Annotated in this window: 41 protein-coding genes and 2 pseudogenes (1 of these 43 cut by a window edge); 34 read left to right on the top strand and 9 right to left on the bottom strand. The window is 72.8% G+C overall.

The genetic code is table 11. From position 1 onward, the window contains the following. Positions 1-124: 124 nt before the first annotated feature. The 3 genes from ACWC5O_RS34895 to ACWC5O_RS34885 all read right to left on the bottom strand — a co-directional run bounded on the left by ACWC5O_RS34895 (position 125) and on the right by ACWC5O_RS34885 (position 3,373). Entirely contained in the window at positions 125-523 is a 399-nt protein-coding gene (locus ACWC5O_RS34895) for a RidA family protein (protein WP_450583049.1), read from the bottom strand. A gap of 68 nt (positions 524-591) precedes the next feature. Further along, complete coding sequence (locus ACWC5O_RS34890; protein ID WP_450583050.1) at positions 592-2,154, bottom strand: alpha/beta hydrolase; 1,563 nt, start codon at positions 2,152-2,154, stop codon at positions 592-594. Between the two features lie 136 nt (positions 2,155-2,290). After that, positions 2,291-3,373 (bottom strand): Rv2578c family radical SAM protein, encoded by a 1,083-nt coding sequence (locus ACWC5O_RS34885; protein ID WP_450583052.1) that lies wholly within the window; start codon positions 3,371-3,373, stop codon positions 2,291-2,293. A gap of 134 nt (positions 3,374-3,507) precedes the next feature. On the opposite strand from ACWC5O_RS34885, the gene ACWC5O_RS34880 reads away from it, so the two are divergent. From ACWC5O_RS34880 to ACWC5O_RS34820, 13 genes and pseudogenes are all read left to right on the top strand, one after another. Beyond that, positions 3,508-3,951 (top strand): SRPBCC family protein, encoded by a 444-nt coding sequence (locus ACWC5O_RS34880; RefSeq protein ID WP_450583054.1) that lies wholly within the window; start codon positions 3,508-3,510, stop codon positions 3,949-3,951. A 164-nt stretch (positions 3,952-4,115) separates the two neighbouring features. Next, positions 4,116-6,512 (top strand): MFS transporter, encoded by a 2,397-nt coding sequence (locus ACWC5O_RS34875; RefSeq protein WP_450583055.1) that lies wholly within the window; start codon positions 4,116-4,118, stop codon positions 6,510-6,512. 153 nt (positions 6,513-6,665) lie between these two features. Next, entirely contained in the window at positions 6,666-9,119 is a 2,454-nt protein-coding gene (locus tag ACWC5O_RS34870; protein WP_450583057.1) for a SpoIIE family protein phosphatase, read from the top strand. Positions 9,120-9,249: 130 nt separating this feature from the next. Then, on the top strand, positions 9,250-9,969 hold the full coding sequence (locus ACWC5O_RS34865; RefSeq protein ID WP_450583059.1) for a class I SAM-dependent methyltransferase: 720 nt from the start codon (positions 9,250-9,252) through the stop codon (positions 9,967-9,969). A gap of 219 nt (positions 9,970-10,188) precedes the next feature. Then, positions 10,189-10,656, top strand: a complete 468-nt coding sequence (locus ACWC5O_RS34860; protein ID WP_450583061.1) for a hypothetical protein — start codon at positions 10,189-10,191, stop codon at positions 10,654-10,656. Then, positions 10,653-11,486 (top strand): M55 family metallopeptidase, encoded by an 834-nt coding sequence (locus ACWC5O_RS34855; RefSeq protein WP_450583062.1) that lies wholly within the window; start codon positions 10,653-10,655, stop codon positions 11,484-11,486. Before ACWC5O_RS34860 ends, ACWC5O_RS34855 begins: the two co-directional genes overlap by 4 nt. Beyond that, entirely contained in the window at positions 11,479-12,786 is a 1,308-nt protein-coding gene (locus ACWC5O_RS34850) for a M20/M25/M40 family metallo-hydrolase (RefSeq protein ID WP_450583064.1), read from the top strand. Before ACWC5O_RS34855 ends, ACWC5O_RS34850 begins: the two co-directional genes overlap by 8 nt. Positions 12,787-12,789: 3 nt before the next feature. After that, a complete protein-coding gene (locus ACWC5O_RS34845) occupies positions 12,790-14,754 on the top strand; it encodes a prolyl oligopeptidase family serine peptidase (RefSeq protein ID WP_450583066.1) in 1,965 nt (654 codons plus the stop codon). After that, a complete protein-coding gene (locus ACWC5O_RS34840; protein ID WP_450583068.1) occupies positions 14,751-15,674 on the top strand; it encodes a S66 peptidase family protein in 924 nt (307 codons plus the stop codon). The genes ACWC5O_RS34845 and ACWC5O_RS34840 overlap by 4 nt, the downstream gene beginning before the upstream one ends. Beyond that, a pseudogene (locus ACWC5O_RS34835) lies at positions 15,652-15,953 on the top strand (peptidase S15); the annotation flags it as partial. The gene ACWC5O_RS34840 and the pseudogene ACWC5O_RS34835, both read left to right, overlap by 23 nt. Positions 15,954-15,986: 33 nt before the next feature. After that, a complete protein-coding gene (locus ACWC5O_RS34830) occupies positions 15,987-16,562 on the top strand; it encodes a GNAT family N-acetyltransferase (protein WP_450583070.1) in 576 nt (191 codons plus the stop codon). Between the two features lie 26 nt (positions 16,563-16,588). After that, a pseudogene (locus ACWC5O_RS34825) lies at positions 16,589-17,488 on the top strand (arginase family protein). A gap of 40 nt (positions 17,489-17,528) precedes the next feature. Beyond that, positions 17,529-19,523 (top strand): DUF5107 domain-containing protein, encoded by a 1,995-nt coding sequence (locus ACWC5O_RS34820; RefSeq protein ID WP_450583072.1) that lies wholly within the window; start codon positions 17,529-17,531, stop codon positions 19,521-19,523. A 13-nt stretch (positions 19,524-19,536) separates the two neighbouring features. Here the strand turns inward: ACWC5O_RS34820 and ACWC5O_RS34815 are convergent, their stop codons facing one another. Further along, entirely contained in the window at positions 19,537-19,884 is a 348-nt protein-coding gene (locus ACWC5O_RS34815) for a VOC family protein (protein ID WP_450583073.1), read from the bottom strand. A gap of 93 nt (positions 19,885-19,977) precedes the next feature. Here ACWC5O_RS34815 and ACWC5O_RS34810 point away from each other — a divergent pair, with 93 nt between their 5' ends. The 13 genes from ACWC5O_RS34810 (at position 19,978) to ACWC5O_RS34750 (ending at position 29,051) form a co-directional block, all read left to right on the top strand. After that, positions 19,978-20,400 carry a phage holin family protein gene (locus tag ACWC5O_RS34810; RefSeq protein WP_450583074.1) on the top strand — a complete coding sequence of 141 codons (423 nt, stop codon included), beginning with the start codon at positions 19,978-19,980 and terminating at the stop codon, positions 20,398-20,400. A gap of 117 nt (positions 20,401-20,517) precedes the next feature. Next, positions 20,518-21,840 carry an NAD(P)/FAD-dependent oxidoreductase gene (locus tag ACWC5O_RS34805; RefSeq protein ID WP_450583076.1) on the top strand — a complete coding sequence of 441 codons (1,323 nt, stop codon included), beginning with the start codon at positions 20,518-20,520 and terminating at the stop codon, positions 21,838-21,840. After that, positions 21,837-23,684, top strand: coding sequence for a transketolase (locus ACWC5O_RS34800; protein WP_450583077.1), 1,848 nt, complete (start codon positions 21,837-21,839; stop codon positions 23,682-23,684). Before ACWC5O_RS34805 ends, ACWC5O_RS34800 begins: the two co-directional genes overlap by 4 nt. Positions 23,685-23,793: 109 nt before the next feature. Next, positions 23,794-24,171, top strand: coding sequence for a gas vesicle protein GvpO (locus ACWC5O_RS34795; protein ID WP_450583078.1), 378 nt, complete (start codon positions 23,794-23,796; stop codon positions 24,169-24,171). A 67-nt stretch (positions 24,172-24,238) separates the two neighbouring features. After that, the gene (locus ACWC5O_RS34790) at positions 24,239-24,661 is read left to right on the top strand and encodes a gas vesicle structural protein GvpA (protein ID WP_450583079.1); all 423 of its coding nucleotides are present in this window, start codon (positions 24,239-24,241) and stop codon (positions 24,659-24,661) included. Beyond that, complete coding sequence (locus ACWC5O_RS34785; protein WP_450583081.1) at positions 24,658-25,428, top strand: GvpL/GvpF family gas vesicle protein; 771 nt, start codon at positions 24,658-24,660, stop codon at positions 25,426-25,428. The genes ACWC5O_RS34790 and ACWC5O_RS34785 overlap by 4 nt, the downstream gene beginning before the upstream one ends. A gap of 29 nt (positions 25,429-25,457) precedes the next feature. Beyond that, a complete protein-coding gene (locus ACWC5O_RS34780; protein ID WP_450583083.1) occupies positions 25,458-25,721 on the top strand; it encodes a gas vesicle protein GvpG in 264 nt (87 codons plus the stop codon). Then, positions 25,718-26,308, top strand: coding sequence for a DNA primase (locus ACWC5O_RS34775; RefSeq protein WP_450583085.1), 591 nt, complete (start codon positions 25,718-25,720; stop codon positions 26,306-26,308). The genes ACWC5O_RS34780 and ACWC5O_RS34775 overlap by 4 nt, the downstream gene beginning before the upstream one ends. Continuing rightward, complete coding sequence (locus tag ACWC5O_RS34770; protein ID WP_450583087.1) at positions 26,305-27,468, top strand: SRPBCC family protein; 1,164 nt, start codon at positions 26,305-26,307, stop codon at positions 27,466-27,468. Before ACWC5O_RS34775 ends, ACWC5O_RS34770 begins: the two co-directional genes overlap by 4 nt. Next, positions 27,465-27,800 carry a gas vesicle protein gene (locus ACWC5O_RS34765; protein ID WP_450583089.1) on the top strand — a complete coding sequence of 112 codons (336 nt, stop codon included), beginning with the start codon at positions 27,465-27,467 and terminating at the stop codon, positions 27,798-27,800. The genes ACWC5O_RS34770 and ACWC5O_RS34765 overlap by 4 nt, the downstream gene beginning before the upstream one ends. Next, complete coding sequence (locus tag ACWC5O_RS34760; RefSeq protein WP_450583090.1) at positions 27,797-28,576, top strand: GvpL/GvpF family gas vesicle protein; 780 nt, start codon at positions 27,797-27,799, stop codon at positions 28,574-28,576. Before ACWC5O_RS34765 ends, ACWC5O_RS34760 begins: the two co-directional genes overlap by 4 nt. Further along, complete coding sequence (locus ACWC5O_RS34755) at positions 28,573-28,761, top strand: gas vesicle protein (RefSeq protein WP_450583092.1); 189 nt, start codon at positions 28,573-28,575, stop codon at positions 28,759-28,761. The genes ACWC5O_RS34760 and ACWC5O_RS34755 overlap by 4 nt, the downstream gene beginning before the upstream one ends. Beyond that, positions 28,758-29,051: a gas vesicle protein K gene (locus ACWC5O_RS34750; RefSeq protein WP_450583093.1), complete on the top strand. Its 294-nt coding sequence runs from the start codon at positions 28,758-28,760 to the stop codon at positions 29,049-29,051. Before ACWC5O_RS34755 ends, ACWC5O_RS34750 begins: the two co-directional genes overlap by 4 nt. A 71-nt stretch (positions 29,052-29,122) precedes the next feature. Here the strand turns inward: ACWC5O_RS34750 and ACWC5O_RS34745 are convergent, their stop codons facing one another. Both ACWC5O_RS34745 and ACWC5O_RS34740 read right to left on the bottom strand, forming a co-directional pair. Further along, positions 29,123-29,944 carry a class I SAM-dependent methyltransferase gene (locus ACWC5O_RS34745; protein WP_450583094.1) on the bottom strand — a complete coding sequence of 274 codons (822 nt, stop codon included), beginning with the start codon at positions 29,942-29,944 and terminating at the stop codon, positions 29,123-29,125. 99 nt (positions 29,945-30,043) lie between these two features. Next, positions 30,044-31,537 (bottom strand): phosphatase PAP2 family protein, encoded by a 1,494-nt coding sequence (locus tag ACWC5O_RS34740; RefSeq protein WP_450583096.1) that lies wholly within the window; start codon positions 31,535-31,537, stop codon positions 30,044-30,046. A 72-nt stretch (positions 31,538-31,609) separates the two neighbouring features. Here ACWC5O_RS34740 and ACWC5O_RS34735 point away from each other — a divergent pair, with 72 nt between their 5' ends. The 3 genes from ACWC5O_RS34735 (at position 31,610) to ACWC5O_RS34725 (ending at position 34,377) form a co-directional block, all read left to right on the top strand. Further along, positions 31,610-32,266, top strand: a complete 657-nt coding sequence (locus ACWC5O_RS34735) for a histidine phosphatase family protein (protein ID WP_450583098.1) — start codon at positions 31,610-31,612, stop codon at positions 32,264-32,266. 77 nt (positions 32,267-32,343) lie between these two features. Further along, positions 32,344-33,963, top strand: a complete 1,620-nt coding sequence (locus ACWC5O_RS34730; protein ID WP_450583100.1) for an ABC-F family ATP-binding cassette domain-containing protein — start codon at positions 32,344-32,346, stop codon at positions 33,961-33,963. Positions 33,964-34,089: 126 nt separating this feature from the next. Continuing rightward, on the top strand, positions 34,090-34,377 hold the full coding sequence (locus ACWC5O_RS34725; protein WP_450583101.1) for a DUF6158 family protein: 288 nt from the start codon (positions 34,090-34,092) through the stop codon (positions 34,375-34,377). A 76-nt stretch (positions 34,378-34,453) separates the two neighbouring features. Here the strand turns inward: ACWC5O_RS34725 and ACWC5O_RS34720 are convergent, their stop codons facing one another. After that, positions 34,454-34,828 carry a DUF2795 domain-containing protein gene (locus ACWC5O_RS34720; RefSeq protein WP_389171573.1) on the bottom strand — a complete coding sequence of 125 codons (375 nt, stop codon included), beginning with the start codon at positions 34,826-34,828 and terminating at the stop codon, positions 34,454-34,456. 227 nt (positions 34,829-35,055) lie between these two features. Here ACWC5O_RS34720 and ACWC5O_RS34715 point away from each other — a divergent pair, with 227 nt between their 5' ends. The 3 genes from ACWC5O_RS34715 (at position 35,056) to ACWC5O_RS34705 (ending at position 38,412) form a co-directional block, all read left to right on the top strand. Then, positions 35,056-35,829: a hypothetical protein gene (locus ACWC5O_RS34715; protein WP_450583103.1), complete on the top strand. Its 774-nt coding sequence runs from the start codon at positions 35,056-35,058 to the stop codon at positions 35,827-35,829. A 268-nt stretch (positions 35,830-36,097) separates the two neighbouring features. Then, a complete protein-coding gene (locus ACWC5O_RS34710) occupies positions 36,098-37,354 on the top strand; it encodes an aminotransferase class I/II-fold pyridoxal phosphate-dependent enzyme (RefSeq protein ID WP_450583104.1) in 1,257 nt (418 codons plus the stop codon). Continuing rightward, positions 37,351-38,412, top strand: coding sequence for an MBL fold metallo-hydrolase (locus ACWC5O_RS34705; protein WP_450583106.1), 1,062 nt, complete (start codon positions 37,351-37,353; stop codon positions 38,410-38,412). The genes ACWC5O_RS34710 and ACWC5O_RS34705 overlap by 4 nt, the downstream gene beginning before the upstream one ends. A gap of 103 nt (positions 38,413-38,515) precedes the next feature. On the opposite strand, the gene ACWC5O_RS34700 is transcribed toward ACWC5O_RS34705, so the two are convergent. Continuing rightward, positions 38,516-39,130, bottom strand: a complete 615-nt coding sequence (locus tag ACWC5O_RS34700; RefSeq protein WP_450781146.1) for a DedA family protein — start codon at positions 39,128-39,130, stop codon at positions 38,516-38,518. 14 nt (positions 39,131-39,144) lie between these two features. Next, the gene (locus tag ACWC5O_RS34695) at positions 39,145-39,918 is read right to left on the bottom strand and encodes an MBL fold metallo-hydrolase (RefSeq protein WP_450583108.1); all 774 of its coding nucleotides are present in this window, start codon (positions 39,916-39,918) and stop codon (positions 39,145-39,147) included. A gap of 85 nt (positions 39,919-40,003) precedes the next feature. On the opposite strand from ACWC5O_RS34695, the gene ACWC5O_RS34690 reads away from it, so the two are divergent. Continuing rightward, positions 40,004-40,435, top strand: a complete 432-nt coding sequence (locus ACWC5O_RS34690; RefSeq protein WP_450583110.1) for a hypothetical protein — start codon at positions 40,004-40,006, stop codon at positions 40,433-40,435. 95 nt (positions 40,436-40,530) lie between these two features. Continuing rightward, positions 40,531-41,639: the 5' portion of a phage holin family protein gene (locus ACWC5O_RS34685; RefSeq protein ID WP_450583112.1), read on the top strand. Its footprint extends 1,009 nt past the window's final position; the window shows 1,109 of its 2,118 coding nt (coding positions 1-1,109); its start codon is at positions 40,531-40,533; its stop codon lies beyond the right edge, outside the window.

The raw sequence follows: 41,639 nt of genomic DNA, 5'->3' as shown, positions 1-41,639 counted from the left end.
CCAAGTACGTCCAGTACGAGGACTTCCGGCCGGCACGCCGAGAGCACGCACCGGACGCCGCTCCTTGACGGGCAAACGTTGCCTGCCGGGGCACTAGGGACCCGCTCCCGCGACGCGCCCGTGATTATCCGCCCACCACCGCGAACGCCTCGACCTCCATCAGGAACTCCGGGGCGACCAGCGCGGCCACCTGGACGGCCGAGGCCGCCGGAAGCCGGTCGTCGGGTATGTGCGCGGCGCGGGCCGCGCGGATCGCCGGCAGATACGCGATGTCCGTGACGAAGCAGGTCAGTTTGACGACGTCCTGGAAGCCGGCCCCGGCGGCGGCCAGACAGCGCCTCAGGTTCTCGAACACCTGCCGGGCCTGCGCCGCCGGATCGCCCTCGCCGACGAGCTTGCCGTCCTCGTCCAGGGCGAGCTGGCCGGAGACGGCGACGAAACGGCCGGTCGCGCTGACCACGTGGCTGTACTGGGCCGCGGGCGCGACCCCGTCGGGGGCGGGGATGCGGGTCGGTTCGCTCATGCGTCCCATGGTGGACCACGGGTCCGACAACGCCCCGACAAGGCCCCCGACGGGCCGTCAGGAGCCGTTCAGCGGCGCAGACCCATCAGGCCGTGCAGGGTCGAGCCGCGCGAGGATGCCGAGGCCGCCTTCGCCTTGAGCGGCTTCGGGTCCGGGGACTTCCGGCACACCGCGTCCGCCGTGCCGGTGCCGTGCGGGACCTTGCCGCTCGTCAGATAGTCGGCCAGGTACTTGTCCAGGCAGCTGTTGCCGCTCAGCGTGATGCCGTGGTTGCCGCCGCCGTCCTCGACCACCAGGCTGGAGCGGGCCAGCAGGTGGTGGGCCGTCACACCGCCGGGATACGGGGTCGCCGCGTCGTCCGTCGCCTGGAACAGCAGCGTCGGCGGCAGCTTGCCGTTGGCGATGTTCACCCGCTTCAGGGTGCCGGCCGGCCAGTACGCGCAGGGCGCGTTGTACCAGGCGTTGTTCCACGCCATGAAGGGTGCCTTCGCGTACACCCCCCAGGCGTCCGTCCGCCAGCGGTTCCACGAGTGCGGCCAGGAGGCGTCCCGGCACTGCACCGCGGTGTAGACGCTGTAGCCGTTGTCGCCCGAGGTGTCCACGGCGGCGAAGTGCTGGTACGCCTCCACCAGCGGCTCGACGTTCTTGTCGCGGACGTAGGCCGAGAATGCCTTGGCCAGGTAGGGCCAGTACCCGTTGTAGTAGCCGCCGGGGATGAAGGTGTCCTCCAGTTCGGAGGCGCCGACCTTGCCGCCCGCCGGCTTCTTCGCCAGGGCCGCCCGCATCGAGTACCACGCGGCCATGATCTTCGCGGGGTCCTTGCCGAGCCGGTACGTGGAGTCGTACTTGGCGATCCACGCCATCAGCGCCCGGTGGCGGTCCTCGAAGGCGTAGTCCTGGCCGAGGTTGTCCTGGTACCAGACGCCGGTCGGGTTCACGATCGAGTCCAGCACCAGGCGGTGGACGCGCGCGGGGAAGAGCTTGGCGTAGACCGCGCCGAGGTAGGTGCCGTAGGAGTAGCCGAAGTAACTGATCTTCCGCGCGCCCAGGGCCTGCCGGACCGAGTCCATGTCCTGGACCGCTTCGACGGTGTTGATGTGCGGCAGCACGCTCGCGTACTTGCGGCCGCAGGCGGCGGCGAAGGACTGCGCGCGCTGCAGGTTCTTCTGCTCCAGCGCGGCCGTGGCGGGAACGGTGTCGGGACGCACCGTCCTGAAGTGGCGTGGCGAGCAGTCGAGGGCCGGGGTGCTCCGGCCCACTCCGCGCGGGTCGAAGCCGATGACGTCGTACTGCGCCGCCACGCTTTTGGGCAGCGCGGACGCGACGAACCCGGCGAGCGTCAGACCGCTGCCGCCCGGGCCGCCGGGGTTGACCAGCAGCGGGCCCTGGGAGGCCGCCGCGGTGTGCGGGACGCGGGACAGGGCGAGGGTGATCTGCCTGCCGGACGGGTGCGTGTGGTCCAGCGGCACCTTCAGGGACGCGCACTGGAGCGTCGGGTAGTCGCTGGTACCGCAGGTCTTCCAGGTGAGCTTCGCCGCCGGAGCGGTGGGGGCCGCCTGTGCGGGCACGGCCGTGACCGAGCCCGCCACCATGGCGGCGGCTGCGCACAGCATCGCTGCGCGTGTCCTCATGGGTCCTCCCGGGACGGAGGGTGATGCGAACCGCGAGGGTCACGGTTCTCGCCGCATCGTCCCGAAGAGAGCGCCCTGAAGAACCTGTTATGTTCATAGTTGACCCAATTGGGTCGAGGGATGCCCTCTAACGCTCTCAAAGAAGGGTGAGTTGGGTCGGCTCTGACACGGCCGGATGCTCGGCGGCCGGCAGGGCCTCGTTGGGCCGGAGCCCCCTGTCTCGGCGTGCCGTGCCCGCGCGCGTGGGCCCGATGCCGTACTCCTGGGCCAGCTCGTGCACCTGGCGGGTGATCCGGCGCTGGTACCACTTGGGTGCGTAGGCGCCCTCCGCGTACAGCCGCTCGTAGCGGCGCACCAGGTGCAGGTGGTGCCGGCCGAGCCAGGTCATGAACCACTCCCGGGCGCCCGGCCGCAGATGCAGCACCAGCGGAGTGACCGAGGTGGCCCCGGCCGCCGCGATCGCCCGCACGGTGTCCCGCAGTTGGGCCGGGTGGTCGCTCAGGAACGGGACGACCGGCGCCATCAGCACCCCGCAGCCGATGCCGTGCTCGCCGAGGGTGCGCACCACGTCCAGGCGGCGCTCGGGCGCCGGTGTGCCCGGCTCCACCGTGCGCCACAGCTCGGTGTCGGTGAAGCCCACGGAGACCGAGATGCCGACGTCCGTCACCCGGGCCGCCCGGGTCAGCAGCTCCAGGTCACGCAGGATCAGCGTGCCCTTGGTCAGGATCGAGAACGGGTTCGCGTGCTCGGTGAGGGCCGAGATGATGCCCGGCATCAGCCGGTAGCGGCCCTCGGCGCGCTGGTAGCAGTCGACGTTGGTGCCCATCGCCACGTGGTCGCCCTGCCAGCGGCGCGAGGCCAGCTGGCGGCGCAGCACCTCGGGCGCGTTCACCTTCACCACGATCTGGGTGTCGAAGCCGATCCCCGTGTCGAGGTCCAGGTAGCTGTGCGTCTTGCGGGCGAAGCAGTATACGCACGCGTGCGTGCAGCCGCGGTAGGGGTTGACGGTCCATTCGAACGGCATGCGCGAGGCGCCCGGCACCCGGTTGAGGACCGAGCGGGCCCGCACCTCGTGGAAGGTGATCCCGCGGAACTCGGGCGTGTCGAAGGTGCGGGTGACGACGGCGTCCGCGCCGAACAGCGCGGCATCGGCGGCCCGGCCGTGACCGCCGGAGTCCCCGGAGTCCCCGGAGTTCACGGTGAGGTTCTCCCAGCGCATGACGCCTCCTCGGTAGCGCTCGCGCACAGAATGGAACATATGTTCCCATGATCGTGCGACCCCGATTTGGGTGGCCGGGCGCCGGGGTGGTTGGCTTGCCCCAACCCCGAGAAACCAGGTCCTGGAGGAACGCAATGGCGCAGGTCGAAGCCACCACGGAGCGGGTCGTCGCGGCGAACGCGGAGACGGTGTTCGACGCGCTCGCCGACTACAGCGGCACGCGGCAGCAGCTGCTGCCCGAGCACTTCAGCGAGTACGAGGTGCGCGAGGGCGGTGACGGCGAGGGCACTCTCGTCCACTGGAAGCTCCAGGCCACCAGCAAGCGCGTGCGCGACTGCCTCCTGGAGGTCAGCGAGCCCACCGACGGTGAACTGGTGGAGAAGGACCGTAACTCCTCCATGGTCACCACCTGGCGTGTCACCCCGGCCGGTGAGGGCAGCTCCCGGGTCGTCGTCACCACCACCTGGAAGGGCGCCGGCGGCATCGGCGGCTTCTTCGAGAGGACCTTCGCGCCCAAGGGGCTCGGCCGGATCTACGACGCGATCCTCGCCAACCTCGCCGCCCAGGTGGAGAAGTAGGGCCAAACTCCGGCCGGTGAAGGGGTGTTGTGCTGGCGTCGCACCCCTCACCGGATCGAGTGGAACTCCGTCCCGTTCGGGATTGCTCCGTAACTCGCCGTACTTGTTCGCAGTTGTCGCCTTACGCGGGAAATGTGTGACAGGCGCGACGAGGGGAGCCGTACGTGGGCGGGACGACTCTGGTGCAGCACGAGCAGGTCGCGGCACCGGCCCCGGCGGAGACCGCCGGCGAACCTGCGCCCCCCGCACCGGCAGCCGGACTCGGCGCGCGCCGGGTGCGGTTGGTGTTCTTCGGGCTCATGCTCGCCCTGCTCCTCGCCGCGCTGGAGCAGATGATCGTCGCCACCGCACTGCCGAAGATCGTCGGCGAGCTGCACGGCCTGGACCGGATGTCCTGGGCGATCACCGCCTATCTGCTCACGTCCACCGTCGGCCTGCCCGTGTACGGCAAGCTGGGCGACCTCCTCGGCCGCAAGGGCGTCTTCCAGTTCGCCATCCTGGTCTTCGTCGTCGGCTCCGCGCTCGCCGGGCGCGCGCAGAGCATGGACCAGCTGATCGCCTTCCGCGCCCTCCAGGGCGTGGGTGCGGGCGGGCTCATGATCGGCGTCCAGGCGATCATCGCCGACATCGTGCCGTCCCGGCAGCGCGGCCGCTACATGGGCCTGATCGGCGCCGTCTTCGGCCTCGCCTCCGTCGCCGGACCGCTCCTCGGCGGCTACTTCACCGACCACCTCTCCTGGCGCTGGTGCTTCTACGTCAACGTCCCCTTCGGCCTGGTCACCCTGGCCGTCGTCACGGTCGTCCTCAAGCTGCCCAAGCCGCGGGTCCGCGCCCGTCTCGACGTGCTCGGGGCGCTGCTGCTCGCCGCGGCCTCCACCTGCCTGGTGCTGCTGACCAGTTGGGGCGGCACCGAGTACGCCTGGGACTCCCGGGAGATCCTCGGCCTCGGCGCGAGCGCCCTCGCCGCCACCGTCCTCTTCCTGGTCGCCGAGCACTTCGCCGCCGAACCCCTCGTCCCGCTGCGGCTGTTCCGGGACTCCGTCTTCAACGTCACCGGCCTGGTCGGCCTGGTGATCGGCGTCGCCCTGTTCGGCGCGGCCAGCTATCTGCCCACCTTCCTGCAGATGGTCGACGGGGCCAGCGCCACCGAGTCCGGGCTGCTGATGCTGCCCATGATGGCCGGCATCGTCGGCGCCTCCGTCATCAGTGGCCAGCTCATCACCCTCACCGGCCGCTACAAACTCTTCCCCCTCCTCGGCGGCACCCTCTCCGCCGTCGGCATGTGGCTGCTGTCCCGCCTGGAGACCGGCACACCGCGCCTGCACTACAGCATCTGGATGGCCGTCCTCGGCGCCGGCATCGGCCTGGTGATGCCCGTCCTCGTCCTCGCCGTGCAGAACTCCGTGCGCCCCGCCGATCTCGGCACCGCCACCAGCGCCAACACCTACTTCCGGCAGATCGGCGGCAGCGTCGGCGCCGCCGTCTTCGGCACCCTCTTCGCGGGCCGGCTCACCGACGCCCTGCGCCGGGAACTGCCCCCGCGCGCGGGCGCCCGGCTGCCCGACCCCGAGTCGCTCACGCCGCAGCTCGTCCACGCGCTGCCGCCGGCCCTGCGCGACGCCTACATCCGCGCCTACGCCGACGCGATGCCCCGGATCTTCCTCTACCTCGTCCCGGTGCTCGTCCTCGGCCTGCTCATCGCCTTCTTCCTCAAGGAGAAACCGCTGGTGTCCCACAACGCCACCGAGACGGAGCCCCCCGCCGTGAACGCCCCGATCCCGCAGGCCCGTTCACCGCACACCGCCGGAATCCCGGTGTGCGGCACGGTGCAGCACCCCGACGGGACCGTGGTGCCCCGCGCGGCGCTCACCCTCATCGACATCGCCGGACAGCAGGTCGGACGGGGCGCGAGCGGCGAGGACGGACGGTACGCGCTCGCCACCCCCGGCTCCGGCGCGTACGTGCTGATCGCCGCCGCGGGCGGTCACCAGCCGCAGGCCGTCTCCGTCACCGTCGGCGAGCGGCCCGTCGAACTCGACGTCGTGCTCGGCGGCGCCGGACGCCTCGCGGGCAGCGTGCTCACCGCCGACGGCAGCGCCGTCCGCGACGCCACCGTCACCCTCACCAACGTGCACGGCGAGGTCGTCGCGGCCACCCGCAGCGGCCGCGAGGGCAGTTACGTCATCACCGAACTGGTCGCCGGCGAGTACACCCTCGCCGCCAGTGCGCCCGCCTTCCGTCCCGCCGCCCTCCCAGTCACCGTCCAGGCCGCCCGGGAGACCCGGCAGGACATCGAACTCGCGGGCGGCGCCGTCCTGAAGGGCACCGTCCGGGCGAACGGCGGCCGCCCCGTGGAGGACGCCCGGGTGACGCTGCTGGACGCCGCCGGCAACGTCGTGGACAGCCTCACCACCGCAGCGGACGGAACGTTCCGGTTCGTGGACCTGTCCTCCGGCGAGTACACCGTCATCGCCGCAGGTTACCCACCGGTCGCAACAGTCCTCCAGGTCGCCGGCGGCGGCCGTACCGAACGCGACCTCCAACTCGGCCACGAGGACTGAGGGGGGCGCCCGCAGGGCGCTGAGCTGCGCGCCGGGGCGATCCGGTGAAACCAATTCCAGGATTGCCACACATCGCGACCGGCCGCCGCCGTACCGTAGTGGCGGGCGGCACAGATCGTTTGCGAACAGCCGTGGGGAGAGAGGGCCTGGGCCATGGACCGTGGCAGCGAGCGGGACACACCTCCCGGCCGCGGCGCCGACGACGCGGTCGCGGGCCGGGTTCCGCTGGGTGTGGTCGTCGTCGACCGCGACGGCTTGGTGTCGCACTGGAGCAGCGGCGCGCGCCGCCTGTTCGGCGTGGACCGGGAGGACGCGATCGGGCGTCCCGCGGCCGACCTGCTCCCCGTCTCCGGCGCACTCTCCGACGACCTCCCCGGCGACGCGCTGCCGGACACCTACGGTCTCCACCAGGCGCACGACGGACTCGGCCCCGACCTGGAGTCCTCCCTCGACGGCCGCACCGGCTACGCGACGGCGGGCCGCGCCCGGCTGTGCCCGGACGAGGACGACCGGACCCGCATCGACGTGCTGTGGTGGGCCTACCCACTGGTCGGCCCGGGACCCTCCCGACTGCTGGTCCTCGCCGCCGACGCCACCCGGCTGCGCGACGAGCGCGGCTACGACGACGAGACCGCCGAACGCATCTCGCCCGGCTTCGCCCGCCACACCGAACTGCCCGCCTCCGAGGAACTGGAGCGCCGGCTCCCCGAGATCCTGCCCAACATGGGCCCCGGACTCAGCGGCCGCATCATCTCCCAGGTCCTCGAACTCGGCTATCCCGTCCTGGAGTTCAGCCAGTACGACCGGGTGCCCGTCACCCCGTACTGGGGAGTCCCGCGCCGCCCCGGCCGCGGCCCCGCCGAGGCCGTCGTACCGCAGCAGCGCACGGCCTCCGTGATCCCCACCGGTGCCGAGCACGACCTCGAGTACGCCGCCGTGCGCGAGCGGCTGGAGTTCCTCAACGAGGTGAGCTCCGGCATCGGCACCTCGCTCGACCTCGGCGAGACCATCCGCGAGGTCACCAGCGCCGCCGTGCCCCGCTTCGCGGACTTCGCAGGCACCCATCTGCGTGCCGCGGTCCTGGCCGGCGAGGGCTTCCCGGACGGTCCGCCGGACGCCAGCACCGTGATGTTCCGGGTGTGGGTCGAGCACAACGACGAACCGGGCCGCTGGGACGACACCGTGCCGGTCGGCGAGGCGTTCGCCTTCCCCGAACACACCCCGTTCTACAAGTGCATGGTCACGGGCGAACCGGTCCTCATCCCGAGGGTCACCGAGGAGCTGTCCAACCGCATCTCCGGCGAGTTCGAGAAGCGCGACCTCAGGCCGCTCATCACCGGCCGCTCCCTGCTCATCGTGCCGCTCAAGGCACGCAACGTCGTGCTCGGCTTCATGGTGCTCATGCGCCGCCCCGACCGCCCGGCGTTCGACGACATGGACCGCACCACCGGCGCCGAACTCGCCGCCCGCGCAGGCCTCGTGCTCGACAACGCCCGCATGTACACGTATCAGGAGAACGTCGCCGACACTCTCCAGGACAGCATGCTGCCGCAGGTGACCCCGCGGATGGCCGGCTGCGACGTGGCGACCCGCTATCTGCCCGGCACCCGGCTCGGCCGGATCGGCGGCGACTGGTTCGACACCATCAAGCTGCCCGGCTCGCGCACCGCCCTCGTGGTCGGCGACGTCATGGGTCACGGCCTCAACTCGGCAGCGATGATGGGCCAGTTGCGTACGGCCGTACAGACCATGGCCGCCATGGAGACCCCGCCGGCCCAACTGCTGCGCAACCTGGACGACCTGGCCCGGCGGCTCGGCGAGAACTACCTCGCCACCTGCCTCTACGCGGTCTACGACCCGATCCACGGCGAACTGCACCTCGCCAACGCCGGACACATCCCGCCCGTCCTGGTGCGCGCCGAGGACGGCCGCAGCGAACTGCTCGACCTGCCCACCGGCGCTCCCATAGGGGTTGGCGGTGTCGCGTTCGAGTCCACCGTCGTCCCCGTCTCACCGGGCGACCGGCTGGTGCTGTGCACCGACGGACTGGTCGAGGTGCGCGGCTCCGACATCGGTGAGGGCCTCGCCGCGCTCTGCGAGTCCGCCGCCCACCCCGCGGCCTCCATGGACGTCGCCTGCGACACCATCATCCGCGCCCTCAACACCCGCGGCGGCCGCAAGGACGACGTCGCCCTGCTCATGGCCCGGCTCAACGGCATCCCCGACGACCACGTCGCCGAGTGGCACCTCGACGCCGCCCCGCACGAGGTGGCCCGGGCCCGGCGCCTGGTCCGCGACCGGCTGCTGGAGTGGGGCCTGCCGCAGACGGTGGAGACGGCACAGCTGCTGGTCAGCGAGGTCGTCACCAACGCCGTCCAGCACGGCTCGGGCGGCCGGGTCGGCCTGCGGGTGGTCCGCACCGACGCGCTGCTCTTCGAGGTCACGGACGACGAACCGAGCCTGCCCGCGATGCTCAGCGCCGGACCGTACGACGAGTCGGGCCGCGGACTGCGCGTGGTCAGCCGGCTGGCCCGCGAGTGGGGCGCCAGCGCGACCGGGCACCGCAAGACCGTCTGGTTCGAACAGGCCGTCAACGGAAGGCAGTGAACCGGGGGGCGACCGCGTACCCCGGGGCTGCCGGGGGCCGTACGCCCGGTGAAAGGTGACCGCCTGCCCCTTGCCCAACCCGCGGCCGTCGCGATATCCCGATCACGGAACCGACCGTGGGGAGATCGTCATGAACGTCTCGGACAACTACCGCAACGCGTGGGAGAGTTACTGGCGCGAGACCTCCGACGCGACGGGCGAGGCGATCTGGGACTCCGATCCCTCCCTCACCGCGGAGCCGCACAGTGAGCTGCTCCTACCGTACGCGGACACCGCGCGCACCATCGTCGACCTGGGCTGCGGCAACGGCACCCAGACCCGCTACCTCGCCACCCGTTTCGCCCGCGCGGTCGGCGTCGACCTCTCGCACGCCGCCGTCGAGCACGCCCGCCACGCCGAGAACGGCGACACCGTCGAGTTCCAGCAGCTCGACCTGACCGACACCGGCGCCATACGGGCCCTGCACGAGCGGCTCGGCGACAGCCACGTGTACATGCGGGCCGTCATCCACCAGAGCGAACCGGACGCACGCGCCGCGGTGGCCGCCGCCGTCGCCGAGATCATCGGCACCGAGGGACGTGCCTTCGTGGTCGAACTGACCTCCGGCTCACGGGACGTCCTCAAGCGGGCGGCCACCGGCCCGGACGGCCCGGGGCCCAAGCTGCGCCGCGTCTTCCAGCACGGCCTCAAACCCGCCGACGCCGACGACGAGGAGATCCCACGGCTGCTCGGCGAGGCCGGCCTGGAGGTGCTCGCGAGCGGCGAGACGGCCCTGCCGCAGACCGAGTACCTCGCCGACGGCACCCGCATCGACCTGCCGGCGCGCTGGTTCGTCCTGGCCGGGAAGTGAGCGGTCCGCAGACTCCGGAGCACCCTCGCGCGCGGGGCCGGCGGACGCCGTAGCCGCCGTCCCCGCGCGGTCCACCGGCCGGGGCCCGGACGCCCCGCGCCGGCGGCCCGGGCGGCATGGTCCGGCCGTGACTAAGTCGTGTCCCTTACGTGAAGATCCTTCCTACAGCATTCCCCTTGCTGATTCACCCGAAGGTGCAGAGGGGGGCGGCCCTTAGCCGTGACCGTCCGCACGGCCGAAGTACGCAGCCGAGGGCGGCGGCGTGCTCCGCGCTCCGGGCGCCCGAAGGCCCCCGCAGGGCTGCTGCCCACACCCCCCGACGAACGGGAGAGGTACAGCTACGTCAAGCGCTACACCTGGGTGCTGACGTCCAGTTCCTTCCTCGGCTTCGCCTGTGTGCTGTACAGCCAGGCCGACACCGCCCGGCACAGCGGTTGGATCTGGGTGTTCGCTCCCACCCCGCTGCTGGCCGTCATCGGCTTCCTCATATCGCTGCGCCTGGAGGCGTTCGCGCCCAGCTTCGACCTCAAGGCGCACCGGCGGCTCGTCCGCCGCTGGCAGCCGCGGCACTACCCGAGCGTCGACGTCTTCCTGCCGGTGTGCGGCGAGCCCCTGGAGGTGCTGCACAAAGGGCGCGGCCCCGTCGTAGCCTGTCCCCGGTCGGGACGCGTAACGTGCCGGGCATGAAGATCCTGATCAGTGCGGACATGGAGGGTGCCACCGGCGTCACCTGGCCGGCCGACGTGCTCCCGGGCACACCGCAGTGGGAGCGGTGCCGGTCCATGTTCACCTCGGACGTGAACGCCGCCGTGCTGGGCTTCTTCGACGGCGGCGCCGACCAGGTGCTCGTCAACGAGGCCCACTGGAGCATGCGCAACCTGCTGCTGGAACAGCTCGACGAGCGGGTCGAGATGCTCACCGGGCGGCACAAGGCGCTGTCGATGGTGGAGGGCGTGCAGTACGGCGACGTGGACGCCATCGCGTTCGTCGGCTACCACGCGGGTGCCGGCATGGAGGGCGTCCTCGCTCACACCTACCTCGCGAACCAGATCACCGGTGTGTGGGTGAACGACGTCCGCGCGAGCGAGGGTCTGCTCAACGCACATGTCGTCGCCGAGTACGGCGTACCGGTCGTGCTCGTCACCGGCGACGACCTGGCCTGCGAGGACGCCCTCGGGTACGCGCCGGAGGCGCTGAAGGTCGCGGTCAAGGACCATGTGTCCCGGTATGCGGCGGTGTGCCGTACGCCTGCCCGGACCGCCGCCGACATCCGCGCGGCCGCCAAGGAGGCGGCGCGGCTGGCCGTCCGCCATGAGCCCGTGCACGGGGGGCCGTTCACCGTGGCCGTCGAGTTCGACGCCGAGCACCTGGCGATGGCGGCGACCGTCGTCCCGGGTGTCGCGCGCATCGGCGAGCGGAAGGTGGCGTACACCAGCGACACCATGTACGAGGGAATCCGGACCTTCAAGGCGGTCACCACGATCGTCTCGTCCGCGGTGGAGGAGCAGTATGGCTGACCAGCAGGCACTGGACGAGGTGGTCGAGTTCACCTCCGGCCTGATCCGGATCGACACCGCCAACCGGGGCGGCGGCGACTGCCGGGAGCGGCCCGCCGCCGAGTACGCGGCCGAGCGGCTGGCCGGGGCGGGCCTGGAACCCCTGCTGCTGGAGCGGACACCGGGGCGGACCAACGTCGTCGCCCGGATCGCGGGCACCGACCCGTCCGCCCACGCCCTGCTCGTCCACGGCCACCTGGACGTGGTGCCGGCCGAGGCCGCCGACTGGAGCGTGCACCCCTTCTCGGGCGAGATCCGCGACGGCGTCGTGTGGGGGCGCGGCGCCGTCGACATGAAGAACATGGACGCGATGATCCTCGCGGTCGTCCGCTCCTGGGCCCGGCAGGGCATCAGGCCCCGCCGTGACATCGTCATCGCGTTCACCGCCGACGAGGAGGACAGCGCCGAAGACGGCTCCGGGTTCCTCGCCGGACGGCATCCGGAGCTGTTCGAGGGCTGCACGGAGGCCGTCGGCGAGTCGGGTGCCTTCACCTTCCACGACGGCGCCGGCCGGGAGATCTACCCCATCGCCGCAGGGGAGCGCGGCACCGGCTGGCTGAAGCTCACCGCGCGCGGTCGGGCCGGGCACGGCTCCAAGGTGAACAAGGAGAACGCGGTGACCCGGCTCGCCGCCGCCGTCACCCGCATCGGCGAGCACGAGTGGCCGCTGCGGCTCACCCCGACGGTACGGGCCGCGCTCACCGAACTCGCCGCCCTGTACGGCTTCGAACCGGACTTCCGGAACGTGGACGGGCTGCTGGAGAAGCTCGGCCCGGCCGCCAAGCTGGTCGAGGCGACCGTACGCAACAGCGCCAACCCGACCATGCTGGAAGCCGGTTACAAGGTGAACGTGATCCCCGGGGAGGCGGTCGCCTTCGTCGACGGGCGCTATCTGCCGGGCGGCGAGGAGGAGTTCATCGCCACCCTCGACCGGCTCACCGGGCCGGACGTGGACTGGGAGTTCCACCACCGGTCGGTCGCGCTGCAGGCGCCCGTCGACTCGCCCACGTTCGCCGGGATGCGGGCGGCCGTCGAGGAGTTCGCGCCCGAGGGACACGTGGTGCCGTACTGCATGACCGGCGGCACGGACGCCAAGCAGTTCTCGCTGCTCGGCATCACCGCCGCCTACGGTTTCGCTCCGTTGAAGCTCCCCGCGGACTTCGACTACCAGGCGATGTTCCACGGCGTCGACGAGCGCGTCCCCGTGGAGGCGCTGCACTTCGGCGTCCGCGTGCTCGACCGCTTCCTGCGGACGGCCTAGGCGATGGGGGACGAGGTGCACAAGCAGGCGTACGGTTCCTGGCCCTCGCCCATCGACGCGGCGCTGGCCGCCGCGCACGACGGGCTCCCCGAGTGGGTGGGCTTCGTCGGGGACGAGGTCTGGTGGACCGAGCCCCGGCCCGCCGAGGGCGGCCGCCGGGCGCTGGTGCGGCGAGCCGGCGACGGCATGGAGGAGTCGCTGCTGGCCGCGCCGTGGAACGTGCGCAGCCGGGTCATCGAATACGGCGGCCGGCCCTGGACCGGGGTGATGCGGGACGCCGGGCCCCTGGTGGTGTTCACGCACTTCACCGACCAGCGCCTGTACCGGTACGAGCCCGGCGGCGAGCCGCGCCCGCTGACCCCCCTCTCCCCGGTGGGCGACGGGCTGCGCTGGGCGGAACCGCAGGTGGACCTCGCCCGCGGTGAAGTGTGGTGTGTGCTGGAGGAGTTCACCGGCGACGGTCCGGACGACGTACGGCGCGTCCTGGCCGCCGTACCGCTGGACGGCTCGGCCGCCGACGACCGGGCCGCCGTACGCGAACTCACCGACGGGCGGCACCGGTTCGTCACCGGCCCCCGGCTCTCGCCCGACGGCCGCCGGGCCGCGTGGCTGGCTTGGGACCATCCGCGGATGCCGTGGGACGGCACGGAACTGCTCGTCGGCGAGGTCGGCGACGACGGCACCCTGCATGGCGTCCACACGGTCGCGGGCGGTCCGCAGGAGGCCGTCGCGCAGGTGGAGTGGGACACGGACGGCCGTCTCCTGTACGCGAGCGACCGCGGCGGCTGGTGGAACCTGTACCGGGACGGCACCCCGCTGTGCCCGCGCGAGGAGGAGTTCGCCGGGCCGCTGTGGAAGCTCGGCCTGCGCTGGTTCGCGCCGCTGGACAACGGGCTGATCGCGGTCGTCCACGGTCGGGGCGCGACCGTGCTCGGGATACTGGATCCGGAGTCCGGCGAGGTGGTCGACGCCGCCGGACCCTGGACCGAGTTCGCGCCCAGCCTCGCGGCTCATGGCGGCCGGGTCGTCGCGGTCGGCGCCAGCCCGCGCACCGGATACGAAGTGGTCGAGCTGGACAACAGGAGCGGCCGCGCCCGCGCGATCGGCGCCCGGCACCGGGATCCGGTCGACCCGGCGTACTATCCCGAGCCGCAGATCCGCACCTTCACCGGACCCGGCGGCCGCGAGGTGCACGCCCACGTCTACCCGCCCCACCACCCGCGCCGCACCCCCCTCGACGGCGAGCTGCCGCCCTACGTCATCTGGGCGCACGGCGGCCCCACCAGCAGGGTGCCGCTCGTGCTGGACCTGGAGATCGCCTACTTCACCTCGCGTGGCATCGGGGTCGTCGAGGTCAACTACGGCGGCTCCACCGGGTACGGCCGCGCCTACCGGGAGCGGCTGCGCGAGCAGTGGGGCGTGGTGGACGTCGAGGACTGTGCGGCCGTCGCCCTCGCCCTCGCCGAGGAGGGCACTGCCGACCGGAACCGGCTCGCGATCCGGGGCGGCAGCGCGGGCGGCTGGACCACCGCCGCCTCCCTGACCACGACCGACGTCTACGCCTGCGGCACCATCGTCTACCCCGTGCTCGACCTCGCCACCTGGGGCCCGGGGGAGACCCACGACTTCGAGTCGCGGTACCTGGAGTCGCTGATCGGCTCGCTCACCGAGGTGCCCGCGCGGTACGCCGAGCGTTCCCCGACCGCGCACGTCGACCGGCTCGCCGTGCCCTTCCTGCTGCTCCAGGGCCTGGACGACGTGATCTGCCCGCCCGCCCAGTGCGAGCGCTTCCTCGCCGGCATCGAGGGCCGGGGCGTGCCGCACGCCTATCTCACCTTCGCGGGGGAGGGACACGGGTTCCGGCGCGCCGAGACCATGGTGCGCGCGCTGGAGGCCGAGTTGTCCCTGTACGCTCAGGTGTTCGAGTTGGATGTGCCCGGTGTCCCGGAGTTGGAGTTGCGCACGTGAGAGAGCTGGTACGGCCCACCAGGCTGGCCCCCGGGGCGCGCGTGGCCGTGGTGGCCGCCAGCGGGCCGGTGCCCGAGGAGCGGCTGCACGCGGGACTCGACGTGCTGCGCGGCTGGGGCCTCGACCCGGTGGCCGCGCCCCATGTGCTGGACCGGCACGGGGAGTTCCCCTACCTGGCGGGCACGGACGCCGACCGTGCCGCCGACTTCCAGCGGGCCTGGTGCGACCCGGCGGTGGACGCGGTCCTGTGCGCCCGCGGAGGCTATGGCGTCCAGCGGATGATCGACCTGCTCGACTGGGAGGCGATGCGGGCGGCCGGCCCGAAGGTGTTCGTCGGCTTCAGTGACATCACCGTCCTGCACGAGGCCTTCGCCACCCGCCTGGCGCTCGCCACCCTGCACGGGCCGATGGCGGCCGGTATCGACTTCATCAAGAACGAGCGGGCGCAGGAGCATCTGCGGGCCACGCTCTTCGAGCCGGAGACCGTGCGCACCATCTCCTCCGGCGGCACGGCCCTCGTCCCCGGCCGGGCCCGCGGGGTCACCCTCGGCGGCTGTCTGTGCCTGCTCGCGGCGGAACGCGGTGCCCCGCACGCCCGTCCGTCGGCGAGCGGCGGGCTGCTGTGCCTGGAGGACGTGGGCGAGGAGACGTACCGACTGGACCGCTACCTCACCCAACTCCTGCGCTCCGGCTGGCTCGACGGGGTGCGTGGGGTACTGCTCGGCTCCTGGGCGGAGTGCGACCCCTACGAGCGGGTCCGGCCCATGCTCGCCGACCGGCTCGGCTCGCTGGGTGTCCCCGTGGTCGAGGAGTTCGGATTCGGTCACTGCGAGGGCGCGTTGACCATCCCCTTCGGCGTCGCGGCCGAACTCGACGCGGACGCGGGCACGTTGACGCTGGACGAGCCCGCCCTGCGCTGAGATTCCACCGATGTCGTCGGCGCACCCCGGGCCACTCCGAAGGCCGTCTCGCCGAAGGCCGAGCGGACGCAGCACTCGGGCAACGCCGCCGACGGGCTCGTCCTGTTCGCCAAGCTGTACGACGTCGCGCCCGACGGCACGCACACGCTGGTGCACCGGCTGCGGTTCGTGATCGCGGCGAGCGACGACGCGTACTACGGCAACCGGGGCATCAAGCCGGTCACCGTCGTCGGCGCGCCCGGCGACACCGGGGTGCTGGAGCTTCCGGTGCTCGGCTGAGTCACCGCGACCGGTGACACGTAGGCTGGCGGGATGCCGCACACCGCATCCCGCTACCTCGCCGAAGGCCCCCGCGTGGGCATCCGCTCCTTCACCCTCGACGATGGTCCCGAGTTCACCGCCCGGGCCAGGGAGAGCAAGGACCTGCACCGGCCGTGGCTGTTCCCGCCGGACACCGACGAGGGCTACGCGACCTACGCCGGACCCCTCATCGAGGATCCGAGCCGCGCCGGTTTCCTCGTGTGCGAGATGGACAGCGGGGACATCGCCGGGTTCATCAACATCAACAACATCGTCCGCGGCGGCTTCCAGTGCGGCGCCCTCGGCTACGGCGCCTTCGTGCACGCGGCCGGCCGAGGGCTGATGCGCGAAGGCCTGGAGCTGGTGATCGGATACGCGTTCGGGCCGCTGGGCCTGCACCGGCTGGAGATCAATGCACAGCCCGGCAACGCCGCCTCCGTCGCGCTGGCCCGTGGCGCCGGCTTCCGCCTGGAGGGATTCTCGCCCGACATGATCTTCATCGACGGGGCCTGGCGGGACCATGAACGCTGGGCGCTGACGGTGGAGATGCGCTCCGGCGGCCGACCGTCTCCTCGGTCTTCCGGCTGATCGTTTCTTCGGTGAGGACGGGCCGCATGCGGACAATGGTGTTGCTCGACGCCCCCTCCAACCTGGGCCTGCGCCCGCCCGGCCCTGGTGCCGTACCCGGCTGATACAAGCTGGCCGGGGCCCTGCGCGACCAACGCATCCTGCAGCGGCTGCACGCACGGGAGGGCGGGGTGGTCGTACCCCCGCGCTACGACCGGGGCGACTGGCAGGAGGGCGACGGCGTCTTCAACGCCGCAGCCCTCGCCGCCTGCACCGGCAAGCTCGCCGACCGCCTCGAACACCACCTCCGCGCCGGTGACTTCCCCGTCGTGCTCGGCGGTGACTGCTCCATCCAGCTCGGCGCCTCGCTCGCCCTGCGCCGCCTGGGCCGGTACGGGCTGGCCGCGATCGACGCCTCGCCCGACTTCCGCCACCCCGGCAACTCCGACCGGATCGGCGCGGCGGGCGGCGAGGAGGTCGCGCTGGCCACCGGGCGCGGGCAGCAGGACCTCACGAACCTGGAGGGGCTCGGGCCCTACCTGCGGGACGAGGACGTGCGGTTCTTCGGCATCCGCGACTGCTTCGAGGAGGACCGGGCCGAACTCGCCGCGCTGAAGATCCCCGTGGCCACCGTCGGGTACCTGCGCGAGTGGGGCGCCGACGCCGTCGCCCGGGCCACCGCACAGGCCTTCGAGGTGCCGCAGCTCGACGGCTTCCGGGTGCACCTGGACGCGGACGTCCTCGACCCGTCCGTGATGCCCGCCGTCGACAGCCCCGACCCGGACGGCCTCCAGATCGCCGAACTGGTCGAGCTGCTGCGCCCGTTGCTCGCCTCCCCGCACTGCGTCGGCCTCAACGTCACCATCTACGACCCCGACCTCGACCCGGACGGCACCGCGGGCGCGCTGCTCGCCGACGTGGTCGTGGACGCCTTTGCGCAATCCTGACCGGCAGCGCCCCTGGCCGACTCACCGCACGCCGGGTTCCATGGCCATCGTGACGAGGATCCGACGTGAGGTACTGACCCTGCCCGCCGCGCAGTTGGGACCCGACAACCCCCTGCCCCCGCTCCGGCAGCTCGACGAGACCCACCGCATCGACGGCCGCGAACGGGACGACATGCCCCGTGACATGGCCCGGCAGCTCGGCTACGAGCCGCTGCACAGCCTGCTGCCGGTGCGTGTCCGCAACGGGTACGGCAGAACCCGGGAACCCCGCGCCCTCGACGCGCTGGTGATCGAGAACGACCGGCTGCGCGCCACCGTCCTGCCCGGCCTCGGCGGCCGGATCGTCTCCCTGGTCCACCTGCCCACCGGACGCGAACTCCTGTACCGCAACCCGGTGTTCCAGCCCGCCGCCTTCGCCCTCAACGGTGCCTGGTACTCCGGCGGCATCGAGTGGAACATCGGCGCCACCGGCCACACCACCCTCTCCTGCGCCCCCCTGCACGCCGCCCGTGTCCCCGCCCCCGACGGCGGTGAGATGCTGCGCCTTTGGGAGTGGGAGCGGCTGCGCGACCTGCCCTTCCAGGTCGACCTGTGGCTCCCGGAGGGCTCCGACTTCCTCCACGTCGGCGTCCGGATCCGCAATCCGCACGAGCGCCCGGTGCCCACGTACTGGTGGTCCAACACCGCGGTACCCGAGAAGCGCCGGATCCTGGCCCCCACCGAGGAGGCCTGGCTCCTCCACTGCCTCAAGGGCGTGGGAGGTACCCCCATCGGCCACGAGTGCCGGCTGCGCCGGGTGCCCGTCCCCTCGTACGACGGCATCGACCGCACCCACCCCCTCAACAGCCCTTACGCCGCCGACTACTTCTACGAGTTGCCCGACGGCCGGCGCCGCTGGATCGCCGCGCTGGACGCGGACGGGCACGGGCTGGTGCAGACCTCCACCGACGTGCTGCGCGGCCGCAAGCTGTTCGTGTGGGGCAGTGGGCCCGGCGGCCGGCGCTGGCAGCAGTGGCTGACCGAGCCCGGCACCGGCGGCTACTGCGAGATCCAGGCGGGGCTGGCCCGCACCCAGCTGGAGCACGTACGGCTGGAGCCGGAGAGCGAGGTGGCCTGGCTGGAGGCGTACGGCCCGCTCGACACACCCGCCGAGGGCGAGTGGCCGACGGCCGTCCAGGGTGCCGAGGAGCGGCTCGCCGCGGTGCTGCCGCGCGCCCGCGTCGAGGAGGCCTACGCGGCCTGGAAGCCGTACGCCGACACCGAACCCGGCGAGATCCTGGCCACCGGCTCCGGCTGGGGCGCGCTCGAAGTCCTGCGCGCCGACTGGAAACTGCCCGGCACACCCTTCGCCGAGTCCACCCTGGGCGAGGCACAGGCGCCCTGGCGGGAGCTGCTGCGCACCGGCTCCCTGCCCGAGCCGCGCCGGGTCCGCCCGCCCGGTGAGACGCTGGTCGCCCCGCACTGGCGGGACATGCTGGAGACCGCGCCCGCCACCCCGCACACCGAGTACCACCTCGGCGTCGCCCAGTGGCACGCCGGCGACCGCGCCCAGGCCGTCCGCAGCTGGGAACGCGCCCTCCCGCTCGCCCCGTCCCTGTGGCCCCTGCTGCGCTGCCTCGCCGTGGCCGACCAGGAGTCCGGCCACCACGAGCGGGCCGCCGAACGGTACGCGGAGGCCTTCGAGGACCTGGGTCGCGAGCGGCGCGACGACGGCGAGGCCTGGACGGCCGCCGTGGCCGCGCTCGGCCGGGAGGCCCTGGAAGCGCTGCTGAGGGCCCGGCGGACGGCGGACGCCCGCGCCGTGTGGGAGCGGCTGCTGCCCGCCGTCCGCCGGCGCGGCCGGTTCCGGCTGCTGGAGGCCGAGCTGCTGCTCGCCGAGGGGCGGCGCGCTGACGCCCGGGCGGTCTTCGACGCGGGCTTCGAGGTCGCCGACCTGCGGGAGGGCGCGGAGGTGATCGGCCGGCTGTGGGCCCGTCTCACCGACGAGCCCCTGCCCGCCCGCTACGACTTCCGGATGCGCCCGGACACGGCCTGAGCGGCGCTCCCGCTCAGCCGTGGTGGTCGACGTACTCGAAGACCGAGCCGTCCGGGTGTACCGCGAGCAGGTTCCGGCCCACCGGCGTCGGTACCGGTCCCGCGACGATGTGGGCGCCCAGCTCCGTGAGCAGCCGGTGGGCCTCGTCCACGTCCTTCACGGCGATCGTTGCCGCCACCTTGCGCAACACCTCCAGCTCGGACTCGGGACCGCTCATCAGCAGGAAGGAGCCGATCGCGGCGACCTGGACGCCCCCGCGTTCGAACCGGAGCGCTCTGCCGCCCGCGAGACGCTCGTAGAAGGGGATCGCGGCTTCGAGGTCGTCGACGCAGATGCGCAGCGAGGCGCCCAGAATCTCCATGCGGACGAGCCTAGTTGGGGCGGGCGGGGCGCGCACAGGCCAGGGCCGCGGCTGCCGCTGTTACGCATCGTGTGCGGCGGGTACCCGCAGTTCATGGAGCACATGGATCACCTGGAACATCTGGACAAGCACCTCGTCGAAGAGCTGGCTCAGGTGGCACGCGAAACGGTCCGCGACGAGCTGCGCGAGCAGACCCGCAGGCAGCGGCGCACCGCCATGCTCTACGCCGCCTCGGGCGCGGTCGCCCTGTACGCGGGCGGTGCGATCGCGCTCGCCCTGGGCCTCGGCCTCGCGGCCGGCCTGCCCGGCTGGGCCGCCGCGCTGGTCACCGCCGCGATCCTGGGTGTCGTCGCCTACGTGCTGCGCGGCGCCGCCCACCCGAAACACCCGCATGCGGCCGCCGCGGCCGAGGCCGGCGCCCCGCCCGGCGGACCCGGCACGCCGTACCCGCCGATGCCGTCCGAGGCCCCCCTCCGGCCGGACATCGATCCCGAGGGCCCCCACCACCGGGCCTGACCCCCGCAGGGCGCGACGGGGCCCGCACCGGCGTCCGGGTGACGTGAGCGGCGTTTGAGTGGCGCGGCCCCGGTTACGCGGAAAGCCTCGGAGGAGCCACACCGCCGGAGGCACACCGTGAGTCGACCACGCGTCGTGATCGTCGGCGCCGGTTTCGCCGGGTACCGGGCCGCTCGCACCCTTGCCGGTGTGACCCGGGGCCGTGCCCTGATCACGCTGCTCAACCCGACCGACTACTTCCTGTATCTGCCCCTGCTGCCCCAGGTGGCCGCCGGGCTCCTGGAACCCCGCAGGGTCACCGTGTCGCTCCCCGGCACCCTGCACGGGGTGCGGCTGCTGCTCGGCGAGGCGCACCGTGTCGACCTGGACGGCTGCACCGTCCACTACACGGACCCCGAGGGCGGCAGCGGGGCGGTCGGCTACGAGCGGCTGGTGCTGGCCGTCGGCAGCGTCAACAAGCTGTTGCCGATCCCGGGTGTCGCCCGGCACGCGCACGGGTTCCGCGGGCTGCCCGAGGCGCTGTACCTGCGCGACCACGTGACCCGGCAGGTGGAGCTGGCCGCCGTGGCCGACGACCCCGGGGTCCGCGCCGCCCGGTGCACGTTCGTCGTGGTCGGCGCGGGCTACACCGGCACCGAGGTGGCCGCGCAGATGCAGCTGCTCACCGACAGCCTCGCGCGCCGGCAGCCGGCAGGCCTCGGGCGGCCCCGCTGGATCCTGCTCGACACCGCACCGCGGGTGCTGCCGGAGCTGGACGAGCGGCTCTCCCGCACGGCCGACCGGGTGCTGCGGGCGCGGGGCGTCGACGTACGGACGGGGACCTCCGTGAAGGAGGCCACCCGGGACGGGGTGCTGCTCACCGACGGGGAGTTCGTCGAGTCACGGACCCTGGTGTGGTGCGTCGGGGTCCGCCCGGATCCGCTGGTCGAGGCCGTCGGACAGCCGCTGGAGCGGGGTCGGCTGATCGTCGATCCGTACCTCCAGGTGCCGGGGAACGCGGACGTGTTCGCCTGCGGTGACGCGGCGGCCGTACCGGATCTGCAGCACCCGGGAGAGTTCACGCCCATGACGGCCCAGCACGCCTGGCGGCAGGGCCGGGTGGCCGGCGAGAACGTGGCCGCCTCGCTGGGCCTCGGCCGGCGCCGGCGCGCCTACCGCCACCGCGACCTGGGCTTCGCCGTTGACCTCGGGGGCGTCCAGGCCGCCGCCAACCCGCTCGGCATCCCGCTGTCCGGCCTGCCGGCCGGCGCGGTCACCCGCGGCTACCACCTGGCCGCGCTGCCCGGCAACCGCGTCCGCGTCGCCGCCGACTGGCTCCTGGACGCCGTACTCCCGCGCCAGGCCGTCCAGTTGGGCCTCGTCCGCTCCGGATCGGTGCCCCTGGACGCGGAGGCCGCGCACCAGCCCTCTCCTCAGCAACCCCCCGAAGGAGACTCATGAACACCGCCGAACTCACCGAACTCGGCCAGCAGTTGCGCGTCGACAGTGTGCGGGCCGCCGCCGCGGCGGGCTCCGGGCATCCGACCTCCTCGATGTCCGCCGCCGATCTGATGGCCGTCCTGCTCGCCCACCATCTGCGCTACGACTTCGAACGCCCCGAACACCCCGCCAACGACCGCTTCGTGCTCTCCAAGGGACACGCCTCGCCGCTGCTGTACGCCGCCTACAAGGCGGCTGGAGTCGTCGAGGACGTCGAGCTGCTCACCTTCCGCAGGCTCGGCAGCCGCCTCGAAGGGCACCCGACCCCGCGCCGGCTGCCGTGGGTGGAGACGGCCACCGGCTCGCTCGGCCAGGGCCTGCCGGTCGGTGTCGGCATCGCCCTGGCCGGCAAGCGCCTGGACCGCGTCGGCTACCGCGTGTGGGTGCTGTGCGGGGACAGCGAACTGGCCGAGGGCTCGGTGTGGGAGGCCGCCGAACACGCCGCGTACGAGCACCTGGACAACCTGACCGCGATCGTGGACGTCAACCGGCTCGGCCAGCGCGGCCCGACCCGGCACGGCCACGACCTGGACGCCTACGCCCGCCGCTTCGCGGCCTTCGGCTGGCACACCATCGAGGTCGACGGGCACGACGTCGACGCGATCGACCGGGCCTACGGCGAGGCGGCGGCGCGGACCGGGCAGCCCACGGTGGTCCTCGCCCGCACCCTCAAGGGCAGGGGCGTCGCCTCGGTCGAGGACCGCGAGGGCCTGCACGGCAAGCCGCTGCCCGAACCCGAGGAGGCCGTCGCCGAACTGGGCGGACCGCGCGATGTGCGGGTCCGCGTCGGCGAGCCGCCCGCCGCCGCGATGCTCCGCTCCCTCACCACCGAGGTCGTCCAGCTGCCGCACTACGACAAGGGGGACGAGGTCGCCACCCGCGACGCCTTCGGCAAGGCCCTCGCCGCGCTCGGCAGCGCACGCGGCGACGTCGTCGCCCTGGACGGCGAGGTCGGCGACTCCACCCGTACCGAGGTGTTCGCCAAGGAGCACCCCGACCGCTTCTTCGAGTGCTACATCGCCGAACAGCAGCTCGTCGCCTCGGCCGTCGGCATGGCGGCCCGCGGCTGGGTGCCGTACGCCGTCACCTTCGCGGCGTTCCTCACCCGCGCCCACGACTTCCTGCGGATGGCCTCGATCAGCGGCTCCGGCATCAACCTGGTCGGCTCGCACGCGGGAGTAGCGATCGGACAGGACGGGCCCTCGCAGATGGGCCTGGAGGACCTGGCGATGTTCCGGGCGCTGTACGGCTCGACCGTGCTGTACCCGTGCGACGCCAACCAGACCGCCAGGCTCGTCGCGGAGATGGCCGGACTCGACGGCATCCGCTATCTGCGCACCTCGCGCGGCGCCACCCCGGTGATCTACGGCCCCGAGGAGGAGTTCCCGGTCGGCGGCAGCAAGGTGCTGCGCTCCGGTGACCGGGACCGGCTGACGCTCGTCGCGGCAGGTGTCACCGTGCACGAGGCGCTCGCCGCCGCCGACCGGCTCGCGGACGAGGAGATCCCGGTGCGGGTGATCGACCTGTACTCGGTCAAGCCCGTCGACGTGGACACCCTGCGCCGGGCCGCCGAGGAGACCGGCTGTCTGGTGACCGTCGAGGACCACCACGAGCAGGGCGGCCTCGGTGACGCCGTCGCGGAGGCGTTCGGCGACGCCCGGCCCGTGCCCCGCCTGGCCCGGCTCGCGGTGCGCACCATGCCCGGCTCGGCCGCGCCCGACGAGCAGTTGCACGCGGCCGGCATCGACGCCGCGGGCATCGCGGCCGCGGCGAAACTGCTGGTCGAGGAGGCGGTCGTGCGCTGAGCGGGGCCCGACAGCGGGGGCGCCGCGCCGCCACCTGTGAGCTGCGACGAAGAGGCCCGCTGCCTCCCGCAGGTTTGGCCGGGGGCTGAACGGCCACTCGCAGAGTGAGGTGGCCACATTGAACACAAGGAACACACCCCAGTCACAAACATCACAGCAACATCAGAATTCACAAAAGAAGGAAACCCATACACAGTCGGATGCCGTGGACGACCGGCCGGCCCCCATGGAGGTGCTGCGCCAGGCGCGCGCCCAGTTCGCCGAACTCACCGGATTCGCCGCGGAGTCGGTGTCCTCCTTCGAGCAGACCGAGGACGGATGGTCGCTCGAAGTGGAGGTCCTCGAACTACCGAGAGTGCCGGACACGATGAGCCTGATGGCGAGCTACCAGGTCGATCTCGACCCGCGGGGGCAGCTCGCCGGCTATCGGCGCGTTCACCGCTATGAGCGAGGGCGGGCCGACGCGCGCAGGCCCGGCGGCCGCTAGGCCGCCCCCCGGGTCCCGCATCCACGGACACCGTGCATCCGCCCACCCACAAGGAGGAACGGACGGCATGACCGTTGTACCGGCACAGCAGACCGGCGGCGGAGGCGGCGGCAGCGGCCTCTACGACGTGCTCGAGCTGGTTCTCGACAGGGGGCTCGTCATCGATGCCTTCGTGCGCGTCTCTCTGGTCGGCATCGAGATCCTGAAGATCGACGTCCGGGTCGTCGTGGCCAGCGTCGACACCTATCTGCGCTTCGCCGAGGCGTGCAACCGCCTCGACCTGGAAGCGGGCCCGAGGAAGAGCCCCGGGCTGCCCGACCTGGTCGGCGAGATCACCGAGTCCGGCGCCCGCGGCAAGTCCAAGGGCGCGCTGTCGGGCGCCGCGCAGACCGTCTCCGACGCTTTCAAGCAGGCCCGTGAGGAAGGGGAGGCCGAGCCCCGGCCGCGCGCCCGTAAGACCTCGGCGCACCGGAAGGAGGAGCAGGAGTGAGTACCTACGTCTACGGGATCACCGCCCGCTCGCATCCGGCGCTCCCCGAGGGCATGACCGGTGTGGGCGAGCCGCCCCGCCCGGTGCGCGTTGTCACGGCCGGTGAACTGACCGCCGTGGTCAGTGACGCCCCCGAAGGCCTGCGCCCCAAGCGCAGGGACCTGCTCGCCCACCAGAACGTGCTCGCCGAGGTCGGCGCGGCCGGGTGCGTGCTGCCCATGTCCTTCGGCAGCATCGCTCCCGATGACGACGCCGTCACCCAGGTGCTCACCGAGCGGGCGGGGCACTACCAGGAGCGGCTGCGGGAGCTCGACGGCAAGGTCGAGTACAACGTCAAGGCCAGCCACGTCGAAGAGGCCGTCCTGCACCTCGTGATGGCCGAGGACGCCGAGCTGCGCTCCCTCGCCGAGGCCAATCGACGTGCGGGCGGCGGCAGTTACGAGGACAAACTTCGCCTCGGTGAGCTGGTCGCCGCCGCCGTCAAGGCCATGGAGGCCGAGGACGCCAACGAGGTGCAGGGCCTGCTGACCCCGGTTGCCTCCGCCGTGAGCGTGGGCCCCGACTCCACCGGCTGGCTGCTCAACGTGTCGTTCCTGGTCGCCCGGGACTCGGCCGAGCACTTTGTGGCCGCCGCCGAGCAGGCCCGCAAGAGCCATGCCCACCTCGACCTGCGTGTCAACGGGCCGCTGCCGCCGTACAGCTTCGTCGAGCCCGGCCCCTCCGAGCCCGCGAGCAACACGGCCGGCGCCGACGCCGGCGCGCAGTAGCGACGAGGCCCGAACGGAAGGAGAACACCATGGGACTGATCGGCGAAGTGCTGCTGCTGCCGTTCGCGCCGGTACGCGGCAGCGCGTGGGTGATCGGACAGGTGCTCCGAGAGGCGGAACGGATCTACTACGACCCCGCCACCGTACGGGCCGAACTCGCCCGGCTCGAAGAGCAGCTGGAGGCGGGCGAGATCACCGAGGAGGAGTTCGACCGGCGCGAGGACGAGCTGCTCGACCGGCTGGAGACCGCCCTGCGCTCCGGCGAAACCACAGGAGACGGGACGACATCATGAATCGCATGGCACTCGGCCTCGCCCTAGGGGCCGGATACCTGCTGGGACGCACGAAGAAGATGAAGATGGCCCTCGCGGTCGGCTCCCTGGTGGCCGGGAAGAAACTGAACCTCGGCCCGCGGGGGATAGCGGAGCTGGTGCAGCAACAGCTGCACGACAACCCGCAGTTCAAGGAGATCGGGGACCAGCTGCGCAAGGAGCTGCGGGGCGTCGGCAAGGCCGCCACCGGGGCCATGGCCGAGCGGCAGATGAACGCGATCGCAGGCCGGCTGCACGACCGTACCGCCGAGGTGCACGAGCAGCTCTCCGGGGTGGTGTCCGGCACCGGTTCCGAGGAGGAGGAAACCGGGGAGGACGAGGACACCCGTGAGACCCGGCAGCAGGAGACGCCGCGCAAGAAGGCGGCCAAGAAGGCCCCGGCGAAGAGGGCCCAGACCCAGAAGGCCGCGGCGACGGCCCCGGGAAAGAAGACAGCGGACAAGAAGACGGGCCCGGCCCGCAAGACCGGCGCGCAGAGGACGGCCACCGCCGGCGGCGCGAGCCGCAGCGGCCGGTCCCGGCAGCCGAGGGGCGGCGATGAGCGATGACCGAGACCCTGGGATCCGCGACCTCCGCGGCCGGCAAGGCCACGGGCGCCGCCAAGGAGAACCCGTTGGCCGATCTCGCCCACAGCGAGGCCGCCGACCGCCTGAAGGAGGAGGTGCAGGAGTACCTCTCGGCGCAGGCCGAGCGGATGCTGGTCGGCCTCGGCCACAAGCTCGGTGAGACCACGGTCAAGCTCAACGACATCGCCGAGGGCAACAGCCCGGGCTTCGCCAAGCTCGCCCTCGAAGGCGGCCGCAAGCTCGCCGAGGGAAAGGGGCCGTTGCGGTCCGCGCTGGAGCTCGGCACCTCCCAGCTCAAGGAGAAGGTGATGGGGGCGGTGCAGAACCTCGGGGGCGGCAAGGGCAAGCGCAAGGGGCGCGGTGGCAACAAGCCCATCGTGATCATTGAGTCCGTCGACGTCGGCGTGCCGCTTCGCACGGCCTACGACCAGTGGACCCAGTACCAGGACTTCAGCACCTTCGCCAAGGGCGTCAAGAGCGCGAGCCGTGCCGACGACACCCACTCCGACTGGCAGCTGAAGGTTTTCTGGTCCAACCGCAGCTGGAAGGCGCACACCACCGAGCAGATCCCTGACGACCGCATTCAGTGGACGTCGGAGGGTGCCAAGGGCACCACGAAGGGTGTCGTCTCCTTCCATTCGCTCGGGGAGAACCTCACCCGTGTCCTGCTGGTCATGGAGTACTACCCGAGCGGCCTGTTCGAGAAGACCGGCAACCTGTGGCGCGCCCAGGGCCGCCGGGCCAGGCTGGACCTGAAGAACTTCGTCCGCTTCATCACCCTCAAGGGTGAGGCGGAGGACGGCTGGCGCGGTGAGATCCGCGACGGCGAGGTCGTCCGCAGCCACGAGGACGCGGTCGCCGAGGAGGAGGAGGAGGGCCAGGAGCCTGAGGAGGAGGGCCAGGAGCCCGAGGAGGAGGGCCAGGAGCCCGAGGAGGAGGGCCAGGAGCCCGAGGAAGAGGCCGAGGAACCGGACGAGGGCGAGGAACCGGACGAGGAAGGGGCCGAGTACGAGGCCGAGGAAGAGGGCCCCTACGAGGACGAGGAAGAGGCCGAAGAAGAGGAGGAGCCCGAGGAAGAAGAGGATGAGGAGTACGAGGAGGAAGAGGAACCCGAGTACGCCGAGAGCCGGAGCCGTCGATGACGACACCCCGCCGACTCCCCGAGCCCTACGGCTCCGGCGGAGGGGCCAATCTCGCCGACATCCTGGAGCGGGTGCTCGACAAGGGCATCGTCATCGCGGGCGACATCAAGATCAACCTGCTCGACATCGAGCTCCTCACCGTCAAACTCCGGCTCATCGTCGCCTCGGTCGACAAGGCCAAGGAGATGGGCATTGACTGGTGGGAGACCGACCCCGCGCTCTCCTCCCGCGCCCGCCGGGACGAACTCGCACGTGAGAACGCCGAGCTCAGGGAACGGCTGGCACACATCGAGGAGCTGGAACCGGGGCGTGTGCGGAAGGAGGCCCGATGACCGGACTGCGGTACGTCTACGCCGTCAGCCACCCCCTCGACGCGCCGCTGCAGGTCCAGCTGACGGGAATCGGCGGCGCCCCGCCGGGGCTGCTGCACCACCACGGGCTGGTCGCGGTCGTCAGTACGGTCCCGGAGAGCGACTTCTGCGAGGAGGCCCTGCGGGCCCACCTGGAGGACCTCGACTGGCTGGCCGCGACCGCCCGGGCCCACCAGGGCGTGATCGACGCGCTCACCACCGTCACCACGCCGCTGCCGCTCCGGCTCGCCACCGTCTTCCGGGACGACAGTGCGGTGCGCACGATGATCGAGGCCCGCGAGGACGACTTCCGGCGTCTCCTCGACCGGCTGGAGGGCCGGGTGGAGTGGGGCGTGAAGGTGTATGTGGAGAGCGAGCCGCAGGAGCCCGCCGAACCCGCCGTCCCCGCCGCGACGAGACCCGCCAGTGGGCGGGACTATCTGCGCCGGCGGCGTGAGCGCACGCACGCGCACGAGGAGCAGTGGCGCAGCGCCGAGACGTTCGCCCGGACCCTGCACGAGCGGCTCTGCCGGCACGCCGAGGATTCCCGGCTGCACCCGCCGCAGAACTCCGGGCTCTCCGGAGTGGCGGGCCGGAACGTGCTCAACGCGGCCTATCTGGTGCGCCGGGCGGATTCCGAGGAGTTCGTGGAACTGGTCGATCGTACGAAGGACGAGGTGCCCGGAATGCGGGTGGAACTCACCGGCCCCTGGGCCGCCTACTCGTTCTCCGGGGAGTTCGGCGGGGAGGAACCGTGACCGTCGTCGAACGCCGGGAGATCGCGCTGGTCGACCTGCTCGACCGGCTGCTGGCCGGCGGGGTCGTCATCACCGGCGACGTCACCCTGCGGATCGCCGACGTCGACCTCGTCCGCATCGACCTGAACGCGCTGATCAGCTCGGTGAACGAATCGGTTCCTTCGCCCTTCGAGGAGCCCCGATGACGGCACGCAGAACGGCACACGACCGGCTCGACCTGGAACCCGACACGGTCGAGCGCGACCTGGTGAAACTCGTCCTGACCGTGGTCGAGCTGCTGCGCCAGCTGATGGAACGGCAGGCGGTGCGCCGCTTCGACACCGGCCAGCTGACCGAGGAGCAGGAGGAGCGGATCGGGCTCACCCTGATGCTCCTGGAGGAGCGGATGGCCGAGCTGCGGGAGCGCTACGGGCTGCGGCCCGAGGACCTGAACCTGGACCTCGGGCCGCTGGGCCCGCTGCTGCCCCGGGACTGAGCCGACCGACCGCGGCGGACCGCACCCGCCACCGGCACCGACGGAACCGCACCCGCCACCGGCACGACGGTTCAGGCGGCTTTACGGCACAGGATCTCCCCGTGCAGAACCGTGAACCAGCCGTCCTCCCGCCGGCCCCACTCCCGCCACGCCTCCGACACCGCCCGCAGCTGCTCCGTCGTGGCGTGGCCGCCCCGCGTGGCGCGTTCGGCGTAGGCCGAGGCGAGGGTGCGGTCCGCCCACAGCCCGCTCCACCAGGCCCGCTCCTCGGGCGTGGCGAACGTCCAGGTGCCGGACGTGGCCGTGATGTCCGTGAGGCCCGCGGCCAGCGCCCAGGCCTTCAGCCGGCGCCCGGCGTCGGGCTCGCCGCCGCCTGCCCGGGAGACCCGCTCGTACAGGTCCAGCCAGTCGTCCAGGCCCGGCACCACCGGATACCAGGTCATCGCCGCGTAGTCCGCGTCGCGTACGGCGATGAAGCCGCCCGGCTTCGTCACCCGGTGCATCTCGCGCAGTGCCTGCACCGGGTCGCCGACGTGCTGAAGCACCTGGTGGGCGTGGACCACGCAGAAGGTGTCGTCGGGGTGGTCCAGGGCGTGCACGTCGGCGACCGCGAAGTCCACGTTGGTCAGGCCACGTGCGGCCGCGGTCTCCCGGGCCTGCTCCAGGATCCCGGACGCGTGGTCGACGCCGGTGACACGGCCGTCGGGGACCAGTTCCGCCAGGTCTGCGGTGATGGTGCCCGGGCCGCAGCCGATGTCCAGGATCTTCATGTGGGGCTTCAGCGAACCGAGCAGATAGGCCGCGGAGTTGGCGGCGGTCCGCCAGGTGTGCGACCGCAGCACCGACTCGTGGTGCCCGTGCGTGTAGACGGCGGTCTCCTGCGATTTCGGCATGGCTGAACTCCCCTGTCCGACGTTCTGTCGCTACGCCTCACCGTATGCCTGTATGTCGCATCGTGAGACCCGTGTTTTGCCATGTGGACTGATGGAGCGTCAGAATCCGTGCAGGGGGCGGTACACCGTGAGCGCCTCGGGGAGCTTCTCCAGCGTCACTTCGCCCGCGACCTCGGTGACTTCGCCGTCGTGGGCGAGGAGCGTGCCGGGCGCGACGCCCGCGACGTGCAGACGGCTCACCTGGACCGCCGCATGCGCGGGGGAGCGGGTCAGCGGGCCGGCCAGCGCCGCCGCCAGCAGACGCAGTGCGGGCCGGCGGCCGCCGTGCACCACCCGCACGTCGAGCTGCCCGTCGGCCAGGTCGACGCGGCGGCCGGGGGCGAGGCCCATCCGGTGGTAGGTGCCGTTCCCGGCGAACAGCAGCCACAGCGGGTGTGCCTGGCCGCGGAACTCGGCCTGCATCGGATGCCCGTGCGCACGCAGCACGCGCAGCGCCGCGAGCACCCCGGCCGGCCAGCCGCCGATCCGGCGCGACCAGTGCTCCCGCTCCCGCACCAGCTCCGGATACACGCCCAGGCTGCAGGTGTTGAGGAAGATGCCCCGCCTGTTGCCGCAGGTGAACCGGCCCACGTCCACGCGGACCGCCTCGCCCCGCCGGACCGCCCGCGCGAGGTCGCGGCCGTCCTCCACGCCGAGGTCGTGGGCGAAGTGGTTCAGGGTGCCGCCGGGCAGCACCGCGAGGGGCAGACCGTGGCGCAGGGCGACCTCGGCGGCCGCGTTCGCCGTCCCGTCCCCGCCGCACACACCGAGCACCCGCGCACGGGCCGCCGCCTTCTCCAACTCGGCTGACACGTCGGCCGGTTCGCACTCGACGACCTCGGTGAGCGGCAGGCCCGCGCGCAGGGTGCGCACGCGGTCCGCGGTGCCCGAGCCCAAGTTGGCCACGACGACCAGCCCCGCCCCGTCGGGCAGCGCCGGGACCTCGGCGCGGGGCCGGGGCGGCGGCACGACCTGGGCGCGGGTCGGCACCATGCCCCGTACGGCGAATGCGGCACCCGCGCCCAGCACCGCGCCCGCGAGCACGTCGCTCGGGAAGTGGACGCCGGTGTAGACGCGGGAGAGCGCGACGGACCACGCGACGGGAGCCACCGCCGCGCCCCACGCCGGCGACTCCAGGGCGACGCCGGTCGCGAAGGCGGCCGCCGACGCGGAGTGACCGGACGGGAACGACGTGGTGATCGGCTGCCGCTTCAGGTGCCGGACCGGCGGGACCGGGTCCAGGACGGGCCGTGGGCGGCGCACCGAGCGCTTGCCGAGCGTGTTGATGGCCAGCGAGGCCAGGCTCAGCGAGGCCAGTCCACGGGCGGCCGCCCGGCGGGCCCGCGGTGTACGGCTCGCCGCCATCGCGGCCGCCGTCGCGAACCACAGGACACCGTGGTTCGCGCTCCGGCTCAGCCGTGGCAGCACGGGCGCGGCGAACGGCCAGTGCTGCTGGGCCGCGAATTCGAACAGCCGGCTGTCGAGAGCGAGCAGCCGGTGGCGCAGGGGATGGGGGCCGGGCTTGGCGACAGTGAGATCGACGTCTGGGCTCATAGGCTGCCGGGTACCCTGAACCGGACGTTTCCTGTCCGGCGGGCGATGATCGACACCCGGAGGAACCCTGCCATGCGTCTGTTCCTCGTCCGCCACGGCCAGACCCCGTCCAACCTGGACCGCCTGCTGGACACCGCCGTACCCGGCCCGGGCCTGACCCCGCTCGGCGAGGCGCAGGCCGCCGCCCTGCCCGCGGCGCTCGCGAACGAGGACATCGAGGCCCTCTACGCCTCCACCCTGATCCGCACCCAGCTCACGGCCGCCCCGCTGGCGGCCGCCAGCGGCCTGGAGGTGATCGTCCGCGACGGTATCCGTGAGATCTCCGCCGGCGATCTGGAGATGATGCCCGGCGACTCTCCGGAGGGCGTGCGCTACGTGCGCACGGTGTTCGCGTGGGCGGCCGGGGACACCACGTCCAGGATCCCCGGCGGGGAGAACGGCGAGGAGGTCCTGGCCCGGTACGACGCCGTGATCGCCGAGGCCGCCGCGAGCGGCGCCGGGACCGTCGCGATGATCAGCCACGGCGCTGCCATCCGCATGTGGACCGCCGCCCGTGCCGACAACGTCGACGTGGCCTTCGCCGCCGCCCGCCCGCTGGCCAACACCGGCGTGGTGATCCTGGAGGGCTCGCCCTCCGGCGGCTTCAAGGCGCTGGCCTGGGCCGGCGCCACGGTCGAACCGGCGGGCGAGGGCGGGCCGGCCGGGGCGCCGGTGGGCGCGGCGGGCTGAAGCGGCGAAAGGCGCCGCCGGAGCACGCCCGATAAGCGTTTGCCCCAGGTCGGCGGCACCCCACAGAATGCCTCCTCATGGGACATCTGGAAGCCGCGCACCTCGAGTACCACCTCCCCGACGGGAGGACGTTGCTCGGCGATGTCTCCTTCCGGGTCGGCGAGGGCGCCGCCGTCGCCCTGGTCGGCCCGAACGGCGCGGGCAAGACAACCCTCCTCCGGCTGATCTCCGGCGAACTGAAACCGCACGGCGGCACGGTCACCGTCAGCGGCGGCCTCGGCGTGATGCGCCAGTTCGTGGGCTCCGTGAGGGACGAGTCGACCGTCCGCGACCTGCTCGTCTCCGTCGCCCCGCCGCGCATCCGTGAGGCGGCCGAAGCCGTGGACCGGGCCGAGCACGCCCTCATGACCGTCGACGACGAGGCCGCCCAGCTGCGGTACGCGCAGGCCCTCGCCGACTGGGCCGAGGCGCGCGGCTACGAGGCCGAGACCCTGTGGGACATGTGCACCACCGCCGCCCTCGGCATGCCCTACGAGCGGGCCCAGTGGCGGCAGGTGAGCACCCTCTCCGGCGGCGAGCAGAAGCGTCTCGTCCTGGAGGCGCTGCTGCGCGGCACCGACGAGGTCCTGCTGCTGGACGAGCCCGACAACTACCTGGACGTGCCCGGCAAGCGCTGGCTGGAACAGCAGCTGAGGGAGACGCGCAAGACAGTCCTGTTCGTCTCCCACGACCGCGAACTCCTCGCCCGCGCCGCCGAGAAGATCGTCTCCGTGGAGCCCGGTCCGGCCGGCGCCGACACCTGGGTGCACGGCGGCGGGTTCGCCACCTACCACGAGGCCCGCCGCGAACGCTTCGCCCGCTTCGAGGAGTTGCGCCGCCGCTGGGACGAGAAGCACGCCCAGTTGAAGAAGCTGGTGCTGAACCTCCGCCAGGCCGCCGCCGTGAGCCACGAGATGGCCTCCCGGTACCACGCCGCGCAGACTCGCCTGCGCAAGTTCGAGGAGGCCGGCCCGCCGCCCGAGCCGCCGCGCGAGCAGGACATCACCATGCGCCTGAAGGGCGGCCGTACCGGCGTGCGGGCCGTCACCTGCGAGCAGTTGGAACTGACCGGCCTGATGAACCCCTTCGGCCTGGAGGTCTTCTACGGCGAGCGGGTCGCCGTGCTCGGCTCAAACGGCTCGGGCAAGTCGCACTTCCTGCGGCTGCTCGCCGGCGAGGACGTGGCCCACACGGGGCGGTGGAAGCTCGGCGCACGGGTCGTCCCCGGCCACTTCGCCCAGACGCATGCCCACCCTGAGCTGGAGGGCCGCACCCTGCTCGACATCCTGTGGAAGGAACACGCGCAGGACCGGGGCGCGGCCATGTCCCGGCTGCGCCGCTACGAGCTGACCGGCCAGGCCGAACAGCCCTTCGACCGGCTCTCGGGCGGCCAGCAGGCCCGCTTCCAGATCCTCCTGCTGGAACTCCAGGGAGTCACCGCGCTGCTGCTGGACGAGCCGACCGACAACCTCGACCTGGAGTCCGCCGAGGCCCTCCAGGAGGGCCTGGAGGCCTTCGAGGGGACGGTCCTGGCGGTCACCCACGACCGCTGGTTCGCCCGCTCGTTCGACCGCTTCCTGGTCTTCGGCAGCGACGGCCGCGTCCGCGAGACCCCGGAGCCGGTCTGGGACGAACGCAGGGTGGAACGGGCCCGGTAGCCCGGCAGCTCCGCCGGAGGGCCCGGGGAGCCGGATGTTCGTACAGTGGACTCAGGAATGCGAGCTCCACGGCTCCCTCCCGGAAACGCTCGGGGGCAGTGCGTGCCGGGTGGGTACCCGAACCGGATGAACGAACACGACGAGCGGGGTACCACCATGACCGGAGTCGACCCCAGCCGACTGGACGACCAGCAGCTCATGAAAGAGCTGGAGACGATCCACCGCACGCGCCACGACACCCTCCTGTACGGCTCGAACGACGCGCTGCGGGCCCACAACGAGCGCATGGCGCAGCTCGAGGGCGAGTACCTGCGCCGCAACCCGCGTCGGCTCGTCAGCGCGGGCCGCACCCGTGAGGGCGCACGGGAGCGCGGCTGCGGCGAGGCGGCGACTCCGGGCACGTCCGGCACCTGACGCGTCCACCCAGGTGCCGCCCGCGCCGGGTCTCACCCGCTCCTCCCGGTGTGCTCATCGCACCGGGTCCGGCTCGTCAGACGCCCACCAGCGCCTCGGCCAGCTGCTGCACGTTGGCGTACCGCCGCGAGCGCGGCAGCCCGGCCACCGCGTCGATCAGCGCGCCCGGTGCGTTGCCCCGGCGCAGGGCCCGGGCCAGCTCGTGCGCGTCGGCGGGGAAGGCGTGCCGGTTCAGGTTCCGGGCCAGCGCCAGCCGTACCCGCTCCAGCGACGCCGGGGATCCCAGACCACCCACCGGTCCGCTCCAGACCTCCGGGTCGTCGTCGGCGGTCGGTTCCGGATCGGCCCACTCCTCGGTGCGCGTCGGGTGCCCTGACCTGAGCAGCTCCTGCAGCTCGTGTTTCATCTCGTCGTCCCGGTGGACGCTCAGTCGGTCACTGCCTCGCTGCATGACTTCCTCCAGAGGGTCGAAGGCCAGCACCTACCGAGTCACCTGCGCCGGGGGGCGGAAAACCTGTGCGGAGCCGTTCGGTGGCCGCTGTCGTGGGGTCACCCGTTAAGCCGTTCGCGTCCCGCGAATGGGGCCCGGCCGCGCGCGCCGGGGCGCCGGGCGGGCTGTGATGGCAGCGAGGGCACGACCGCCGTGTCCCCTGGCCGTACCGCCGAGGAGTCCGCCCCATGCGCCGCACCGCCCATGCCCTGTCCATCGCCGTCCTGGCCGGGGCTGCGCTCGTCATAGCGGGGCCCGCCGCGTCCGCGGACCCCGCGGACGCGGCGAGCCCCGGCACCGTCCGGCCCGGTGCCGCCCCCACCGCGTCCGTGCCCTGCGACGCCCTCACCGGGCTGGCACCGGACACCCCCGACGCCACGCCGCCGGCCTTCACGGACGGCACCGCGCAATGTGACGAGGGGCAGGGTCAGGAGCTGGGGCAGGGAGAGACACCGGGGCTGGTGCAGGGGCAGCGGGAGGAGTCGGGGGCTGGGCAGGAGACGGCGGGGCGGGGGGAGCGGCAGGATTCGGGGGCTGGGCAGGGGACGGGGCCGGGGCAGTGGCAGGAGTCGGGGTCGGCGCAGGAGACGACGGGGCGGGAGCAAGGGGAAGGGCGAGGGCAAGGGCAAGGGGACGGGCAGGGCCAGGGACAGCGGCCGGAGCAGGGGCGGGAGTGCTCGGCGGGGCGGTCCTGCACCGATGACCGACAGTGCGCGGACTCCCACGGCTCGGCCTGCTCCGGCGGACACGGCTGCCGCGAGGACCGCGAGGACCGCGAGGACCGCGAGGACCGCGACGACGACTGCGACCAGTCGACGGGACAGGGCGGGGTCGCGGCCGGGACGGGCGGCAGCTTCAACGACTCGGTCCCGGCGCTGGTCGCCGGCGGTGTGCTGATCGCCGCCGCCTGCGGAGGCGCCGCCTACCGGCTGTCCGGTCGCAGGAGGTCCGTGGACGCCTGACGAGGTCCGCGAACGGCTGACGAGGTCCGTGGACTGCTGACGCGGGGCGGCCCGGGCCGGGGCCGTGCCCGAGGACAATTCCGGCCAACGGCCATGGAGGGCCCTCCGCCGGGTACACATCCCGAGGGCAACGACAGCAGACACCGTACGCACCAGCCACTCAGCCGGCACCACAGGAGCAGGCACCGGAACAGGCGACGAGGAGAGCGAGGAGAGCACGGCCCCGACGGGAACACCACACGGCACCACGGACTGCGCGGAGGCGGACATGCGGCGGACGGATCCGGAGGGCCACGGGCCGGTCCGTTACGGGCCGCACCTGCCCGGCGACGGTCTGCCCGTCCTCCCGGAACTCTCCGCCGTCCTCGCCGCCGCGGCGGGCCGCGCGGATGCCCAGCCGGTCGGCGGCGCCCCCGCACTTCTGGAGGCGGCCTGCGGCTACTGGACCCGGCGCGGACTGTCCTGCGTCCCCGACCGGGTGGCCGCGGGACCCGGCGCTCCCGCGCTGCTGCTCGCCCTGACCGCCGCGCTCGCCGGTGACACCGGTGACGTGCTCGTGCCCCGCCCGTGCGCCGCCTGGTGGGCGCCCTACGCCCGCCTGCTCGGCAGGCCCGTCTTCCACGTGCCGACCCCGGCCGAGGGCGGCGGCGTCCCCGATCCGTACGCCCTGCTGGAGACCGCCCGCAGGGTCCGTGCCGAGGGCGGGGATCCCCGGCTGCTGGTGCTGTCCGTCGCCGACGACCCGACCGCCACCGTCACCCCGCCCGAACTGCTGCACGAGACCGTGGAGGCGGCGGCCGCCGAGGGTCTGCACCTGGTCAGCGACGAGACCTGGCGCGACACCGTGCACGACCCGTACGAGACGGTTCTGATCAGCCCTGCCGAGATGGTGCCCGACGGGGTCACCGTCGTCACCGACCTGGCGGGCGCCCTGCTGCCGCCCGGCTGGCCCGCGGCCGTCGCCCGCTTCCCCTCGGGAGAGGCGGGGGAGCACCTCCACGCGCGCGTGCTCGACATCCTCACCGCGCTCGGCGCCCGGATCGCCGTACCGGTTGCCGCGGCCGCCGGGTACGCCCTCGACGAACCCGCACCCGTCACCGAGCGCCGCGAGGCCGCCGTACGCCTGCACGCGCGCGTGGCGGCCGCCGTGCACGGCGCGGTCGCCGCAGCCGGTGCGCTCGCCCGGCCGCCGCAGGCCGGCCGCCATCTGTACGTCGACCTCGGTCCGTTGCGCGAAGCACTCGCCGAGCAGGGCGTCGGCGACGCCCAGGAACTGGAGGACTTCCTCACCGCCCGGCTCGCCATGCCCGCGCCCGGCGGCCACCGCTTCGGCGACGACCTCGGGGCGCTGCGCGTACGGCTCGCCACGGAGTCCCTGCTGGGCGGCACGGACGAGGAACGCACGGAATGCCTCATGTCACCCTCACCGTTGGAACTGCCACACGTGCAACGCGCGTTGATCTCCTTGAGGTCGGCCTTCGACGATCTCCGCGACGACGCTCAGCGATGGGAGCCTCCTCGATGACGCAGCAGACGCATGAGCCCGGGTCCGCCACCACGACCAGCGGACAAGCCGGCGCCCCTGTGGCCCCGGCCCCCCTCGCGCCCCCGTTCCCGCCGCTGGCCGAGCCCCGCCCGCTGGGCGAACACCGAGTGTGGCCGCGGACCTTCCACGACCGGCTCACCGCGCCCCTGCCCGGCCTCAAGGCCCTCGCCCGTTTCGCCCGTGAGGGCGCCGTACGCCCCGGTCCCGAGAGCCTCGCCGACATCCCCCGGCTCCCTTACGCACCCGCCCCGTTGCCCCGCACGGGCACTCGCACGCTCGCCGTCACCTGGGCGGGACACGCCAGTTGGATCGTCCGGATCGGCGGGCTGACGGTCCTCACCGACCCCGTGTGGTCCCGCCGCATCCTCGGCACCCCGGCCCGCATCACCCCCGTCGGCGTCCCCTGGGAGGACCTGCCGCGCGTCGACGCGGTCGTCATCAGCCACAACCACTACGACCACCTGGACGCCCCCACCCTGCGCCGTCTCCCGCGCACCACACCGGTGTTCGTGCCCGCCGGCCTCGGCCGCTGGTTCCAACGGCGCCGGTTCACCTGCGTCACCGAGCTGGACTGGTGGGAGGGTGCCGAACTGTCCGGTGTCCGCTTCGACTTCGTGCCCGCCCACCACTGGTCCAAGCGCACCCTCACCGACACCTGCCACAGCCTCTGGGGCGGCTGGGTCCTCACCGACCGCGACGGCCGGCGCCTCTACTTCGCCGGCGACACCGGCTACGGCCACTGGTTCTCCCGCATCGGCCGCCGCTACCCCGGAATCGACCTCGCCCTCATGCCCATCGGCGCCTACGACCCCCGGTGGTGGCTCAGCGACGTCCACTGCGACCCGGAGGAGGCGGTCCAGGCCACTCTGGACCTGGGCGCCCGAAGAATGGCCCCCATGCACTGGGGCACGTTCATCCTCTCCGCGGAGCCGGTCCTGGAACCGCTGACGCGGGTACAGATGGCATGGGAGAAGGCAGGCCAGGACCGGGAGGACCTGTGGGACATCCCGGTCGGCGGCTCGAGAAAGTTGGAGTGAACTCCCCTGGGGGCGCCGGGCTGTGCCGATATGCGGCTCCGCCGCGTGGGCGCGACCAGCCACAACGCACCGGCACCCCGAAGACGACCGACCTCCCACGGCGCTACCGAGAAACGCGCCGCACCACACTCGGAACCGCGCTGATCACCAGCGTCAACCCCACCGCAGCCACCACCCCTTCCCACGGCTCCGGAAACAACGACCCGCCCAGAACCCCGATCACCTGATACGTCAACGCCCAAGCCAGACAAGCAGGCAGATTCCCCCGGCTGAACCGCCGCAAGGGCCAGTCGGCCATCAGACACGCCAACATCACCGGAAGCCGCCCAGCAGGCACCAGCCGGGACAGCACCAGCACAGTCACCCCATGCTCGGCCAACTTCGTCTGCGCCTGCGCGAGCCGCTCCTCCGGCGCCCGGGCGCGAATCGCCTCCAGCCACCGCGACCCGTTCCGCGACCGCATCCCCCGCCGCCCCAGCCAGTACAGCGTCGCGTCCCCGAGAAATGCCGCCAGCGAGGCCGTGACGAACACCAGCACCAGCGAGAACGGCGCCGTCTGATGAAACGCCACCACCGCGGCCGAACTCACCAGCGCCCCCGTGGGCACCACCGGCACCAACGCCCCGATCAGCACCAGCAGGAACAGGGACGGATACCCGATCGCCTGCTGCGTGGTCTCCGGAGGCGCAGTGGACGTGGAAACAGCGGCCAGCACCACCGCGGCCGGCCATCTCACCGCGCGACCTCCAGGCGCACGCTCTCCCCGTGCCCGAGCTTGTGCACGGCCACCTGCGGCGCGGCCGCGGCCGCCAGGCGCACGAACTCGTCGCCCGGCGCGTGGAACTCGTGCGGGCGCACCGCGTCCATGCCGATCGGCCAGTACGTCCCGTAGTGCACCGGCACCGCGACCCGGGGCTCCAGCCGGGCCAGCGCCCGCGCCGCCCGACCGGCGTCCAGGTGCCCCTCGCCGAGGTACGGTCCCCAGCCGCCCACCGGGAGCAGGGCCACGTCCACCGGCCCGACCTGCTCCGCCATGCTGTCGAACAGCCCGGTGTCCCCGGCGAAGTAGGTCCGCGCCTCACCCGCGACGACGTATCCCAGCGCGGGGGAGCGGTGCGGCCCGACCGGCAGCCGGCGGCCGTCGTGCCGTGCGGGCACCGCACGGACCACGAGGTCCCCGACCCGGACCGAGTCACCCGGGGCCATCTCGGTGATCTGCAGCTGTCGCAGCCGGCGCAGCCCGGGGACCGCCCGTGGTGCGCCCCGGGGCACGAGCAGGCGCGTGCCCGGGGCGAGGGCGGCCAGCGAGGGTACGTGCAGATGGTCGGCGTGCAGATGGGAGACGAGCGCCACGTCCGCGCGGTGGGCCTCTGCGGGGGGCAGTGCGCCCCGTCGGCGGCGCAGGTGCGCGAGCCTGTTCACGAACAGGGGATCGGTGAGCACTCGTATGTTCGAATCCAGGAGCGCGCAGGTGGCGTGACCCCACCAGGTGATCTCCACCGGCACCTTCTTCGCCTCCTTCGCGCGACTCCCCCGAAGCCTACGGGCAGGAGTAGGGTCGGCGGCGAAACCCGGAGGTGAGGGGGACGCCATGGGACAGCTGCGGGGTGCCTCCGACGAACTCGCACAGGTGCGGGTCACCGCCATCGCGAGCCTGACGCCTCTGGAGGAGCTGGAGGCCGACCCGTTCCTGGTCGACTCCCGCAGCCAGCACGCCATGTGCGCCCGGTGGGCGGCGGAGCGCGGCTATGTGGTCGTGCGGGAACTTCTCGTGGGCGGGCTGCGTTTCGACCATTGCGCACTGTGGGACGGCGTCCGGCCCGGCGTGGACGTGTTCGTCGCACCCAGCCGGCGCGTGCTGGAGCGTGCCCTGTCCTCGGTGGAGGAGTTCACCGCCGAGTGCGCGCGGCGCGGGGTGCGGGTGGAGACGGTGGGGCGGGCCGAGCCCTCGTACGACGCGCAGATGAAGGCGCGGGTGCACCGCAGGCTGTCCATGCCGACGGCGGGCTACGACGGCCGGTGAGGGCCCGGTGCCCCGCCCGGCCGGGCTCCGTCCCGTGTGACAAGGTGGAGTGAGGCCCGGTGATCGAGCGGGCCGGGACGCGAGGTGTACGGGGCGTGCGGGGCGTGCGGTGGCGGCGGATCGCCAGTCAGGTCGGGCGGAGCGTCACGGTGTGGGCGGTCTCCACGCTCACCATGCTCATGCTCGCCGGCCTCCTGCCCGACTTCAGGCTCCAGTCCGCCGACGGTGACAGCGCCACGCAGATAGCCGTCACCGCCGCGCTGGGCGCCGGGGCCTTCGGTGTGCTCTCGGCCGTGGTGTGGCCGCTCCTGGTACGACTGCTGCTGCTCGTGCCGGCGTTCGTCCTCGGCCTGCTGGTCTTCTTCCTCAACGGCTCCCTGTTGCTGCTCGCCCTGCGCATCAACCCCTCCGGGCGGGGCGAGGTCGCCCCGGAGACCGCCGTCATCGTGGCCGCCGTGATGTCCGCCGTCGCCTCGGCCACCGGCGCCGCCCTCGCCGTACGCGACGACGACGCCTACCGCCGCCGTCTGCTGCGCCTGGCCGACCGCCGCCGCAGAGCCGGTCCGCCGTGCGCGGCCACGCCCGGCCTGGTCTGCGTCCAGTTCGACGGCGTCGGCCACGACGTGCTCACGGACGCCGTCCGCAAGGGACTCATGCCGACCGTCGGCCGCTGGCTGTCGACAGGCGACGGCGGGCAGCCGACCCACGGGCTCGTCCCCTGGCGCACCGACTGGTCCAGCCAGACCGGCGCCAGTCAGCTCGGCATCCTGCACGGCAGCGCCTTCGACGTGCCGGCCTTCCGCTGGTACGAGAAGGACCGGGGCGAGGTGATGGTGTGCAACCGCCCGACCAGCGCCGTCGAACTCCAACGCCGCGCCATGGCGCACACGGGCGACGGCGGACTGCTCACCGTCGACGGCGCCAGCCGCGGCAACCTGTTCAGCGGCGGCGCCGGCGAACAGGCTCTCGTGCTGTCCATCGCCACCCGCCGCCGCGGCCGGGACAACCGCTCCCGCGCCGGCTACTTCGCCTACTTCTCCGACCCCGCCAACGCGGTGCGCACCGCCCTGTCCTTCGTCGCCGAGGTCGCCCGCGAGATCGGCCAGTCCACCCGGGCCCGGATCCGCAAGCAGCGGCCACGGGTGAGCCGCGGCGGCCTCTACCCCTTCATGCGCGCCTTCGCCACCGTCGTCGAACGGGACGT

The sequence above is a fragment of the Streptomyces sp. NPDC001450 genome, from assembly GCF_053597295.1.
The sequence above is the reverse complement of the archived record's forward strand: the minus strand, read 5'-3'. Positions and strand labels throughout refer to the sequence as shown.

Bases quoted from the DNA above. Each gene is read 5' to 3' on its own strand.
- ACWC5O_RS34885 (WP_450583052.1), bottom strand. From the start codon at position 3,373: ATGCGCTGGGAGAACCTCACCGTGAACTCCGGGGACTCCGGGGACTCC.
- ACWC5O_RS34820 (WP_450583072.1), top strand. From the start codon at position 17,529: ATGGCCATCGTGACGAGGATCCGACGTGAGGTACTGACCCTGCCCGCC.
- ACWC5O_RS34765 (WP_450583089.1), top strand. From the start codon at position 27,465: ATGACGACACCCCGCCGACTCCCCGAGCCCTACGGCTCCGGCGGAGGG.
- ACWC5O_RS34745 (WP_450583094.1), bottom strand. From the start codon at position 29,944: ATGCCGAAATCGCAGGAGACCGCCGTCTACACGCACGGGCACCACGAG.
- ACWC5O_RS34810 (WP_450583074.1), top strand. From the start codon at position 19,978: ATGGAGCACATGGATCACCTGGAACATCTGGACAAGCACCTCGTCGAA.
- ACWC5O_RS34895 (WP_450583049.1), bottom strand. From the start codon at position 523: ATGAGCGAACCGACCCGCATCCCCGCCCCCGACGGGGTCGCGCCCGCG.
- ACWC5O_RS34715 (WP_450583103.1), top strand. From the start codon at position 35,056: ATGCGCCGCACCGCCCATGCCCTGTCCATCGCCGTCCTGGCCGGGGCT.
- ACWC5O_RS34750 (WP_450583093.1), top strand. From the start codon at position 28,758: ATGACGGCACGCAGAACGGCACACGACCGGCTCGACCTGGAACCCGAC.
- ACWC5O_RS34775 (WP_450583085.1), top strand. From the start codon at position 25,718: ATGAATCGCATGGCACTCGGCCTCGCCCTAGGGGCCGGATACCTGCTG.
- ACWC5O_RS34800 (WP_450583077.1), top strand. From the start codon at position 21,837: ATGAACACCGCCGAACTCACCGAACTCGGCCAGCAGTTGCGCGTCGAC.
- ACWC5O_RS34705 (WP_450583106.1), top strand. From the start codon at position 37,351: ATGACGCAGCAGACGCATGAGCCCGGGTCCGCCACCACGACCAGCGGA.
- ACWC5O_RS34735 (WP_450583098.1), top strand. From the start codon at position 31,610: ATGCGTCTGTTCCTCGTCCGCCACGGCCAGACCCCGTCCAACCTGGAC.
- ACWC5O_RS34850 (WP_450583064.1), top strand. From the start codon at position 11,479: ATGGCTGACCAGCAGGCACTGGACGAGGTGGTCGAGTTCACCTCCGGC.
- ACWC5O_RS34730 (WP_450583100.1), top strand. From the start codon at position 32,344: ATGGGACATCTGGAAGCCGCGCACCTCGAGTACCACCTCCCCGACGGG.
- ACWC5O_RS34770 (WP_450583087.1), top strand. From the start codon at position 26,305: ATGACCGAGACCCTGGGATCCGCGACCTCCGCGGCCGGCAAGGCCACG.
- ACWC5O_RS34815 (WP_450583073.1), bottom strand. From the start codon at position 19,884: ATGGAGATTCTGGGCGCCTCGCTGCGCATCTGCGTCGACGACCTCGAA.
- ACWC5O_RS34710 (WP_450583104.1), top strand. From the start codon at position 36,098: ATGCGGCGGACGGATCCGGAGGGCCACGGGCCGGTCCGTTACGGGCCG.
- ACWC5O_RS34690 (WP_450583110.1), top strand. From the start codon at position 40,004: ATGGGACAGCTGCGGGGTGCCTCCGACGAACTCGCACAGGTGCGGGTC.
- ACWC5O_RS34855 (WP_450583062.1), top strand. From the start codon at position 10,653: ATGAAGATCCTGATCAGTGCGGACATGGAGGGTGCCACCGGCGTCACC.
- ACWC5O_RS34870 (WP_450583057.1), top strand. From the start codon at position 6,666: ATGGACCGTGGCAGCGAGCGGGACACACCTCCCGGCCGCGGCGCCGAC.
- ACWC5O_RS34865 (WP_450583059.1), top strand. From the start codon at position 9,250: ATGAACGTCTCGGACAACTACCGCAACGCGTGGGAGAGTTACTGGCGC.
- ACWC5O_RS34890 (WP_450583050.1), bottom strand. From the start codon at position 2,154: ATGAGGACACGCGCAGCGATGCTGTGCGCAGCCGCCGCCATGGTGGCG.
- ACWC5O_RS34725 (WP_450583101.1), top strand. From the start codon at position 34,090: ATGAACGAACACGACGAGCGGGGTACCACCATGACCGGAGTCGACCCC.
- ACWC5O_RS34830 (WP_450583070.1), top strand. From the start codon at position 15,987: ATGCCGCACACCGCATCCCGCTACCTCGCCGAAGGCCCCCGCGTGGGC.
- ACWC5O_RS34780 (WP_450583083.1), top strand. From the start codon at position 25,458: ATGGGACTGATCGGCGAAGTGCTGCTGCTGCCGTTCGCGCCGGTACGC.
- ACWC5O_RS34790 (WP_450583079.1), top strand. From the start codon at position 24,239: ATGACCGTTGTACCGGCACAGCAGACCGGCGGCGGAGGCGGCGGCAGC.
- ACWC5O_RS34845 (WP_450583066.1), top strand. From the start codon at position 12,790: ATGGGGGACGAGGTGCACAAGCAGGCGTACGGTTCCTGGCCCTCGCCC.
- ACWC5O_RS34720 (WP_389171573.1), bottom strand. From the start codon at position 34,828: ATGCAGCGAGGCAGTGACCGACTGAGCGTCCACCGGGACGACGAGATG.
- ACWC5O_RS34880 (WP_450583054.1), top strand. From the start codon at position 3,508: ATGGCGCAGGTCGAAGCCACCACGGAGCGGGTCGTCGCGGCGAACGCG.
- ACWC5O_RS34760 (WP_450583090.1), top strand. From the start codon at position 27,797: ATGACCGGACTGCGGTACGTCTACGCCGTCAGCCACCCCCTCGACGCG.
- ACWC5O_RS34740 (WP_450583096.1), bottom strand. From the start codon at position 31,537: ATGAGCCCAGACGTCGATCTCACTGTCGCCAAGCCCGGCCCCCATCCC.